Annotated in this window: 56 protein-coding genes (1 of these 56 only partly in view); 33 read left to right on the forward strand and 23 right to left on the reverse strand. The window is 60.7% G+C overall.

The features are described from left to right. Nucleotides 1–499: 499 nt before the first annotated feature. Together B9N88_RS31520 and B9N88_RS31525 are read right to left on the reverse strand one after the other, a co-directional pair. Entirely contained in the window at nt 500–1,720 is a 1,221-nt protein-coding gene (locus tag B9N88_RS31520) for a CaiB/BaiF CoA transferase family protein (RefSeq protein ID WP_027607999.1), read from the reverse strand. A gap of 12 nt (nt 1,721–1,732) precedes the next feature. Further along, nucleotides 1,733–2,914, reverse strand: coding sequence for an acyl-CoA dehydrogenase (locus tag B9N88_RS31525; RefSeq protein WP_027608000.1), 1,182 nt, complete (start codon nt 2,912–2,914; stop codon nt 1,733–1,735). A gap of 157 nt (nt 2,915–3,071) precedes the next feature. Between B9N88_RS31525 and B9N88_RS31530 the strand changes: the two genes are divergently transcribed. The 20 genes from B9N88_RS31530 to B9N88_RS31625 all read left to right on the forward strand — a co-directional run bounded on the left by B9N88_RS31530 (nt 3,072) and on the right by B9N88_RS31625 (nt 23,568). Further along, the gene (locus B9N88_RS31530; protein WP_027608001.1) at nt 3,072–3,971 is read left to right on the forward strand and encodes a LysR family transcriptional regulator; all 900 of its coding nucleotides are present in this window, start codon (nt 3,072–3,074) and stop codon (nt 3,969–3,971) included. Between the two features lie 452 nt (nt 3,972–4,423). Then, on the forward strand, nt 4,424–5,545 hold the full coding sequence (locus B9N88_RS31535) for a Re/Si-specific NAD(P)(+) transhydrogenase subunit alpha (protein ID WP_027608002.1): 1,122 nt from the start codon (nt 4,424–4,426) through the stop codon (nt 5,543–5,545). 15 nt (nt 5,546–5,560) lie between these two features. Next, a complete protein-coding gene (locus tag B9N88_RS31540; RefSeq protein ID WP_003187417.1) occupies nt 5,561–5,881 on the forward strand; it encodes an NAD(P) transhydrogenase subunit alpha part 2 in 321 nt (106 codons plus the stop codon). Next, entirely contained in the window at nt 5,881–7,317 is a 1,437-nt protein-coding gene (locus B9N88_RS31545) for an NAD(P)(+) transhydrogenase (Re/Si-specific) subunit beta (RefSeq protein WP_027608003.1), read from the forward strand. The genes B9N88_RS31540 and B9N88_RS31545 overlap by 1 nt, the downstream gene beginning before the upstream one ends. A 179-nt stretch (nt 7,318–7,496) precedes the next feature. Continuing rightward, the gene (locus tag B9N88_RS31550) at nt 7,497–8,990 is read left to right on the forward strand and encodes an acetyl-CoA hydrolase/transferase family protein (RefSeq protein ID WP_027608004.1); all 1,494 of its coding nucleotides are present in this window, start codon (nt 7,497–7,499) and stop codon (nt 8,988–8,990) included. Between the two features lie 318 nt (nt 8,991–9,308). Further along, on the forward strand, nt 9,309–9,524 hold the full coding sequence (locus B9N88_RS31555) for a DUF1127 domain-containing protein (RefSeq protein WP_003187413.1): 216 nt from the start codon (nt 9,309–9,311) through the stop codon (nt 9,522–9,524). Nucleotides 9,525–9,784: 260 nt separating this feature from the next. Further along, entirely contained in the window at nt 9,785–9,970 is a 186-nt protein-coding gene (locus B9N88_RS31560; protein ID WP_027608005.1) for a DUF1127 domain-containing protein, read from the forward strand. A 136-nt stretch (nt 9,971–10,106) separates the two neighbouring features. Next, a complete protein-coding gene (locus tag B9N88_RS31565) occupies nt 10,107–10,427 on the forward strand; it encodes a DUF2388 domain-containing protein (protein WP_027608006.1) in 321 nt (106 codons plus the stop codon). Between the two features lie 105 nt (nt 10,428–10,532). Then, the gene (locus tag B9N88_RS31570; protein WP_027608007.1) at nt 10,533–10,841 is read left to right on the forward strand and encodes a DUF2388 domain-containing protein; all 309 of its coding nucleotides are present in this window, start codon (nt 10,533–10,535) and stop codon (nt 10,839–10,841) included. Between the two features lie 26 nt (nt 10,842–10,867). After that, the gene (locus B9N88_RS31575) at nt 10,868–11,188 is read left to right on the forward strand and encodes a DUF2388 domain-containing protein (protein ID WP_027608008.1); all 321 of its coding nucleotides are present in this window, start codon (nt 10,868–10,870) and stop codon (nt 11,186–11,188) included. Next, nucleotides 11,185–13,146 (forward strand): DUF7844 domain-containing protein, encoded by a 1,962-nt coding sequence (locus B9N88_RS31580; RefSeq protein ID WP_027608009.1) that lies wholly within the window; start codon nt 11,185–11,187, stop codon nt 13,144–13,146. Before B9N88_RS31575 ends, B9N88_RS31580 begins: the two co-directional genes overlap by 4 nt. Nucleotides 13,147–13,459: 313 nt before the next feature. After that, the gene (locus B9N88_RS31585; protein WP_003170826.1) at nt 13,460–14,767 is read left to right on the forward strand and encodes a CitMHS family transporter; all 1,308 of its coding nucleotides are present in this window, start codon (nt 13,460–13,462) and stop codon (nt 14,765–14,767) included. Between the two features lie 68 nt (nt 14,768–14,835). Then, nucleotides 14,836–15,603 carry a TerC family protein gene (locus B9N88_RS31590; RefSeq protein ID WP_027608010.1) on the forward strand — a complete coding sequence of 256 codons (768 nt, stop codon included), beginning with the start codon at nt 14,836–14,838 and terminating at the stop codon, nt 15,601–15,603. A gap of 212 nt (nt 15,604–15,815) precedes the next feature. Next, nucleotides 15,816–17,474 carry a Na/Pi cotransporter family protein gene (locus B9N88_RS31595; protein ID WP_027608011.1) on the forward strand — a complete coding sequence of 553 codons (1,659 nt, stop codon included), beginning with the start codon at nt 15,816–15,818 and terminating at the stop codon, nt 17,472–17,474. A 57-nt stretch (nt 17,475–17,531) separates the two neighbouring features. After that, nucleotides 17,532–18,914, forward strand: coding sequence for a M16 family metallopeptidase (locus tag B9N88_RS31600; protein ID WP_027608012.1), 1,383 nt, complete (start codon nt 17,532–17,534; stop codon nt 18,912–18,914). A 72-nt stretch (nt 18,915–18,986) separates the two neighbouring features. Then, nucleotides 18,987–20,018 (forward strand): DUF5924 family protein, encoded by a 1,032-nt coding sequence (locus B9N88_RS31605; RefSeq protein ID WP_027608013.1) that lies wholly within the window; start codon nt 18,987–18,989, stop codon nt 20,016–20,018. Nucleotides 20,019–20,071: 53 nt separating this feature from the next. After that, entirely contained in the window at nt 20,072–21,220 is a 1,149-nt protein-coding gene (locus B9N88_RS31610; protein ID WP_027608014.1) for an ABC transporter permease, read from the forward strand. Beyond that, nucleotides 21,217–22,020 carry an ABC transporter ATP-binding protein gene (locus tag B9N88_RS31615; protein ID WP_027608015.1) on the forward strand — a complete coding sequence of 268 codons (804 nt, stop codon included), beginning with the start codon at nt 21,217–21,219 and terminating at the stop codon, nt 22,018–22,020. The genes B9N88_RS31610 and B9N88_RS31615 overlap by 4 nt, the downstream gene beginning before the upstream one ends. 1 nt (nt 22,021) lies before the next feature. Next, nucleotides 22,022–22,960 (forward strand): MlaD family protein, encoded by a 939-nt coding sequence (locus B9N88_RS31620; protein WP_027608016.1) that lies wholly within the window; start codon nt 22,022–22,024, stop codon nt 22,958–22,960. Continuing rightward, nucleotides 22,957–23,568 (forward strand): ABC-type transport auxiliary lipoprotein family protein, encoded by a 612-nt coding sequence (locus B9N88_RS31625; RefSeq protein WP_027608017.1) that lies wholly within the window; start codon nt 22,957–22,959, stop codon nt 23,566–23,568. The genes B9N88_RS31620 and B9N88_RS31625 overlap by 4 nt, the downstream gene beginning before the upstream one ends. An 89-nt stretch (nt 23,569–23,657) precedes the next feature. Here the strand turns inward: B9N88_RS31625 and B9N88_RS31630 are convergent, their stop codons facing one another. The 5 genes from B9N88_RS31630 to B9N88_RS31650 all read right to left on the reverse strand — a co-directional run bounded on the left by B9N88_RS31630 (nt 23,658) and on the right by B9N88_RS31650 (nt 28,047). Beyond that, entirely contained in the window at nt 23,658–24,887 is a 1,230-nt protein-coding gene (locus tag B9N88_RS31630) for a nucleoside recognition domain-containing protein (RefSeq protein ID WP_027608018.1), read from the reverse strand. 98 nt (nt 24,888–24,985) lie between these two features. After that, entirely contained in the window at nt 24,986–26,317 is a 1,332-nt protein-coding gene (gene gltP, locus B9N88_RS31635) for a glutamate/aspartate:proton symporter GltP (RefSeq protein ID WP_027608019.1), read from the reverse strand. A 727-nt stretch (nt 26,318–27,044) separates the two neighbouring features. After that, the gene (locus B9N88_RS31640; RefSeq protein ID WP_027608020.1) at nt 27,045–27,512 is read right to left on the reverse strand and encodes an inhibitor of vertebrate lysozyme family protein; all 468 of its coding nucleotides are present in this window, start codon (nt 27,510–27,512) and stop codon (nt 27,045–27,047) included. A gap of 2 nt (nt 27,513–27,514) precedes the next feature. Then, entirely contained in the window at nt 27,515–27,679 is a 165-nt protein-coding gene (locus B9N88_RS31645; protein WP_003170804.1) for a DUF1328 domain-containing protein, read from the reverse strand. Nucleotides 27,680–27,762: 83 nt separating this feature from the next. Further along, the gene (locus tag B9N88_RS31650) at nt 27,763–28,047 is read right to left on the reverse strand and encodes a hypothetical protein (RefSeq protein WP_027608021.1); all 285 of its coding nucleotides are present in this window, start codon (nt 28,045–28,047) and stop codon (nt 27,763–27,765) included. A gap of 378 nt (nt 28,048–28,425) precedes the next feature. Between B9N88_RS31650 and algB the strand changes: the two genes are divergently transcribed. Continuing rightward, a complete protein-coding gene (gene algB, locus B9N88_RS31655) occupies nt 28,426–29,772 on the forward strand; it encodes a sigma-54-dependent response regulator transcription factor AlgB (protein ID WP_027608022.1) in 1,347 nt (448 codons plus the stop codon). 10 nt (nt 29,773–29,782) lie between these two features. Beyond that, nucleotides 29,783–31,570, forward strand: coding sequence for a KinB sensor domain-containing domain (locus B9N88_RS31660; protein WP_027608023.1), 1,788 nt, complete (start codon nt 29,783–29,785; stop codon nt 31,568–31,570). 8 nt (nt 31,571–31,578) lie between these two features. Here B9N88_RS31660 and B9N88_RS31665 read toward each other — a convergent pair whose 3' ends face one another. The 6 genes from B9N88_RS31665 to B9N88_RS31690 all read right to left on the reverse strand — a co-directional run bounded on the left by B9N88_RS31665 (nt 31,579) and on the right by B9N88_RS31690 (nt 37,161). After that, complete coding sequence (locus B9N88_RS31665) at nt 31,579–32,355, reverse strand: N-acetylmuramoyl-L-alanine amidase (protein ID WP_027608024.1); 777 nt, start codon at nt 32,353–32,355, stop codon at nt 31,579–31,581. Nucleotides 32,356–32,442: 87 nt separating this feature from the next. Further along, complete coding sequence (locus tag B9N88_RS31670; RefSeq protein ID WP_027608025.1) at nt 32,443–34,509, reverse strand: GGDEF domain-containing protein; 2,067 nt, start codon at nt 34,507–34,509, stop codon at nt 32,443–32,445. After that, nucleotides 34,506–35,384 (reverse strand): endonuclease/exonuclease/phosphatase family protein, encoded by an 879-nt coding sequence (locus B9N88_RS31675; protein ID WP_027608026.1) that lies wholly within the window; start codon nt 35,382–35,384, stop codon nt 34,506–34,508. The genes B9N88_RS31670 and B9N88_RS31675 overlap by 4 nt, the downstream gene beginning before the upstream one ends. A 10-nt stretch (nt 35,385–35,394) precedes the next feature. After that, nucleotides 35,395–36,030 (reverse strand): thiol:disulfide interchange protein DsbA, encoded by a 636-nt coding sequence (dsbA, locus tag B9N88_RS31680; protein ID WP_027608027.1) that lies wholly within the window; start codon nt 36,028–36,030, stop codon nt 35,395–35,397. A gap of 168 nt (nt 36,031–36,198) precedes the next feature. Beyond that, the gene (locus tag B9N88_RS31685; protein WP_027608028.1) at nt 36,199–36,825 is read right to left on the reverse strand and encodes a c-type cytochrome; all 627 of its coding nucleotides are present in this window, start codon (nt 36,823–36,825) and stop codon (nt 36,199–36,201) included. A 33-nt stretch (nt 36,826–36,858) separates the two neighbouring features. Next, entirely contained in the window at nt 36,859–37,161 is a 303-nt protein-coding gene (locus B9N88_RS31690; protein ID WP_027608029.1) for a c-type cytochrome, read from the reverse strand. A 192-nt stretch (nt 37,162–37,353) separates the two neighbouring features. Between B9N88_RS31690 and yihA the strand changes: the two genes are divergently transcribed. Next, entirely contained in the window at nt 37,354–37,995 is a 642-nt protein-coding gene (gene yihA / locus B9N88_RS31695; RefSeq protein WP_027608030.1) for a ribosome biogenesis GTP-binding protein YihA/YsxC, read from the forward strand. A 269-nt stretch (nt 37,996–38,264) separates the two neighbouring features. Here the strand turns inward: yihA and polA are convergent, their stop codons facing one another. After that, nucleotides 38,265–41,048, reverse strand: coding sequence for a DNA polymerase I (gene polA, locus B9N88_RS31700; protein ID WP_027608031.1), 2,784 nt, complete (start codon nt 41,046–41,048; stop codon nt 38,265–38,267). A gap of 74 nt (nt 41,049–41,122) precedes the next feature. Between polA and B9N88_RS31705 the strand changes: the two genes are divergently transcribed. Together B9N88_RS31705 and B9N88_RS31710 are read left to right on the forward strand one after the other, a co-directional pair. After that, nucleotides 41,123–41,413 (forward strand): DUF2782 domain-containing protein, encoded by a 291-nt coding sequence (locus B9N88_RS31705; protein WP_027608032.1) that lies wholly within the window; start codon nt 41,123–41,125, stop codon nt 41,411–41,413. Nucleotides 41,414–41,469: 56 nt separating this feature from the next. Continuing rightward, entirely contained in the window at nt 41,470–42,423 is a 954-nt protein-coding gene (locus B9N88_RS31710) for a homoserine kinase (protein ID WP_027608033.1), read from the forward strand. A 60-nt stretch (nt 42,424–42,483) separates the two neighbouring features. Here B9N88_RS31710 and B9N88_RS31715 read toward each other — a convergent pair whose 3' ends face one another. Then, nucleotides 42,484–43,413 (reverse strand): zinc ABC transporter substrate-binding protein, encoded by a 930-nt coding sequence (locus B9N88_RS31715; RefSeq protein WP_043293815.1) that lies wholly within the window; start codon nt 43,411–43,413, stop codon nt 42,484–42,486. 58 nt (nt 43,414–43,471) lie between these two features. Here B9N88_RS31715 and zur point away from each other — a divergent pair, with 58 nt between their 5' ends. Genes zur through B9N88_RS31735 form a run of 4 tightly spaced genes read left to right on the forward strand, consistent with a single transcriptional unit; the run spans nt 43,472 to nt 46,277 of the window. After that, the gene (gene zur / locus B9N88_RS31720; RefSeq protein WP_026136513.1) at nt 43,472–43,954 is read left to right on the forward strand and encodes a zinc uptake transcriptional repressor Zur; all 483 of its coding nucleotides are present in this window, start codon (nt 43,472–43,474) and stop codon (nt 43,952–43,954) included. Next, nucleotides 43,954–44,739 (forward strand): zinc ABC transporter ATP-binding protein ZnuC, encoded by a 786-nt coding sequence (znuC, locus tag B9N88_RS31725; protein ID WP_027608035.1) that lies wholly within the window; start codon nt 43,954–43,956, stop codon nt 44,737–44,739. The genes zur and znuC overlap by 1 nt, the downstream gene beginning before the upstream one ends. Beyond that, on the forward strand, nt 44,732–45,520 hold the full coding sequence (gene znuB, locus B9N88_RS31730) for a zinc ABC transporter permease subunit ZnuB (RefSeq protein WP_027608036.1): 789 nt from the start codon (nt 44,732–44,734) through the stop codon (nt 45,518–45,520). The genes znuC and znuB overlap by 8 nt, the downstream gene beginning before the upstream one ends. 37 nt (nt 45,521–45,557) lie before the next feature. Next, nucleotides 45,558–46,277, forward strand: a complete 720-nt coding sequence (locus B9N88_RS31735) for a PA5502 family lipoprotein (RefSeq protein ID WP_027608037.1) — start codon at nt 45,558–45,560, stop codon at nt 46,275–46,277. An 81-nt stretch (nt 46,278–46,358) separates the two neighbouring features. On the opposite strand, the gene katE is transcribed toward B9N88_RS31735, so the two are convergent. Beyond that, complete coding sequence (katE, locus tag B9N88_RS31740) at nt 46,359–48,500, reverse strand: catalase HPII (protein ID WP_027608038.1); 2,142 nt, start codon at nt 48,498–48,500, stop codon at nt 46,359–46,361. Between the two features lie 265 nt (nt 48,501–48,765). Between katE and B9N88_RS31745 the strand changes: the two genes are divergently transcribed. The 3 genes from B9N88_RS31745 to B9N88_RS31755 are packed head-to-tail and all read left to right on the forward strand — an operon-like array spanning nt 48,766 to nt 51,272. Further along, nucleotides 48,766–49,773 (forward strand): methionine ABC transporter ATP-binding protein, encoded by a 1,008-nt coding sequence (locus B9N88_RS31745; protein ID WP_027608039.1) that lies wholly within the window; start codon nt 48,766–48,768, stop codon nt 49,771–49,773. Beyond that, a complete protein-coding gene (locus B9N88_RS31750) occupies nt 49,773–50,447 on the forward strand; it encodes a methionine ABC transporter permease (RefSeq protein WP_027608040.1) in 675 nt (224 codons plus the stop codon). The genes B9N88_RS31745 and B9N88_RS31750 overlap by 1 nt, the downstream gene beginning before the upstream one ends. Before the next feature lie 51 nt (nt 50,448–50,498). Beyond that, nucleotides 50,499–51,272 (forward strand): MetQ/NlpA family ABC transporter substrate-binding protein, encoded by a 774-nt coding sequence (locus B9N88_RS31755; RefSeq protein WP_027608041.1) that lies wholly within the window; start codon nt 50,499–50,501, stop codon nt 51,270–51,272. Between the two features lie 143 nt (nt 51,273–51,415). Here B9N88_RS31755 and B9N88_RS31760 read toward each other — a convergent pair whose 3' ends face one another. The 5 genes from B9N88_RS31760 to B9N88_RS31780 are packed head-to-tail and all read right to left on the reverse strand — an operon-like array spanning nt 51,416 to nt 55,339. Then, nucleotides 51,416–52,051: an SCO family protein gene (locus B9N88_RS31760; protein WP_027608042.1), complete on the reverse strand. Its 636-nt coding sequence runs from the start codon at nt 52,049–52,051 to the stop codon at nt 51,416–51,418. Continuing rightward, nucleotides 52,048–52,947, reverse strand: a complete 900-nt coding sequence (cyoE, locus tag B9N88_RS31765) for a heme o synthase (protein WP_027608043.1) — start codon at nt 52,945–52,947, stop codon at nt 52,048–52,050. Before cyoE ends, B9N88_RS31760 begins: the two co-directional genes overlap by 4 nt. Further along, a complete protein-coding gene (locus B9N88_RS31770) occupies nt 52,935–54,014 on the reverse strand; it encodes a COX15/CtaA family protein (RefSeq protein WP_027608044.1) in 1,080 nt (359 codons plus the stop codon). The genes cyoE and B9N88_RS31770 overlap by 13 nt, the downstream gene beginning before the upstream one ends. 10 nt (nt 54,015–54,024) lie before the next feature. Further along, nucleotides 54,025–54,609: a hypothetical protein gene (locus B9N88_RS31775; RefSeq protein WP_027608045.1), complete on the reverse strand. Its 585-nt coding sequence runs from the start codon at nt 54,607–54,609 to the stop codon at nt 54,025–54,027. Continuing rightward, nucleotides 54,575–55,339 (reverse strand): SURF1 family protein, encoded by a 765-nt coding sequence (locus B9N88_RS31780; RefSeq protein ID WP_027608046.1) that lies wholly within the window; start codon nt 55,337–55,339, stop codon nt 54,575–54,577. Before B9N88_RS31780 ends, B9N88_RS31775 begins: the two co-directional genes overlap by 35 nt. Before the next feature lie 45 nt (nt 55,340–55,384). On the opposite strand from B9N88_RS31780, the gene B9N88_RS31785 reads away from it, so the two are divergent. Beyond that, on the forward strand, nt 55,385–55,588 hold the full coding sequence (locus B9N88_RS31785) for a twin transmembrane helix small protein (protein ID WP_016978774.1): 204 nt from the start codon (nt 55,385–55,387) through the stop codon (nt 55,586–55,588). Between the two features lie 6 nt (nt 55,589–55,594). Here the strand turns inward: B9N88_RS31785 and B9N88_RS31790 are convergent, their stop codons facing one another. Both B9N88_RS31790 and B9N88_RS31795 read right to left on the reverse strand, forming a co-directional pair. Beyond that, nucleotides 55,595–56,482: a cytochrome c oxidase subunit 3 gene (locus tag B9N88_RS31790; protein ID WP_027608047.1), complete on the reverse strand. Its 888-nt coding sequence runs from the start codon at nt 56,480–56,482 to the stop codon at nt 55,595–55,597. Between the two features lie 35 nt (nt 56,483–56,517). After that, a protein-coding gene (locus B9N88_RS31795) for a cytochrome c oxidase assembly protein (RefSeq protein WP_027608048.1) crosses the window boundary here: on the reverse strand, nt 56,518–56,706 show its 3' portion. 363 nt of this gene lie beyond the right edge of the window; only the last 189 of its 552 coding nucleotides appear in the window; its start codon lies beyond the right edge, outside the window; the stop codon is at nt 56,518–56,520.

Raw genomic sequence — 56,706 nt, forward strand, 5'->3', positions numbered from 1 at the left:
ACAAGCACCCACACGAATTGCTTGATTCAGTTGTTAAAGAGCGGTTGGTTAAGAGCTTTCGTCTCAACCGAGGCGCGCATTCTACAGCAGCCTCATTTGCTGTCAAGTGATTATTTTCAGAAGCTTTCGAAGATTTCTTCAACAACTTCAACCACTTGCGCTTCCGATCTCTCGTCAGCGGGAGGCGAATTCTACAGCGTTACACGCTGCTGTCAACACCTCTTTTTCTCCGCTTTCGACCGAGAAGATCGAATCGTTAATAGCGCCAAACAACACGACTCTACCAACTCCTTCTGGGCTTCGATGAACTGAAGAAATCCGCTGTCTTATTCTGCATAACTCGTTGTTTACCAAGGAGTTTTACGTTTCGACTGCGCCGGAAGTGGGGCGAATTATAGACTTCTAGAATCTGCCGTCAACATTTAATTTGGTTTTCCTATCAATCTACCGAAGTTGATTAAAAAACCACCAAAAACGCCCTCTATATAGAAGAGCGCTCCTAGATAACTCCCGCTTCTTTTAAAGCCTTCACATTCGCCGAGCCCAGCCCCAATACATCCTGCAGCACCTGAGCCGTATGCTGCCCCAACAAAGGAGGCGCAGTACGGTACTCCACAGGCGTCTTGGATAACCGAATCGGACTGGCCACCAGCGGCACCATCCCCGCCAACGCATGCGGCAGCTGTATCGCCAGCCCTCGTGCCTTTACCTGAGGATCGGCAAACACCTGGGCCAGGTCATTGATCGGCCCACAAGGCACACCAACCCGCTCCAGTTGTGACACCCACTCAGCCGTAGTCTTGAAGACCGTAACCTGGCGAATCAATGGAATCAGCTCAGCGCGGTTGGCTACCCGCACCTTATTAGTAGAGAACCGCGGATCATCCGCCCACTGCGGCTGCCCAGCCACTTCGGCGAACTTACGAAATTGCCCGTCATTACCCACGGTCAGTATGAAATCGCCATCGGCCGTAGGAAAATCCTGATAAGGCACGATATTCGGATGAGCATTACCCAGTCGTTTTGGCGCCGCTCCCGTGGCCAGGTAGTTCATCGCCTGGTTAGCCAGACAAGCCACCTGCACATCAAGCAACGCCATATCGATATGCTGCCCACCCCCGTCATGATCCCGATGCGCCAGCGCAGCAAGGATCGCCACCGTCGAGTAGAGCCCAGTGAGAATGTCAGTCAACGCCACCCCCACCTTCACCGGCCCGGCCCCCTCATCGCCTTCCGGCCGACCAGTAAGACTCATCAGCCCACCCAACCCCTGGATCATGAAGTCATACCCCGCGCGAGCGGCATACGGCCCCGTCTGACCGAAGCCAGTGATCGAGCAGTAGATCAACTCGGGATTCACCTTCTTGAGCGACTCGTAGTCCAGCCCATACGCCGCCAGGCCACCCACCTTGAAGTTCTCGATCAAGATGTCGGACTTGGCCGCCAGATCTCGCACCAGCCGTTGTCCCTCCGGCCGCGTGAAGTCGATCGTCACCGACTCTTTGTTGCGATTAGCCGACAAGTAGTACGCCGCCTCACTCGTGTTCTCGCCATCAACATCCTTAAGGAAGGGCGGCCCCCAGGCGCGCGTATCGTCACCGCTACCAGGTCGCTCGACCTTGATCACCTCAGCCCCAAGGTCCGCAAGGATCTGCCCGGACCAGGGGCCTGCCAACACTCGCGATAAATCCAATACCCGCAGATGCGAAAGCGCGCCCATGCCGTTCCCCTATTAATAGAACGCCTGAAGACCGGTTTGCGCGCGCCCCAGAATCAGGGCATGCACGTCATGGGTGCCCTCATAGGTGTTAACCACCTCCAGGTTCACCAGATGACGCGCCACCCCGAACTCATCGGAGATGCCGTTACCCCCCAACATGTCCCGCGCCATACGTGCGATGTCCAAGGACTTGCCGCATGAGTTGCGCTTCATGATCGATGTGATTTCAACCGCAGCCGTTCCCTCTTCCTTCATACGCCCCAGGCGCAGGCAGCCTTGCAGCGCCAGGGTGATTTCGGTCTGCATATCGGCCAGCTTCTTCTGGATCAATTGAGTTGCTGCCAATGGACGGCCGAACTGATGGCGATCCAGGGTGTACTGGCGTGCGGTGTGCCAACAGAACTCGGCAGCACCCAAAGCCCCCCAGGAGATGCCATAACGCGCCGAGTTAAGGCAGGTGAAAGGGCCCTTCAAGCCGCGCACATCCGGGAAAATGTTCTCTTCCGGCACAAACACGTTATCCATCACGATCTCACCGGTGATGGAGGCGCGCAGGCCGACCTTGCCGTGAATCGCCGGCGCACTCAGGCCTTTCCAGCCTTTCTCCAGGACAAACCCACGAATATCCCCAGCATCGTCCTTGGCCCACACCACAAACACGTCCGCAATCGGGCTATTGGTGATCCACATTTTTGCGCCCGTCAGGCTGTAGCCGCCATCCACTTTGCGTGCACGAGTAACCATCGCGCCGGGATCGGAACCGTGGTCAGGCTCGGTCAAACCAAAGCAGCCAATCCATTCGCCCGAGGCCAATTTCGGCAAGTACTTCTGCTTTTGCGCTTCGGTGCCGAACTCATTGATAGGCACCATCACCAGTGACGACTGCACACTCATCATCGAGCGATAACCGGAGTCGACGCGCTCAACCTCACGCGCAATCAGGCCGTAGCTGACGTAGTTCAAACCACTGCCCCCGTACTGCTCAGGAATCATTGCCCCCAGCAAACCGGTCTCACCCATTTCACGGAAAATCGCCGGGTCGGTCTTTTCATGGCGAAAAGCTTCAAGCACACGCGGCGCCAGCTTGTCCTGGGCGAATTGCTCAGCACTGTCGCGCACCATGCGCTCCTCTTCGGTGAGCTGTTGATCCAGCAGCAGTGGATCGATCCAGTTGAAGCTTGCCTTGCCAGCCATGAATGAGTCCTCGCAAAGAAAATCAGAAGTCGTGCATGGAGCCTAGGCCGGGCAGGCAGGGAGAGCAAACGAGGTTTTTGCATAGGCTTGTGCTAATTTCTCACTCCGTAACGCCTATAAGCGACTCAGCTGCACTTTTTGTGTGAGGACAAGGTATATGCGCAGGAAAATTCCCAGCACCACCGCCCTTGTCAGTTTTGAAGCGGCAGCCCGCCACGAGAGCTTTACCAAGGCGGCGCATGAGCTTTCCATCACCCAAGGCGCCATTTGCCGACAGATCGCCAGCCTGGAGGAGTTTTTAAGTGTCGAGCTGTTTCGGCGCTCACGGCGCGGGGTAAAGCTGACGGAGGCGGGACTTTCATACAGCCGTCGCGTGGCCACCCAGCTGGACGCCGTGGAGCGCGATACCCTGTCCGTCATGGGGCAGCAAGGCGCAAACACCATTGAACTGGCCGTAGTACCCACGTTTGGTACGCAATGGTTGATCCCTCGCCTCAAGGACTTTCAACGACAGCATCCAGAGGTGACGGTAAACCTGACTAACCGCACGCGTCCTTTTCTGTTTGCCGACACAGAGTTCGACGCAGCAATCTACTTCGGCGACGCCGATTGGTCCGGCACCGAATCCCACAGGCTCATGGGAGAAAATCCTGTCCCCGTGTGCAGCCCGCGACTATTGGGCGAACTTGAGCGATTCACCCCCCAGGAGATTGCAGAACTGCCATTGCTGCAGCAGACCACCCGCCCTTACGCCTGGCGCCAATGGTTCAACGCCCAGCAACTGAACGTGCCCCGCGACATGACAGGCCCACGTTACGAGCTATTCTCGATGTTGTCTCAAGCCGCCATGCATGACATGGGTATTGCACTGATCCCTCCATTCCTTATCCAGCGAGAACTGGACGAGCAGCGACTGGTGATCGCAAGCCCGAAGGCGCTGACCAGTTCGAAGGCTTATTACCTGATGATTCCTGACAGAAAAGTCGAATCCGCTTCACTGCACGCGTTCAGAGACTGGTTGATCGACCAATCGCAGCAGTACAGCCCCAGCATTTAAAGGACAAGCCTCACATGCTGACTTTGTAGTCAGCTAAATCTAAAGCCTACAGATATACGTATATGTCGCATTTAAGCAGACTGTACCTGTCAGTCTGAAACAAGGCTTAAAGCCATGATTTTCGTGGCTTGTAGCGACTCCTATCAGCCAATGCCCGACTATTCACATCAACGATGGAAAAAAATACACGAATCAGCTGCAGCCCTTTAAACACCTGTATTTAAAGAGGTTATTTCAACGTGTTGCGACAATCAGTCACAGGGTGACTTGTAGTTAATTTTTCGTCACCCGTCATAATCCCTTGAAGGCCGTAAAGTTCGCCTGCAAAATGCCGCGCCCCGCTGTCATTTCAGCGGGATCGTGCTGATCGGCCGCCCCAGCTGCGCCACTCGCGGTGCACTGGCCTTTTTACAAAAAGATCAAAAGCAAAAAGATCATGCAGGAGATTTGACGTGCACATTGGTGTTCCTCTCGAAACCCAGACCGGTGAAACGCGGGTGGCTGCCACCCCGGAAACCATCAAGAAGCTGATCGGCCAGGGCCATAAGGTCACTGTTCAAAGCGGCGCAGGCCTCAAGGCCAGCATCGTCGACAGTGCCTATGAAGCGGCAGGCGCGACCATTGGCAGTGCCGGCGATGCGTTTGGCGCCGAGCTGATTCTCAAGGTGGTCGCCCCCAGCGACAGCGAACTGGCGCTGATCAAAAGCGGCACCGTGTTGGTGGGCATGCTCAATCCGTTCAGCAACGAAACCATTGCCAAGCTGGCCGAACAGGGCATCACGGCCTTTGCGCTGGAAGCTGCGCCACGTACCTCGCGGGCCCAGAGCCTCGACGTGCTGTCGTCCCAGGCCAACATCGCCGGCTATAAAGCCGTGTTGCTCGCCGCCCATCATTACCCGCGCTTCATGCCGATGCTGATGACCGCCGCCGGTACGGTCAAAGCCGCGCGCGTGCTGATCCTCGGCGCCGGTGTTGCAGGCCTTCAAGCCATCGCCACGGCGAAACGCCTGGGCGCGGTGATCGAAGCATCCGACGTGCGCCCTGCGGTAAAAGAGCAGATCGAATCCCTTGGCGCCAAGTTCGTCGACGTGCCCTACGAAACCGACGAAGAACGTGAATGCGCCGTTGGCGTCGGCGGCTACGCGCGCCCGATGCCCAGCAGCTGGATGCAACGCCAGGCGCTGGCCGTGCACGAACGCGCCAAGCAGGCCGACATTGTCATCACCACCGCCCTGATCCCCGGCCGCAAGGCGCCGACGCTGCTCAGCGCCGACACCGTCGCGCAGATGAAGCCCGGCTCGGTGGTCATCGACCTCGCTGCCGCCCAGGGCGGTAACTGCCCGCTGACCGTCGCCGACCAGGTGGTGGTGGAGAACGGCGTAATCATCTGCGGCCCGACCAACCTCGCCGGCGCCGTCGCCGCCGATGCGTCGGCCTTGTATGCGCGCAACCTGCTGGACTTCCTGAAGCTGGTCTTCAACAAGGAAGGGCAGTTTGAAATCAACCTCGAAGACGACATCGTCGCCGCGTGCCTCATGTGCCGCGACGGCCAAGTCATCCGCAAAAACGCCTAAGCAGGGATTCAGACGATGGAAGAGCTTATCTCCCCCGGTATCTACAACCTGATCATCTTTGTGCTGGCGATTTATGTCGGTTACCACGTGGTCTGGAACGTAACGCCCGCACTGCACACACCGTTGATGGCAGTGACCAACGCCATTTCAGCGATTGTGATTGTCGGCGCCATGCTCGCTGCAGCGCTGACCGTTACGCCACTGGGCAAGACCATGGGCACCCTGGCTGTGGCCCTCGCAGCCGTGAACGTGTTCGGCGGTTTCCTGGTAACTCGCAGGATGCTGGAGATGTTCAAGAAGAAAGCCCCGAAAGTAAAAGAAGAGGCGCCGAAGTAATGAGCATGAATCTGGTGACGACGCTGTACCTGATCGCGTCGATCTGCTTTATCCAGGCCCTCAAAGGCCTGTCGCATCCCACTACGTCACGACGCGGCAACCTGTTCGGCATGCTCGGCATGGCGCTGGCGGTACTCACGACCGTGGGCCTCATCTATAAGCTCGGCGCTGAGCTGGCCACCGCCGGTATCGGCTACGTGATCGTCGGCCTGCTGGTCGGCGGCACCGCCGGCTCGATCATGGCAAAGCGCGTAGAAATGACCAAGATGCCCGAACTGGTCGCCTTCATGCACAGCATGATCGGCCTGGCCGCGGTGTTTATCGCGATTGCCGCCGTGGTCGAGCCACAGTCCCTGGGCATCGTCAAACACCTGGGCGATGCGATCCCGGCGGGCAACCGCCTGGAGCTGTTCCTCGGCGCGGCCATCGGCGCAATTACCTTCTCCGGTTCGGTGATCGCGTTCGGCAAGCTCTCGGGCAAGTACAAGTTCCGCCTGTTCCAAGGCGCACCGGTACAGTTTGGCGGCCAGCACAAGATCAACCTGGTACTCGGCCTCGCAACCCTGGGCCTGGGCCTGGCGTTCATGTTCACCGGCAACCTCACCGCCTTTGCGCTGATGCTGGCATTGGCGTTCGTGCTCGGCGTGCTGATCATCATCCCGATTGGCGGCGCCGATATGCCGGTTGTTGTGTCGATGCTCAACAGCTACTCCGGCTGGGCAGCGGCGGGCATCGGCTTCTCGCTGAACAACTCGATGCTGATCATTGCCGGTTCGCTGGTGGGTTCAAGCGGTGCGATCCTGTCGTACATCATGTGCAAGGCGATGAACCGCTCCTTCTTTAATGTACTGCTCGGCGGTTTCGGCAATGCGCCGGATGCCGGTGCCGCAGCAGGCTCTAAAGAAGCACGCCCGGTAAAATCCGGTTCGGCCGACGACGCCACCTTCCTGCTGACCAACGCCGACACCGTGATCATCGTTCCAGGCTATGGCCTGGCAGTGGCACGGGCACAGCATGCCCTGAAGGAATTGACCGAGAAGCTGACCCACCGTGGCGTGACCGTGAAATACGCGATCCACCCGGTGGCCGGCCGTATGCCTGGGCATATGAACGTCCTGCTGGCCGAAGCGGAAGTGCCTTACGACCAGGTGTTCGAGATGGAGGATATCAACTCCGAATTCGGCCAGGCTGACGTGGTGCTGGTGCTGGGCGCGAACGACGTGGTCAACCCGGCCGCCAAGAACGACCCCAACTCGCCGATTGCCGGCATGCCGATCCTGGAAGCGTTCAAGGCCAAGACCATCATCGTCAACAAGCGCTCGATGGCCAGTGGTTATGCCGGGCTGGATAACGAACTGTTCTACCTGGACAAGACCATGATGGTCTTCGGTGATGCCAAGAAGGTCATCGAAGACATGGTCAAGGCCGTCGAGTAACACTGCGCCAGAGCAATACCCCAAACCCCGGCCTCCAGTAGGCTGGGGTTTTTTATTACCCCATGAAACCCGACCAAAGGCTCTAAATCGCTGCCCCGCATTCGACCATGGTAGCGGGCCGAAATTTTTTGAAATCACTACACTGCCCACCTTGCTTCCGTAGCCTGAGATAACAATTCATGTACCGTGATCGTATCCGCTTGCCTTCGTTGTTGAACAAGGTCATGAGCGCGGCAGACGCCGCCGCACTGATCGAGGACGGCATGACCGTCGGCATGAGCGGCTTCACCCGTGCCGGTGAAGCCAAGGCCGTCCCCCACGCCCTGGCCGAACGCGCCAAGACGTCCCCGCTGAAAATCACCCTGATGACCGGCGCCAGCCTGGGTAACGACCTGGACAAGCAATTGACCGAAGCCGGCGTGCTGTCCCGACGCATGCCGTTCCAGGTCGATAGCACGTTGCGCAAGGCGATCAACGCCGGCGAAGTGATGTTTATCGATCAGCACCTGTCGGAAACCGTCGAGCAACTGCGCAACAACCAGCTCAAGCTGCCGGACATTGCCGTCATCGAGGCCGTTGCGATCACCGAACAAGGCCATATCGTGCCCACCACGTCCGTGGGTAACTCCGCCAGCTTCGCGATTTTCGCCAAGCAAGTGATCGTCGAGATCAACCTGGCACACAACCCGAATCTGGAAGGGCTGCACGACATCTATATCCCGACCTACCGACCAACCCGTACGCCGATCCCCCTGGTAAAGGTCGACGACCGCATCGGCAGCACCGCGATCCCGATCCCGCCGGAGAAGATCGTCGCCATCGTGATCACCAATCAGGCCGACTCAGCCTCCACCGTGACACCACCCGACAGCGATACCCAGGGCATCGCCAACCACCTGATCAACTTCCTCAAGCAGGAAGTGGACGCCGGGCGCATGACCAACAAGCTTGGCCCGCTGCAGGCCGGGATCGGCAACATTGCCAACGCAGTGATGTGCGGCCTGATCGATTCGCCGTTCGAAGACCTGACCATGTATTCGGAAGTGTTGCAGGACTCGACGTTCGACCTGATCGACGCCGGCAAACTGAGCTTTGCCTCGGGCAGCTCGATCACCCTGTCGGAGCGGCGCAATGCCGACGTGTTCGGCAACCTGGAGCACTACAAAGACAAGCTGGTGCTGCGCCCGCAGGAAATCTCCAATCACCCTGAAGTAGTGCGGCGCCTGGGCATTATCGGCATCAACACGGCGCTGGAGTTCGACATCTACGGCAACGTCAACTCCACCCACATCTGCGGCACGCGGATGATGAACGGCATCGGCGGTTCCGGCGACTTCGCGCGCAACGCGCATCTGGCGATCTTCGTCACCAAGTCGATTGCCAAGGGCGGCGCGATTTCCAGCGTGGTGCCGATGGTCAGCCATGTGGACCACACCGAGCACGACGTCGACATCCTGGTCACCGAAGTAGGCCTCGCCGACCTGCGGGGCCTGGCGCCACGGGAGCGAGCCCGGGTGATCATCGACAACTGTGTGCATCCGGCATACCGCGATGCGCTGAACAGTTACTTCAACACAGCCTGCGCCATCGGCGGACACACGCCACACATCCTGCGCGAAGCACTGAGTTGGCACATTAACCTGGAAGAAACCGGGCATATGCTCAAGGCTTGATTGATACAGATTCGAGCTGACGCAAACACAGTTTCGTCAGCTCGATGCCACAACCCTCGCTTCTTGAAAAAACTGTACTGCTGTACCGGTCATTTCCTACCGAAAATTCCCACACTCACGTCACAAAATGCTTATTTCGCACTATTTCAGTGCGGACAAGTACAGTTGCCCCATTTCCGTACAGTACAGCGCCTATAAACAGTTAACTGGCCCCTCACAATACAGGTGAACTGTATCTAGAGAGTCTTGCGCCGGAGGAGGATCATTGGCATCAGTTAAACCACTACCTAATCCCGCCACAAGCGGAAGGATGTCATCATGGAACGTACACTCAGTTCCGAACTGTTCTTCGAAGAAAAAGCTGTAAACACCCAGGCTTCCCTGCCTTTGCGCGTTCTCGCCAACCTGATGTTGTGGCAGCGCCGCATCTCCAGCCGCCATCAACTGGCTCGTCTGGATTCGCGTCTGCTGGCTGATGCCGGTATCAGCGAAGCTCAACGCTACGAAGAGCTGAGCAAGCCGTTCTGGCGTTAATTGACGCCCGCTGGCCCTGACCCACCGGGTCCACAGCCAGCACTGATTTGTCAAAACAAAGCCCGCCCCGGGAAACCGGAGGCGGGCTTTGTTGTTTTCCGGGAGAGCCTTCTTTCCGTCCAAACAGAAGCCATTCATCCAAACCAGTACAGTTCAAAAAATATAACAGTTAAGCAGTACAATTAAACATTGGTGTATCTGTAACGGTCAGAGCCACTCGCCCACCATGGTGTTCCAGGACCTCACGAAAGGCGCTCACCATGGACACCCAACCCTCTCTCTATAAACGGCTGTTACACAGGACAGCTTCCACGCTGGCCAAATGGCTCCGCCACGCCTACGAACGCCGCCAACTGGCGCAACTCGACCTTCGAGAACTCTCCGATGTCGGCATCAGCCCGGGAGACCGAATGGCCGAGCTGTCCAAGCCGTTCTGGCGAGACTAGGCAGTCAAGAAGCTTTCCGAACGGATAAACAGCGGCTTAATATCCATGCACAACGTGGCGAACCGTTTAGAACAGGCGTCTGATCCCGAATGGCTGCCCTGCGCCACCTTATTCGTTCACCTACAGGAGTCACCCCATGTCCCGTATTCGCCTGCTGAGTGCTGCTGCCCTGCTGGCCCTGGCCACCAACGCCAGCGCATCCAGCTTCATCGTGACCACCGACTCCATCGTCGGCGCACTGAAGGCTACTTCCGACGCCACCTCCGATGCCACTTCGTCACTGCGGGATAACAAGGTCGTGCGCGCCGCCCGTGACGACGCAGCCAGCTTCGTCGCAAGCGAAGGCGCCATTCGTGGTGTGAAGCTGGAAAGCGCCCTGGCCCAGATCCGCCAACAGGCGCCGCAACTGAACACCGCGACTGACGCACAGCTGGCCCAAGCCATCCTGGCTATTTGAGTGAGTTGACACAAAGGGAGCGCCCGTCGCTCCCCGATGCCGCCGCACTGGCTCTCGCCCGGGCATTACGCTAGCCTTGGCGCTCGCTTTCAGTTGTCGAGTCCCATGGCTTTTTCATACCGCCTGCTAATAGTCCCTGTGTGTTTGTGTGCCAGCTGGTCGCCATTGGCTTCGGCCTTTGACCTGACCATCCAAGGTACCGTCGCGAGTGCGTACGCCACCAGCAAGGTGACCTCCGCGCCTTTCGACCGGAAAGTAGTCGTGGCGGCCCAGGATGATGCCGCTGCGTTTATCGCCACTGACGGCCAATGGCGGGGCGCACGGCTGGAATCCGCGCTGGATTACCTGCGCCGTACCCAACCAAAACTTAACGCCAGCGACCTTGAACTGGCGCAGGCAATTCTCGTCCAATAATCATCTTTGTATTTCGGAGTCATTCCATGCGTAGCCCGCTGATCGCCGCCACCCTTGGCCTGCTGTTGTTGGCCGACGTTGCCCAGGCACATACCCTGGTGGCCACCAGTAACATCATTGTTCGCGCCTCTGGCCGCACCATTGATTTCACTTCGGACACCACCACCTCCATCCGCGACTCCAAAGTCGTGCGCGAAGCCCACGATGACGCGGCCAGTTTCGTCGCCACCAACGGCGAGATCCGCGGCGCACAGTTGGAAGCCGCCTTCGACACCCTGCGCACCCGCCTGCCGGAAGCGCGCGATGCCAGCGACCAGACCCTCGCCGAAGCTATCCTCGCTCTGTGAGGCGCCTTGTCGCCTGGCTCCTGGCCGGGACTGTGCTGCTGTGTGCCAGCGCAGCCCAGGCCAGCCTGCAACTGCGGCTCAAGACAGATGGCTTGAGCCCGGCCGAACAGCAGGCCAGCCAGGCATTGCTCGATGAGGCGATGCGCTCGCTGCCACCGCGCGTCGTCGAGCAGTTGGACCGGCGCATCGATGTCGGCTGGACCGACAAGATGCCCGAAAATGCCTATGGCCAGGCTTCGTTGGTGTCCGAGCTGGACCTCAACCGCAACCTGCTCGACAGCCTGACCGACGGCAGCGCCGCCACGCAGAAAACCAATCGCCCCCACGGCACCGTGCGCCGGGAAATGCTCGCCACCGTCCTGCACGAACTGACCCACATCTATGACCGTGCGCGCCTGTGGCCCAAGGACGAACGCGCGCTGATCCAGCGTTGCAGCCGCCAGAACAACATCACCGGCCTGATCGGCCTGCCCGACCAATGTCGTGGCCAGAATGACCGGCGCTTCACCCTCAGCGATGACCCGCGCCTGCTGGACCTGGCGGGCTGGCCGCAATATATCGGCCGTCGCGGTGAGCGCGAACAACACAACCGTCAGGTCGCGCGCAGCCCGGATATCTACGAAACCACCAGCCCGCTGGAATTCGTAGCGGTCAATATGGAGTACTTCCTCCTCGACCCAAGCTATGCCTGCCGGCGCCCCGCGCTGTTCCGCTATTACAAGGAACACTTCGGCTGGGCCCCACCGGAACAAGACACCTGCGCCAAGACCTACGCGTTCCTCAACGCCGGCAACGATTTCGCCAAGACCCCCCTGGGCCACGTCGACCCGGAGCGGGTCTACGAAATCGACTACCTGCTGGCCGAAGCCAACCAGAACCTGGTCAGCCGCTGGGGCCACAGTATGTTGCGCCTGGTGATCTGCGCGCCGGGCCGCCCCCGTGGGCCGGACTGCCGACTCGACCTGGACCAGCACCTGGTGCTGTCCTACCGCGCCTTCGTCGGCGATGTACAGCTGTCCAGCTGGGACGGCCTGGTGGGCAAGTACCCGTCACGGCTGTTCGTGTTGCCGCTGGCCCAGGTGATCGACGAATACACCAAGACCGAACTGCGCGGCCTGGCGTCCGTGCCGCTGAAACTGTCGCGCCAGGAGATCAACGACACCGTCGAGCACGCCGCTGAAATGCATTGGAGCTATGACGGCAACTATTACTTCCTGTCCAACAACTGCGCGGTCGAAAGCCTGAAACTGCTGCGCAGCGGCAGCGCCAACCCGCAGCTGACCGGCCTGGACAACATCACACCGAATGGCCTGCTGGAAGTGCTGCAAGCCCGCGGCCTGGCGGATACCAGCGTACTCAACGACAAACGCGAGGCCATGCGCCTGGGGTATCACTTCGACTCCTTCCGCGAACGCTACCAGGCCATGTTCGACGTGCTGCGCAAACACCTGCCGATCAAACAGACCCAGGTTGAAGACTGGCTGTCCCTCAGCGCCGAAGAGCGCCGCCAGTGGTTTGGCCAGGCCGACCTGCGCACCAGCGCCGCACTGCTGCTGCTGGAACAGGCGAGCTTTCGCAAACAGCTGATGCTGGCCCAGGACGAAGTCAAGCAACGCTACCTCGGTGCACGCGAGCTGAAAAACGGCGGCATGGAGAAAGCCAACGCCACACTGCAGCAGATCCTCGCCAACAGTGGCTTCCTCAGCCGTCCGGCAGAACTGCTGGGCAGCGGTGGCTATGGCCTGCCGCAACCATCGGAAGCCAAGCGCCTGGAATCGGAAAGCGCCGAGCGCCAGAAGCAGCTGCAATCGCTCACCGGCGAGCTGGATAAAGAGGTGAGGGCGCTGCTGGAGCCGTCCCGCGCGGCCGAAATTGCCGCGTGTGAAGCCAACCTCAAGCAGGTGGGTGAACACCTGCGCAAACTGCACAAAGCAGCGGGCGGCCTCGAGCTGCCCTGAAGTACACGGGATAAACACATTCCAATGTGGGAGCGAGCCCCCTCCCACATTTGCAATGTGTACACCTGAAGACCGTACATCTTCCCACCACCAACTGTTTTGCCAACGAAAGCTGGCTGAAAGCTAACGCGTCTAGGATCGCCCCCAACTGCCGGCAACAGACCGGCTGTACACAACAACAATGGTGATCCCCGATGTCCGTCCGTACCCGCCTGTTCGCCCCAACTCCACCCGTACGCCTAGTGCCTTTCGTTCTGCGCTGACCCCACCCCGGTTTGCCATTCCCTAGCCGCGCTACGCCTGGAGTATTCCTATGCTGACTTTCCTTGGCTTTGCCATGGTCATCACGTTCATGTTCCTGATCATGACCAAGCGCCTGTCCGCGCTGATCGCCCTGATCATCGTGCCTATCCTGTTCGCGCTGTTCGGCGGTTTCGCACCGAAGATCGGCCCGATGATGCTCGAAGGCATTACCAAGCTCGCGCCGACCGGCGTGATGCTGATGTTCGCCATCCTCTATTTTGCCCTGATGATCGACTCCGGCCTGTTCGACCCGGCCGTGCGCAAGATCCTCAAGATGGTCAAGGGCGACCCGCTGAAGGTATCGGTCGGCACCGCGGTGCTGGCCCTGGTGGTGTCCCTCGACGGTGACGGCGCCACCACCTACATGATCTGCGTGGCCGCCATGCTGCCGCTGTACCAGCGCATCGGCATGAGCCCGCGGATCATGGCCGGCCTGATCATCCTCGCCGGTGGCGTGATGAACATGACCCCTTGGGGCGGCCCGACCGCCCGCGCCGCCAGTGCGCTGCACGTGGACCCCTCGGATATTTTCGTCCCGATGATCCCGGCGATGGCCGCCGGTGTGGTGGCGATCCTGGTGATTGCCTACATGTACGGCAAGCGCGAACGTGCGCGCCTGGGTGAACTGCACCTGCAAGGCGACGAGATCGACCACAGCGAGATCAGCGTGTCGCAATACCCGGACGCCCGCCGTCCGAAGCTGATCTGGTTCAACGGTGCCCTGACCCTGGCCCTGATGTGCACCCTGATCGCCGGCCTGTTGCCGCTGCCGGTGCTGTTCATGGTGGCATTCAGTATCGCGATGATCGTCAACTACCCGTGCCTGCAACAGCAGAAAGACCGCGTCGCCGCCCACGCCGGCAGCGTATTGGCGGTGGTCGGGTTGATCTTCGCCGCAGGGATCTTCACCGGCATCCTGTCGGGCACCGGCATGGTCGATGCCATGTCCAAGAGCCTGCTGGCCGTCATTCCGGAAGCCATGGGCCCTTACCTGGCGGTGATCACCGCACTGGTGAGCATGCCGTTCACCTTCTTCATGTCCAACGATGCGTTCTACTACGGCGTACTGCCAGTACTCGCCGAAGCCGCCAGCCACTACGGCATCACCGCGGTGGAAATGGCCCGCGCCTCGATCGTTGGCCAGCCCGTGCACTTGCTCAGCCCGCTGGTACCGTCGACCTACCTGTTGGTGGCCCTGGCCGGTATCGAATTTGGCGATCACCAGCGCTTCACCCTGAAGTGGGCAGTCCTGGTATGCCTGTGCATAATGTTCGCCGCATTGCTGATGGGGATTTTTCCGCTGTTCAGCACTCTATAATCGTACCGACTCACTCACCGCGCGGCGCTGCAGCTTGCGCGGTTTAACACTTGCTCAAAGGAATACACATGGAATGGCTGACCAATCCGGAAATCTGGATTGCCTTCTTCACCCTGACGGCCCTCGAGATCGTCCTGGGCATCGATAACATCATCATGATTTCGATCCTGGTCAGCCGCATGCCCAAGCATATGCAGGCACGCACCCGGATCTTCGGCCTGGCATTGGCCATGGTCACGCGAATCCTGTTGCTGCTGTCGATCACCTGGGTCATGCGCCTGACCGACGACCTGTTCGTGGTCTTCGGCCAAGGCATTTCAGGCCGCGACCTGATCCTGTTCTTCGGTGGCCTGTTCCTGCTGTGGAAAAGCTCCCAGGAGATGTACCACGCCCTGGAAGGTGAAGACGAAACCCACGACGAACCCAAGGGCGCCGGTGGCAAGTTCATCTACACCATCATCCAGATCGCGATCATCGACATCGTGTTCTCCCTGGACTCGGTGATCACCGCCGTGGGCATGGTCTCCCATGTGCCGGTCATGGTTGCCGCGATCATTGTTGCCGTATTGGTGATGATGCTGGCCGCCGGCACCATCAGCGACTTCATCGACAAGCACCCGTCGCTGAAAATGCTGGCACTGTCGTTCCTGCTGGTGGTCGGTACCGTGCTGATCGCCGAATCCTTCGACGTGCACGTGCCAAAAGGCTACGTCTACTTCGCCATGGCGTTCTCGCTGGCGGTGGAAGCGGTGAACATCAAGATGCGCACCGCCATCGCGAAAAAGAAGAAACAGCAGGACCCTGTGAAACTGCGCAAGGACATTCCGGGTCAATAAACCCGAGCCAGACAAAAAAGGGGCTTTTATAAGCCCCTTTTTTTCATGCATAAAAAGCTGATTTCATGACAGTTTTGTTTCAATCCCCACTTTAGCTATGCGATGCTGGCGCCGAGCCCATTCGCCAACTACAGCTTAACTACAAGACGTAGAACGGCACGCGGCAACTTTCCTTCGCTCCTCTTGGAGCGCACCCACACGGGGGGCCGAGCATGCTGACCTTGCTCAATCTGCTTTCCGCCGTGACCCTGCTTATCTGGGGCACGCACATCGTCCGTACCGGCATCCTGCGGGTCTACGGTTCAAACCTGCGTCAAGTCATCGGGCAGAACATGTCCAAGCGCTGGCTGGCATTTGTCGCCGGCATCCTGGTGACTGCCATGGTGCAGAGCAGCAACGCCACGGCAATGCTGGTGACCTCCTTTGTCGGCCAGGGCCTGATGGGGCTGGTGCCCGCCCTGGCGACCATGCTCGGCGCCGACGTCGGTACCGCGCTGATGGCGCGGGTGCTGACCTTCGACCTGTCCTGGCTGTCGCCGCTGCTGATCTTTCTCGGGGTGATTTTCTTCCTGTCGCGCAAACAGACGCGGGCAGGGCAGTTGGGCCGGGTCGGGATCGGCCTCGGGCTGATCATCCTCGCGCTGCAGTTAATCGTCGAAGCCGCCGGGCCGATTACCCACGCCCAGGGCGTGAAAGTACTGTTCGCCTCGCTGACCGGCGATATTTTGCTCGATGCCCTGGTCGGCGCCCTGTTCGCGATGATTTCCTACTCCAGCCTCGCCGCTGTCCTGCTGACCGCCACCCTGGCCGGCGCCGGGGTGATCGGCTTGCACGTGGCCATCGGCCTGGTAATCGGCGCCAACATCGGCAGCGGCGTGCTGGCCTTTCTCAGCACCAGCATGCAGAACGCCGCCGGTCGCCAGGTCGCCTTGGGCAGCCTGCTGTACAAACTGATCGGCCTGCTGCTGATTATTCCGGTACTCGACCCGTTGGTGCTGTGGATGGACGGGCTGGACTACAGTGCCCAAGGCATGGTCATCACCTTCCACCTGCTCTACAACGTCAGCCGTTGCCTGATCCTGCTGCCCACCATCGGCCCCATGGCCAGGCTGTGCGCCTGGTTACTGCCGGAGCGGGACGAGGTCAACGGCAAGGCCCAACCGCGCCACCTGGACCCCACGGCCCTGACCACACCGAGCCTGGCCCTGGCCAACGCCGCGCGCGAAACCCTGCGCCTGGGTGATCTGATCGACAACATGCTTACCGCCATGCAGGAAGTGCTGCGCGGCAAACAGACAGCCATTACCCAGGAAATACGCAGCCTCAGCGACGATGTCGAGGCACTCTACAGCGCAATCAAACTCTACCTGGCGCAAATGCCTCGCGAAGACCTCAGCGAGCAAGACAGTCGGCGCTGGGCCGAAATCATCGAGCTGTCGATCAACCTGAAACTGGCCGGCGACCTGATCGAACGCATGCTGCGTAAAGTCCAGCAGCAGAAAACCTCCCAACGCCGCCAGTTTTCCGAAGTGGGCCTGGAAGAACTCACCGGCCTGCACAGCCAATTGATCGCCAACCTGCGCCTGGGCTTGTCGGTGTTCCTCAGTGCCGACCCGGAAAGCGCCCGCCAACTGCTGCGCGAAAAGCGCCGCTTCCGCGCCCAGGAACGCCGCCTGGCCCACGCCCACGTCAGCCGCCTGCAGCGCAAGATCGTGCAGAGCCTGGAGACCAGTTCCCTGCATCTGGAGCTGATTGCCGACATGAAACGCTTGAACTCGTTGTTTTGCAGCAGTGCTTATGTAGTCTTGGAAACGTCCGAAACCGGCGCACTCTCCGCCGAAGATATTGCCGACATCACACATTCGCCCTGAACGTACGATGGCCCGTGAAGTCAGTTAAAGCTGACCTCACTCGCCAGGAAGCTTGTTATGCGTCGCCTGTTGTTCGCTTGCCTGCTCATGGGTTCTGCCCACGTCTTTGCCTTTGACCGCTTGCAGGTTGAGGGCTACACCTTGCCCAACGGCCTGCAATTGCTGCTTAAACCGGGCACCGAGCGCGGCCATGTGGCGATTCGCCTGGTGGTCGGCGTCGGCCTGGACGACTTCGGCTGCGAGGACAAGGAACTGCCGCACCTGCTCGAGCACTTGCTGTTCAGCGGTATCGACGGCGGCGGCGAAGGCGAGCTGGAAGACCGCATGCAAGCCCTGGGTGGCGAGTGGAACGCCTACACCAGCAACGCCGATACGACCTTTGTGATCGAGGCACCCGCGCAAAACCAGCGCAAGGTGCTCGACCTGCTGCTGGCGATCATCACCCGCACCCAGCTGACCGACGCCAATATCAACGCGGCCAAACAGGTAGTCGAGCGCGAAGACGGCGGTCATTACTCCCACCTGCAACGCCTGCTCGACCGCCAGGACCTGGGCCACACCGCCAGCAATCAACTGGCCATCGAGCTGGGGCTCAAATGCGCCGAGCGCGCCGAGGTCGATCACCTGACCCGCGACCAACTGGAGACGCTGCGCAAAAATTGGTACGCCCCCAACAACATGACCCTGATCATCGTCGGCGACCTCGACAAACTGCTGCCGGCCTACCTGGAACGCACCTACGGCCAACTCGACCCGATCGAACCCAGCGAGCACCCGGCGCTGCCGCAGATCCAGCACGCCGCCGCCAGCCACCGCGACCTGATCCACGGCTGGGTGGGCGACAGTGCCAAACTGCACTGGCTGTTCCCCGAGCCGGTGCTGGACGACCAGCACGATGAAACCTACGACCTGCTCAAGGATTACCTGGACTGGGCGCTGTACCGCCAACTGCGCCTCAAGCATGGGTTGTCCTACGGCCCCTGGAGCGAGCGCGAGGTGCTCGGCGGCGTTGGCTTCCTCAGCCTGAATGCCGACCTAGAGCGGGACAACCTCCCCGAAGCCGAGCGGGTGCTGCAGGACCTCAAGGCGCAACTGCTCAAGGACGGCCTTGACCCAACGGTATTTGCCCGCCTCAAACAGGCCGCCATCGCCCGCCAGGCCTGGGCCGTGCAGGGCAACAGCGCGCTGGCCGACTATTATTGGAGCGCCTCGGGCGATTACGACAACGGCCACTTCAGCGACCCGGTCAAACGCATCAAGGCCGTGAGCCTGGAGCAGACCAGCCAGGCCATGCGCGAGTTGCTCAAGCAACCGGGTTACTGGCGCATCGAGAAACCACTCCTGAGCTACGACATGCTCAACTGGATCGGCGCCGGCGTCCTCGGGCTGATCGCCATTGCGTTGATCGGCCTGCGCCGTTATCGCAAACGGATCGCGTAATGAGGCACCGAACCCTGGCCTAAGACGTTATTCTGTCTGGGATTTTTTCCTACAAAGACTGCGAACCGCCGAATGCAAAACCTGACCCGCTTAATCACCCGCGTCCTCGAACTGATGAAGCGCTACCCAGGGGTGATTGCACTCGGCGGTTTTATCTCGGGTGTCTGCAGCTTCATTCTGGTGGATCGCCAGCAGGGCATGGCCAGTTGGATCGCGGTGATCATGCTGGTGAGCTGGCTGTGGCTGATGCTGGAAAACAGCTTTACCCAGCTGTTCACCAAAGTCTTCAAGCGCGAAATACCCGAACCCCTGCTGCGCTACGCGACCCAGATGATCCACCAGGAAAGTCTGTTCTTCGTGCTGCCGTTCTTTTTCGTCACCACTGCCTGGAACAGCGGCCAATCGGTGTTCACCGGCCTGCTCGGCGCGGCCGCGCTGGTGTCGATCGTCGACCCGCTGTACTACAAATGGCTGGCGCCCAAGCGTTCGTTGTTCCTCGCGTTGCACACCCTGACCCTGTTCGCCGCGCTGCTCACTGCGCTGCCGATCATCCTGCACCTGACCACCGCCGAAAGTTACAAACTCGCCCTCGGCGTCGCCATGGCCTTGTCGATTCCAAGCCTGGCGGTGAGCCTGCCGCTGCGCAGCCTCAAGGGCTGGGCGATGCTGCTAGGGGTAACGGCCGCCATTGGTTGCGCGGGCTGGTTCCTGCGCAGTTGGGTACCGCCGGCCACCTTGTGGATGACCGAAGTGGCGATCAGCACCCAACTGCAAGACCGCACGCCGGGTGACGACCTCAAGGAAGTCAGCGCCGCCCAACTGCGCAGCGGCGGGCTCTATGCCTACACCGCAATCAACGCGCCGCGCGGGCTGGATGAGCGGATCTACCACGTGTGGAAACTCAACGGCAAAGAGGTGGACCGCATCGCGTTGGATATCCACGGCGGGCGCAAGGAAGGCTATCGCGCCTGGACCCACAAGCAGAACTTCCCGCCCGATGCGGTCGGCCGCTGGCAGGTGAGGGTGCTGACCGAAGACGGGCAGGTCATCGGTGTGCTGCGCTTCAAAGTGACTGACGCAGCACAAACGGACAACCCAAAGTAGGCAGGATCGTGCTATTACGTAGGAATTGTGGATAGCAAACAAGCTCGGAGCTTATGACCAGTAGCACCACGGCCGGCACAGCCCACCTCGATACGTCCACCGCCCCCCCATTACTGCGGATTACAGGGGACTGGACGCTTGCCCACTACGCAAACCTGAAGAAGCTGTCGGACAAGCTCGACGGCCAATACGATGCTGGTGCGCGCATCGATCTCAATGGTCTCGGCGCCCTGGATACCGCCGGCGCCTCGCTGCTGGTGGAGCTGCTGGGGCCCACCCGTATCGAACAATCCGCCGAGCAGACCGACTGCAGCCTGTCCGCCGCCGACCGCGCGCTGCTCAAGACCGTCTACCGCTCCCTCAACGATTTTTGCGTGCCGGACAAAGCGCCGGAAGAAGCCACCGGCATTCAGGTGCTGGCGCGTATCGGCGCGGCCGTGGACAAGGTCTGGCAAGACAGCAAGCAACTGCTGGGCTTTATCGGCCTGATCCTCGAAACCTTCGCCCGGGGCATTTTCCGGCCCAAGCGCTGGCGCCTGACGCCAATGGTCGCCCATCTTGAGCAGGTCGGCCTCGACGCCGCGCCCATCGTCGCGTTGCTGACCTTTCTGGTCGGTGCCGTCGTGGCGTTCCTCGGCGCTACAGTGCTCAAGAGCTTTGGCGCAACGATCTTTACCGTGGACCTGGTGGCGTTCTCTTTCCTACGGGAATTCGGCGTATTGCTCACCGCCATCCTGATTGCCGGTCGCACCGCCAGCGCCTTCACCGCGCAAATCGGCTCGATGAAGGCCAATGAAGAAATCGACGCCATCCGCACCCTGGGCCTGGACCCGATGGAGTTGCTGGTATTGCCGCGCGTGCTGGCGTTGCTGGTGGCACTGCCGATGCTGACGTTCATGGCAATGCTGGCGGGGATCGTCGGCGGCGGCGTGGTCTGCGCCGTGGCCCTGGACATCTCGCCGGCGATGTTCCTCTCGCTGCTGCAATCGGACATTGGCGTGCAGCACTTCCTGGTGGGCATGGTAAAAGCCCCGTTCTTCGCCTTCCTGATCGCCGCCATCGGCTGCCTGGAAGGCTTCAAGGTCAGCGGCAGCGCCGAATCGGTCGGCGCCCACACCACCTCCAGCGTGGTGCAATCGATCTTTGTGGTGATCGTGCTGGATGCGGTGGCCGCGTTGTTCTTCATGGAGATGGGCTGGTGAGTCGTCTGCACCGTGCGCCCACCGAGGCGGTGATTGAAGTGCGTGGCCTGTGCAATCGCTTTGGCAGCCAGCGCGTACACGAGCATCTCGACCTGGATCTGTACAAGGGCGAAATCCTTGCGGTGGTCGGCGGCTCCGGCAGCGGCAAGTCGGTGCTGCTGCGCAGCATCGTCGGCCTGCGCCGGCCCAGTGAAGGCGAAGTGCGGGTGTTCGGTAAGAACCTGCCGAGCCTGCCGGAACATGAACGCTCGCTGGTGGAACGGCGCTTTGGCGTACTGTTCCAGAAGGGCGCGCTGTTCTCCTCGCTGACAGTGACCGAGAACGTCGCGCTGCCGCTGATCGAACATGCTGGGCTCAGCCGCCGTGATGCCGAGCACTTGGCGGCGGTCAAGCTGGCCTTGGCCGGACTGCCGCTGTCGGCGGCCGACAAATACCCGGCCTCGCTGTCCGGCGGCATGATCAAGCGCGCGGCCCTGGCACGCGCCCTGGCGCTGGACCCGGACATCCTGTTCCTCGACGAACCCACCGCCGGCCTCGACCCGATTGGTGCGGCGCAATTCGACCAACTGATCCTGACCCTGCGTGATGCGCTGGACCTGAGCGTGTTCCTGGTCACCCATGACCTGGACACGCTCTACACCATCACCGACCGTGTGGCGGTGCTGGCGCAGAAGAAGGTGCTGGTGGCCGATGCCATCGATATCGTCTCGGAAACGGACGACGCCTGGATTCACGAATATTTCCACGGCCCCCGAGGCCGCGCGGCATTGGATGCCGCTCAACCGCTCAACGAGGTATGACATGGAAACCCGAGCCCATCATGTGATGATCGGTCTGTTCAGCGTGATCGTGGTGGTCGGCGCGATGCTGTTTGGCCTGTGGCTGGCCAAATCCAGCGTCGACAGCGCCTTCCAGGATTACGAAGTGATCTTCAACGAAGCGGTCAGCGGTCTGTCCCAGGGCAGCTCGGTGCAATACAGCGGGATCAAGGTGGGCGATGTCATCAGCCTGCGCCTGGACCCCAAGGACCCGCGCCGCGTACTCGCGCGCATTCGCCTGGCCGGCCAGACACCGATCAAGGAAGACACCCAGGCCAAACTCGCGCTGACCGGCATCACCGGCACCTCGATCATCCAACTCAGCGGCGGCACGCCGCAAAGCCCGGAGCTCAAGGGCAAGGACGGCAACCTGCCGGAGATCATCGCCTCGCCATCGCCGATCGCGCGATTGCTCAATAACAGCAACGACCTGATGACCAGCATCAACCTGCTGCTGCACAACGCCAACGACATGTTCTCCGCGCAGAATGTCGAGCGCCTCAGCAACACCCTGGACCATCTGGAACAGACCACCGGCGCGATTGCCGACCAGCGTGGGGATATCAAGGTGGTGATGCAGCAATTGATGCAGGTAAGCAAGCAGGCCGGGGCCGCCCTGGAGCAGACCACGGCGCTGATGCGCAACGCCAATGGCCTGCTCAGTGATCAAGGCAAGCAGGTCTTCGGCAGCGCCGAACAGGCGATGAAATCCCTTGAGCAAAGCACCGCCACCATCAATACCTTGCTCACCAACAACAAGGACTCGGTGAACAGCGGCATGCAGGGTCTCAACGAACTGGCGCCGGCCGTGCGCGAACTGCGCGAAACCCTCGGTTCACTGCGCGCCATCTCTCGCCGCCTGGAAGCCAACCCCAGCGGCTACCTGCTGGGCAGCGACAAAAACAAGGAGTTCACGCCATGAAGCGTGCTTACCAAATGATCGCCCCTGTGGCCTTGGCGCTGATCAGCGCCTGCTCGATCCTGCCCAAGGCGGATCCGTCGGACGTCTACCGACTGCCCTCGACCCAGGCCGCCAACCAGGGAGCGCCGGTCAGTTGGTCGCTGCGCCTGGCAAAGCCGCAGACCAGTGAGTTCCTCGACAGCCCGCGCATCGCCGTGGTGCCCAATGGCGATTTGATCAGCAGCTATGCGAACTCACGCTGGAGCGACCCAGTGCCCGTGCTGCTGCGCAATCGCCTGATGGACGGGTTCCAGCGCGATGGACGCGTGACGCTGTTGAGCACCGACGACACCAACCTGCAGGCCGATTATGAATTGGGCGGGCAGTTGCAGGCGTTTCAGAGCGAGTACCGGGGCAGTGGGGTAGCGGTGGTGATCCGCCTCGACGCACGCCTGGTGCGTGGGAGTGATCAGCGGATTATTGCCAGCCGGCGGTTTGAAGTGCAGCAGGCGGTGACTGACACCAAAGTGCCGGCGGTGGTGGCCGGGTTTGGGTTGGCGGGAGATCAGTTGAACAGGCAGGTGGTGGAGTGGGTTGTTCAGCAGGGCAATGGTGCGGGGAAACGCTGAGGGCCTCATCGGGGGGCCCCCTCCCACATGTGGATCTGTGAACACATTCAAATATGGGAGGGGGCTTGCTCCCGATAGCTATTTAAGCTTCAGCCAAAGAACCAGTAGCACACCGCGATCGCTGCGACCACACCAGCAAACTCAGCCAGCAACGCGCACCCTACGGCATGCCGCGCCCGCTGGATGCCGACCGAACCGAAGTACACCGCCAACACATAAAAGGTGGTCTCCGTACTGCCCTGAATCGTCGCCGCCACCAACGCCGGGAAGCTGTCCACCCCCTGGGTCTGCATGGTCTCGATCAACATCGCCCGGGCCGCGCTGCCGGAGAAGGGCTTGACCATCGCCGTCGGCAAGGCGTCGACAAAGCGCGTGTCCATGCCCGTCCAGGCCACCACATGGCGAATGCCTTCGAGGCCCAGGTCCAGCGCGCCGGAGGCACGCAACACGCCCACCGCACAGAGCATCGCCACCAGGTACGGCAACAGGTTCTTGGCAACGTCGAAACCTTCTTTGGCGCCTTCGACAAATGCTTCGTAGACCTTCACCTTGCGCAGCGCGCCGATCAGCAGGAACAGCATGATCAGGCCGAACAACGTGAGGTTGCCGAGGATTGACGACAATCCCGCCAATGCGGTGGCCGAGAGGGTCGCCAGCAGGGCCATGAACCCACCCAGTACCAATGCGCCTGGAACCAGGTAGGCCAGCACCACCGGGTCCCACAGCCGCAGGCGCTGCATCACCGCCACCGACAGCAGGCCCACCAATGTGGATGCGCTGGTGGCCAGCAGGATCGGCAGGAATACCAGGGTCGGATCGGGCGCACCTTGCTGGGCGCGATACATGAAGATCGTCACCGGCAACAGGGTCAGGGAGGATGCATTGAGCACCAGGAACAGGATCTGCGCGTTAGTCGCCGTGTTAGGGATGGGATTGAGCTCTTGCAGCGCCTTCATGGCCTTCAGGCCGATAGGTGTTGCTGCGTTATCCAGGCCCAAGCCGTTGGCGGCAAAGTTGAGGGTGATCAGGCCAATGGCCGGGTGACCGGCCGGCACTTCCGGCATCAGGCGCAGGAACAGCGGGCCCAGGGCCTTGGCCAGCCATTCGACAATCCCGGCTTTTTCGGCGATCCGCAAGAAGCCCAGCCATAACGTCAGGGTGCCGAACAACAGCACCATCACTTCCACCGACAATTTGGCCATGGCGAAAATGCTTTCGACCATCGCCGCGAAAATCCCGGCGTTACCGCCCACCAGCCATTGCGCCAGTGCTGACACCATTGCCACGACAAAGAAGCCAAGCCACAGGCCATTGAGCATCAGTTGAATCCCCCGAAAGATGGGGCGAATGATAGCGGGGCTGGCAGAAACGACAAACCCCGGAATTATCCGAGGTTTGTGTCAGCGCAATCGTACGATCAGCCGCGAGTGATCTCGCCGGCCGGCAGCGCTTCCTTGGTGCGCCAATGCGGCAGGGAGTTCCAGTAGCGCTCGCCCTTGGCGTCGTCGTACATGCCTTCCCAACGGGAGATGACCAGCACGGCCAGGGCGTTGCCGATCACGTTCAGGGCGGTGCGGGCCATGTCCATGATGCGGTCGACACCGGCGATGAACGCCAGGCCTTCCAATGGGATGCCCACGCTGCCCAGGGTGGCCAGCAGCACTACGAAGGACACGCCCGGCACACCGGCGATGCCTTTGGAGGTGACCATCAGGGTCAATACCAGCATCAGTTGCTGCCCGATCGACAAGTCGATGCCATACAGCTGGGCGATAAAGATCGCCGCGATGCTCTGGTACAGGGTCGAACCGTCGAGATTGAACGAGTAGCCGGTCGGCACCACGAAGCTGCAGATGGCCTTCGGCGCGCCGTAGGCTTCCATCTTCTCGATCACGCGCGGCAGCACAGTTTCGGAACTGGCGGTGGAGTAGGCCAGCACCAACTCGTCCTTGAAGATGCGCATCACTTTCAGGATTGAGAAGCCAAACAGGCGGGCGATCAGGCCCAGCACCGCAAAGGCGAAGAACAGGATGGCGACGTAAACCAGGATCACCAGCTTGGCCAATGGCAGCAACGAAGCGAAGCCGAAGTTCGCCACCGTCACCGCGATCAGCGCGAATACGCCGATGGGGGCGTACTTCATGATCATGTGGGTGACTTTGAACATGCTCTCGGACACGCCCTGGAACATGGTCACCAGCGGCTCGCGCAGATCCGGCTTGAGGCTCGACAGGCCCAGGCCGAACAGCACGGAGAAGAAGATGATCGGCAGCATCTCGCCACGGGCTACAGCGGCGAAGATGTTAGACGGGATCAGGTTGAGGATGGTCTGGATGAACGCATGCTCATGCTGCACCTCGGCGGCGGTCGCCTGGTACTTGGAAATATCGACGGTACCCAGGGTACTCATGTCGATGCCTGCACCCGGGTGGAACAGGTTGGCCAGCAGTAGGCCGACCACGATGGCGATGGTGGTGACCACTTCGAAGTAAAGGATGGTTTTGACGCCGATGCGCCCGAGCTTTTTCGCGTCACCGACACCGGCAATGCCGACGATCAACGAGGAAATCACAATCGGGATCACGATCATCTTGATCAGGCGGATAAAGATATCGCCCGCTGGCTGCAACACATTGCTGATCCACCAGGCCTTCTCAGCACTGAAATGGTTGAGCACTGCGCCGATTGCGATCCCCAATACCAAACCGATGAGGATCTGCCAGGCGAGGCTTAGCTTTGCCTTCTTCATGTCATTACCCTTACTTCAAGTGAACTTAAGGCAAATGCGCCAGCTGCAACGCTCGAGAGCGAAAAAGTGTGTGCATCTGCCTCCATGGAAGGTCACCGCAGCATGGCCGAAATGGCTTACTGGCAGGCGAAAAAAGGCGCAACTATTCCCATGCAAGGGGACGACGTCTAATGCCGTAAACGCCTACCCCATGCCAAATCGGCATGACTTTTTTTCATAATAACTGTCCGAACGGTCAGTTCAAATGTGACATTTTGTCCGGTGAATATGCCGTGAACCGGCCAATTCAGGCTCGCGCAGAGATTTTGCAGGTCTTGGAGAGGTTGGCAGAAATGCCCGGGAACTCTGCCGTCGAGCGTCGGAAACGTCCTATGGCGCGCGCAAAACTTTCTCGATAGATGGTCGCCCCGACACACCCAGAAATGGTTGGTCGAAAGCAAAATCAGGATTTGCGGCTATGGGCAGCATAGGAGGCGGGAATAAGAGTCACAAGCCCGCCGCAAGTTCAGCAAGCCGTGGGCTTGTGAACCTGCGTCGCAGCTTTTCGCCTGACCCGGCCCTTGCGCAGGCACTCCCTGTGCCCGTAGGTCACGCCGATCCCGATTGATCAGAGCAACCCGGCCCCCTGGTCATGCATCACCCTTGGCGGGCAATGCAGACAGAAAGAAGCGCGGGGCTTCTTTCCATGGACGCTGATTGCGCAGACGACAGACGCGTCAGACGCAACCTAGTACCAATTCGGATCTTTCTTCAGCTGCTCCATGAGGAGCTTTTGCATGCCTTCGTCCGGCTTACCGATAAACCGGTAATCGGCGTGCCGCGTCGGGGACTTGTCCGCCGGCAAACCGGCCGGGACTTCCACCAACATGGCGTAGGCATCTTCCTTGTCGAGGCTGAAGGCGACGATCAGGCGCTTTTGGAGGCATGTATCCGCAGTTTCGCAGAGCGGCCCCACCAGGTACTTGTCGCCATCTTCTTCCACGGCATTCATTTGCTCGGCCGTGCCCGACAGGTTCATCACCCATTCCGGCAGGCGCTCTTCTTTCTTCACCACGCCTTGCCAGGTCTCGCGGTATTGCGGGTCCGCACTGAGCAATTCGTTGGCTCGGGATTGGCCGTCATTGGCGGCCATCGCCAGGCCGCTGCCGCCCAAGAGCAGGGCGGCAGCAATGGCTTTGAGGGACAAAGTGGTCATATTCAGCCTCGGCCGCGACGACCAAAGAAGAACGAAGCAATGAACATCACCAGGAAGACGACAAAGAGAATCTTGGCGATACCCGTGGCGGTGCCCGCGATACCACCGAAGCCCAGGACTGCAGCCACAATGGCGATGATCAGAAATGTGATTGCCCAACTCAACATGGTGATTCTCCTTACGCTTCTTTTAAGAGGTAACAGCGGTAGTGCCGGACGGGCGCTCGACATCAAGCGACCGACGTTCTTGCTTAAAACACCCAGCGCTCTTGAGTCGGCAGCTCGCCCAGGGTGGAATCCTGGTCGGCCACACGCAATTGCGGGGCGGTTACATCGGCGCTACGGGTGCCAATGGAACTGAAATGGGTCTGGGTCGTTACCGGACGGTCGAACGATGGGGCGTGCTGCTGACTCTGCTGCCATTGCTGCAACTGCTGGCCTGCAATCAGCGTGACCATCAGGGCCAGGCTGGCAAACAGCCCTTGTTGCAAGCGCAGTGGCGATACACGCAGTTGGCTGAGGCTTTGGCGAGTCATGCTGCATTTCTCCCACATTCTGATTATTCGTTGGGATAGCTATTGCAGAGCGCATGCCAGCTTTTTTATAAAATAAAAACCAATAAAATCAATAAGTTAAATATATGCACTAGGTCAATCGCCCAGCATCCTGCACGATGCCCTCTACTACGCCGTGCGAAATGCACGATGGTCAGTGGTCGGATGAAGGGATAGAAAGCACGGAGGGTGGTGCCGAAGGGGCAGACAGCATGAAAACGCTGTAAGGCGGGACTTCGCAGGAAGCCGCGCAGATAGCTGCACGACATCGCCTTTTATCGATCAGAATAAACCATGCAACTTGCCCGATTATTCCGGGACTAAACACCATCATTTATATAGTTAAGGAGCGCGGGACAGATGGAATCAGCCAAGGAACTTCAAGGCCGCATTCTTTTAGTGGATGACGAGTCCGCGATCCTCCGCACCTTCCGTTATTGCCTGGAAGATGAAGGCTACACCGTCGCGACCGCCAACAGCGCCGCCCAGGCCGATGCCCTGATGCAACGCCAGGTGTTCGACCTGTGCTTCCTGGACCTGCGCCTGGGTGAAGACGATGGCCTGGTGGTATTGGCCCAGATGCGTATCCAGGCGCCGTGGATGCGCGTGGTGATCGTGACCGCCCATTCCGCCGTGGATACCGCCGTGGACGCAATCCAGGCCGGTGCCGCCGACTACCTGGTCAAGCCTTGCAGCCCCGACCAACTTCGCCTGGCCACCGCCAAACAGCTGGAAGTACGCCAACTTTCCGCGCGCCTGGAAGTATTGGAAGGCGCCGTACGCCAGCAGAAAGACGGCCTCGACTCCCACAGTCCGTCAATGATGGTTGTGCTTGAAACCGCACGCCAGGTGGCGGGTACCGATGCCAACATCCTGATCCTCGGCGAGTCCGGCACGGGTAAAGGCGAACTGGCCCGGGCCATTCACGGCTGGAGCAAGCGCGCGAAGAAATCCTGCGTGACCATCAACTGTCCGTCGCTGACGGCAGAACTGATGGAAAGCGAGCTGTTCGGCCATAGCCGTGGCGCCTTTACCGGCGCCAGTGAGAGCACGTTGGGCCGAGTCAACCAGGCGGACGGCGGTACGCTGTTTCTCGACGAGATCGGCGACTTTCCCCTCACTCTGCAACCCAAGTTGCTGCGATTTATCCAGGACAAGGAGTATGAGCGCGTGGGCGACCCGGTCACCCGTCGCGCCGATGTGCGTATCCTGGCCGCCACCAACCTGAACCTGGAAGACATGGTGCGCGACGGTCGCTTCCGGGAAGACTTGCTGTATCGCCTCAACGTCATCACCTTGCACCTGCCACCGCTGCGCGAGCGCAGTGAAGACATCCTCACCCTGGCAGACCGCTTCCTGGCGCGCTTCGTCAAGGAATACGCCCGCCCGGCGCGGGGCTTCAGTGATCAGGCGCGCGAAGCACTGCTCAACTATCGCTGGCCAGGCAATATCCGCGAACTGCGCAATGTGGTGGAACGCGCCAGCATCATCTGCCCACAGGAAAAGGTCGAAATCATCCACCTCGGCATGGCCGAACAACCGACCAATAACGCCCCGCGCATTGGCGCGGCGTTGAGCCTGGACGAGCTGGAGAAAGCCCATATCGGCGCCGTACTGGCCACCAGCGATACCCTGGACCAGGCCGCCCGCACCCTCGGCATCGACGCGTCGACCCTGTACCGCAAACGCAAACAGTACAACCTGTGAGCTGCACCCTATGAAGCTAGCGATGAAACTGCGCACTCGATTGTTCCTGAGTATCTCAGCGCTGATCACCGTCGCCCTGCTGGGTCTGATCCTGGGTCTGGTCAGCGTCATGCAAATGGCCAAGACCCAGGAGTCCCTGATTCGCAGCAACTTCGTCACGCTGGACCTGGGGCTCAAGCTGCGCCAAAGCCTGGGCGACCAATTGATCATGATGCTGGAACATCGCCCCGATCCGCAGGCATTGCAAAGCTCCAAGCAGCATTACTTCGACCTGCTGGACCAAGGCATCGCCCATGAGCAACGCGACGGCCATAGCCACGGCTTCAGCCAGGCGCGAGCCCAATACCAGGACCTGCTGGACGCCTTCGAGCAATCCCAGCAGGCGTCGCCACCACCGGGCAGCAAGGAAAAACTCACCGAAACCTTCAATGTGCTGCGCAACGGGCTGATTGCCGAACATAAGCAGGCCTTGGAAAACATCAGCACCAGCGAACACAAATCCCGCGCACGCGCCTTGCTGATCGCCGGTTTGCTGGGGTTGGTGGGCCTTGCCGTGCTGATCATCGGATTTGTCACGGCCCATGGCATCGCCCGGCGATTTGGCGGCCCGATCGAAGCGCTGGCAAAAGCAGCGGACAAGATCGGCCAGGGCGATTTTGAAGTGACGCTGCCGCTCTCTTCGGCAGCGGAAATGAACCTGTTGACCCGTCGCTTCGGCCTTATGGCCGAGGCGGTGCGCCAGCATCAGGCGACTAATGTTGACGAGTTGCTGGCCGGCCAGCAGCGCCTGCAAGCCGTGCTCGACAGCATCGACGACGGCCTGCTGATGATTGACCGCCAAGGCCGCCTGGAGCATCTCAATCCGGTTGCACAACGCCAATTGGGCTGGGACGAGGAACGCCTCGGCCAAGGCCTTGGCGAAGCCCTGGTGCGCCCGGAGCTGGATGAACAACTGCAACTGGTGTTGCGCGGCGGCACTCTGGAGCGCGCGCCGGAGGACCTGGAAGTCGAAGTCGAGGGCGAACTGCGCCTGCTGACCTACAGCCTCACCCCTGTCAGCCATACCCAGGGACATATCCTTGGCGCGGTGATGGTGCTGCATGACGTCACCGAACAGCGCGCCTTCGAACGGGTGCGCAGCGAATTCGTCTTGCGCGCCTCCCATGAACTGCGCACGCCGGTGACCGGCATGCACATGGCGTTCGGCCTGTTCCGTGAACGCGCGAAGTTCCCGCCGGAATCCCGTGAAGCGGACCTGCTGGATACGGTCAACGAAGAAATGCAGCGCCTGATGCAGTTGATCAACGACCTGCTCAATTTCTCGCGCTACCAGAATGGCCTGCAGAAACTCACCTTGGGCCCCTGCGACGTGACCGATCTGCTCGAACACGCCCGCGCGCGCTTTGCGGAGCCCGCCAATGCGCAACACATCGAACTGCTGGTAGAAGTGCAATCCGACCTGCCACGGCTGTATGCCGACCAGGCGCAATTGGAACGGGTGCTCGACAACCTGTTGGGCAATGCCCTGCGTCATACCGCCGACGGTGGGCAAATTCGCCTGCAGGCGCGACGTCATGGCGAGCGGGTGATTATCAGCGTCGAAGACAACGGCGAAGGTATCGCTTATGGCCAGCAAGGGCGCATCTTCGAACCCTTTGTCCAGGTTGGGCGCAAGAAGGGCGGCGCCGGCCTGGGGCTGGCGCTGTGCAAGGAGATCGTGCAATTGCACGGCGGCCGCATGGGGGTGTATTCGCGGCCGGGGCAGGGCACCCAGTTCTATATGGCGCTGCCCTTGTAGGCGCCAGCTTAGCGCCGGTTCAGGGCACGCAGGATGGCAGCACTTTCGGCATCCGGCACGCCATCGAACCGGGATGGCCGGAAGCGCATCTGGAACGCCGCGATCACATGGCGCGTGGCGACATCCAACTCACCCGTCTGGGGTGTCGGGTAACCGAGGAGCGCCAATTCTTCCTGGAACCAGGTAATGCTCGGCAATTCAGCGGCATACTGCACCTGGAAACGGGCGACGGCCTGGGCATCCGGCCACACACTCAGGCCTTCATCGGCCAGGCGCTTCCAGGGGAACAGCGGCCCCGGATCGAGCTTTCGCAGCGGCGCGATATCGCTATGGCCGATGATGTTCCTGGGGTCGATGCCATTGCGCTTGCTGATGTCCTTGAGCAGCACCACCAGCGATTTCACCTGGGCCTCCGAGTACGGGTACCACAAGCGGCCTGTGGGGGTGTCCTTGTAGCCAGGGTTTACGATCTCGATGCCGATGGAGCTGGAGTTGAGCCAGGTACGCCCCATCCACTCGCTTTCTCCCGCATGCCAGGCACGTTGGCTCTCATCCACCAGCTTGTAGATGGTGGCACCGGCGTCGTCACCGATCAGGTAATGAGCGCTGACCTGGCCGTGGGTCAGCAGGGCGAGGGAACGCTCAAGGTTAGTGGAGGTGTAGTGCACGACCACGAACTGCACGCGATTGTCGTGGTTCGCCGAAGGGTGGCGGGTGTCCAGGCGCGGACCACTGGCGCAGCCGGCGAGCAGAAGAAATACACAGGCGAAGTACAAGGATTTCATGGCGGAAGACAGTACGCTGAAGACGATAATGCAACAGTGTAACGTACCGTTTGTGGCCAGCGGTCAAATTACACGATGGAACGCCTTTTACGCGGCCTGCACCTGATTACGCCCAGCCGCCTTGGCCCGATACAACGCCTCGTCGGCTCGCTTGAGCGCCAGCTCACTGCGCTCACCCAGCTGCAGTTGCGCCACGCCCATGGACACGGTAATCGTCACCGGCTCGCCCTTGAAGTGGAATGGGCAGGCGGCAATCGCGGCACGCAGTACTTCCCCCACTGCCAGGGCGTCCGAGAGGGACGAGTCAGGCATCAGCAACACAAACTCCTCACCGCCAAACCGCGCTATAAAGTCATTGGGGCGCAGGCGCTTGCGCAGGACGTTGGCGATGATTTTCAGCACCTTGTCACCCGCCAGATGGCCATAGCCATCGTTGATGCGCTTGAAGTGATCCAGGTCCAACATCGCCAGCGACAGGCTATTGCCACGCTGGTGCCAGGCATTGACCTCATGGTCCAGACGCTCGCTCCAGGCCGCACGGTTAGGCAAACCGGTGAGCGGATCGACCAGGGCCTTCTGGCGTTGCACCTCCAGGTGCTCACGGTAACCCTGGGCTTCCTGCTCCATATTGGCGACCCGCTCGGCCAGGCCTTTCAGGCGCGCCGCCACTTCCTGCTCGCGCTGGTCACGTTGTTGCTGGTGCTCGTCCATGGTCCCGAGCAAACCCTCCAGATGGCTTTCGAGCACCTGCTTGAGGCTGTCCAGGTCCGCGGCTTCCTGGACACTGCTTTGCAGGCCGTCGACCTGTTCGCGAATCTGCGTGTCCAACTCCCTGGCAGCGGAGCGGCTGTCGGCATGGCCGTCGCTGGCCACCTGCAGATGGCCCTGGAAGGCTTCAAGGCGTTCGTTGAGCTGTTTGAGGTAAGCCTCAAACTCGTGCTGACCGCTGTCGGTGATCGCCAGCATCAGCACCGCCAGGTCATCGAGGATCGGCAGCAATTCGTACCAATTCAAGCCGTGGGCCAAGCGTTCACGCATGGCTTCGGCCTGGGGCCGATGGCGCTCGGGCAGGGCCAGCTCCTCCAGCAGGCCGATCAGGGTGTCTTCGATGTGCTTGGCCACGGAGCTGTACGATGGCTCCGGTGAATCCGGCAAGGAGTAGAGGCCATCCGATTGAAGTTCGTCGGGGTCCGGTTCTTCGACGTCAAGAACCGGAGGGAACGATAGGCTGCCGATCACCGTCTCCGGCGGCGCCTCGACAGCAACCTGTGGCGTTTCGATAAAGGCGGCGAGCGCGCTTTCGGTGGCGGGCTCTTGCAACTGCGGCTCAGGCTCCCAGGGCTCGACAGGTGCTGGAGATACGTCGACAGCCGCAGCTACTGCGGCCCTTTGGGCAGGCGCCTCGTACACAAACTTTTCACTGGCGACATCGGCGGCCTTGGCGGGCGCTGCGGCTTCGGGCTGCGCGGCAAGCGGCGCCTGAGGCGGCGGCGCAAAGGCCCGCAACGCTTGCGTCAACTCGTCGGACTGCTCGGGCTCCTGGGGCTCGGCGGCGGGCTTGGGGGCAACAGGGGCCGGCGGCGGACTGGGGATGGGCTCGCTGGCCGGCGCCTCGCTCGAAGCGTCCTTGGCCCCAAACAGGCGTTGCAACAAACCCGGCCCGGGACGCACGGTTTCACCGTCCGGCTCCAGGTTATCCAGCGCCTGCCCTTGCAGGCTGCTCAACTCGCTGAGCAATAAGGGAATCTCGCGCGCCTGACTGACGCGGCCATCCAACTGCTTGGCAAAGGTTTTCAGCGGACGGGCGACCTCACGGGGCAGCGGCAGCTTTTGCAACTGCGTGACCAGGGAGGTCAGTGCGGTGCTCATCTGGTCGATCCGGGTTTCGCGGCGCTGCTCCGAATCCAGTACCGCCTTCTCCAGGCGCGGCAGCAAGGCGGCGAGGGCGGCGTCCATGTCGTCGGTACGCACGACGTCGCGCATTTCCTTCATGCACTGGTCAACCGCGCGGTCGGTGCCTTCTGCCGCCAGTGTGCTGCGCACCAGCCCACGACGCAGCAGGTCGAGGCGGGCAGCCCAACGGCGTTCGAGCTTTTCTTGTTGCTCGATGCTTAACAGGTATTTTTCTTTCCAGCGCTGGGCGTCGTCGCTCATGCAAGGGGTCCGCGAGGGCCGGGGCTCAACGCGGGCAATGCATCAGCCGTGAGCGAACCCGGCAGACGAATCTCTACCGCGACTGGCAGGTGATCGGAGATGGGCTGCGCCAATACCTGCACACTCTCGAGTGTGAGGGTCGGGCTGAGCAGGATATGGTCAAGACAGCGTTGCGGGCGCCAGCTGGGGAACGTGGCTTCGACTTGCGGCGCCAGTAACCCGAGGTCACGCAACGGGGAATTCAGCAGGAGGTCGTTCGCATGGGTGTTCATGTCACCCATCAACACCTGATGCTTGTAGTTGCCAATCAGGTCGCGCACGTAGGCTAACTGCAGGTTGCGCGTACGCCCCCCGAGCGCCAGGTGCATCATCACCACCACCAAGGCCTCAGGCCCTTCGCCAAAACGCACGAGAATCGCCCCGCGCCCCTTGGGGCCCGGCAATGGGTGATCTTCGATGGAGGTGGGCTTCAAACGACTGAGCACACCATTACTGTGCTGCGCCAGGCGTCCGAGGTTGCGATTGAGCTGCTGGTACCAGTACGGGAAGGCCCCGAGGTGCGCCAGGTGTTCGACCTGATTGATATAGCCGGAACGCATGCTGCCGCCGTCGGCTTCCTGCAGGGCGACCAGGTCGAAATCATTCAACAGGTCGCCGATCTTCTGCAGGTTACCGGCCCGGCCGTTGTGGGGCAGCAAATGCTGCCAGCCCCGGGTGAGGTAGTGCCGGTACTTCTCGGTGCTGTTGCCCACCTGGATATTGAAGCTGAGCAGGCGCAGGCGGTTGTCTGCCGGCAAACCTGTGGACTCCAGGTGATGTTCGTTGACCTGCGGTTCACGCAGGCCAACCACACGTTCAGTACCCCAGCGGCGCATGAGGAGCCCCTTACTTGGCTGCGCGTTCTTTGGCGATCAACTGGTCGGCAACGTTGAGGGTCGCTTCAGGACCACCGGTAGTGCCCAGGTCGAAACGGTACTTGCCGTTGACAATCATGGTTGGTACGCCTTGCACGCCGTACTTCTGCGCCAGCTCCTTGGCCTGCTTGATCTGGCCCTGGATCGCGAAGGAGTTGAAGGTGGCCAGGAACTTGTCCTTGTCGACGCCTTGGGTAGCAATGAAGTCAGCCATTTCGTCCGGCTTGGTCAGGCGCTTGCCTTGTTTCTGGATGGCGTCGAATACCGCGTTGTGGACCTTGTGCTCCACCCCCATGGCTTCCAGGGTCAGGAACAGTTGGCCGTGTGCATCCCATGGGCCGCCGAACATGGCGGGGATGCGCTTGAAGTTCACGTCCTTGGGCAGCTTCTCGACCCAAGGATTGATGACCGGCTCAAAAGCGTAGCAATGCGGGCAGCCGTACCAGAACAGCTCCACCACCTCGATCTTGCCCGGTACCGAAACCGGCACTGGGTTGGCCAATTCAACGTAGGTTTTACCGGCTTCAAGCGGCACATCGGCAGCTTGCGCGGTCATGCCGAAAAGGCTGGCAGTGACGAGAGCGGCGCTGAGGATCAGATTACGCATGCTTTACTCCTGGACAAATAAAGTCGCCTCACGCGACCTTTGTTGTGACAGGTCTACGCGGGCATGAGTTCGTTAGTGTAACGGCAGCGGCCACAAAAAAGGGCGGCCTCAGCCACCCTTTTTATGCTTGCATCGATGGATTAATCGAGCGTTAACGTTGCGTGCACCTTAGTGCAGGCCCTGGATGTAGCTGGAGACCGCCGCAATGTCTTCATCACTCAGCTTGCGAGCGATGGTGCGCATGATTGCCGCGTCGCCATCATTGGCTCGCCCGGCCTCTTCCTTACGGAAATCGGTCAACTGCTTGGCAATGTAGGTAGCGTGCTGGCCGCTCAGGTGCGGGAAGCCGGCGGCGGCTATGCCCGCGCCATTGGGCGAGTGGCAACCGGTGCAGGCAGGCAGGCCTTTATCCAGGTCACCGCCGCGGAACAGTTTCTCACCACGGGCCACCAGTTTCGGATCAGCAGCTCCCACACTGCCTTTCTGGCTGGCAAAATACGCCGCGATATCCGCCAGGTCCTGGTCACTGAGGTTGGTCAGCAGGCCGGTCATTTCCAGGACCGTGCGCTTGCCATCCTTGATGTCGTGCATCTGCTTGGTCAGGTAACGCTCACCCTGGCCGGCCAATTTGGGGAAGTTCGGTGCCGGGCTGTTACCATCCGGCCCATGGCAGGCACCACATACGGCGGCTTTCGCTTGACCGGCAGTGGCATCACCTTTAAGGGGGCCCTCTGCGGCGACGGCAACACCGGTGATGCCCAAGGTCAACAGCAGACTCACGATCAGTTTGTTCATCAGCTAATCCAACTACGGCTAAGGGTTTAAGAGTTATCTACCGGGTTTACTCACCATCAACTCAATGATGGCCTGGTAATCCTCGGTACTGCAGTCCATGCACAAACCACGCGGCGGCATTGCCTTGAAACCCTGGGTCACGTGTTGCACCAGCGTGTCCATGCCCTGCGCCAGTCTTGGCGCCCAGGCTGCCTGGTCACCCCGTTTCGGGGCGTTCGGCAGTTGGCCGGCATGGCAAGCCACGCAAACTCGGTTGTACACCGCTTCCGGATCCTGTGTAGCCTGAGCGCCATACAGCGGAACCAGGGCACCGAAAGCGAGCAACCATCGGGTCATACATCGACCTTTTCAGGGTTTGAGAGCGTTTTGCGTTCTAATGCGCAATAAAGGTCTATCGCTCCCGTGAACTTCATCCTTCGCTGGGACAAAGCACACACAAAATCTGCGGCATTATATACTGGCGCTACTGAAACGGAAACGACACCGCTTGCCGCACCCTTTTTCGGCACCGCCCACATCGGAAATCTCATGCAACTCAAGAACCCCATCCTCGGCCTGTGCCAACAGTCCACCTTCATGCTCAGCGCCGCCAAAGTTGACCAATGCCCCGATGACGAAGGCTTTGAAGTCGCCTTTGCCGGTCGCTCCAACGCCGGTAAATCCAGCGCACTGAACACCCTGACCCACGCCAGCCTCGCGCGCACCTCTAAAACCCCGGGCCGCACGCAGTTACTCAACTTCTTCAAGCTAGACGATGATCGGCGTCTGGTCGACCTGCCGGGCTACGGTTATGCAAAAGTACCTATCCCGCTGAAGCTGCACTGGCAGCGTCACTTGGAGGCTTACCTGGGTGGCAGGGAGAGTTTGAAGGGGTTGATCCTGATGATGGATATCCGTCATCCAATGACCGACTTCGACCTGCTGATGCTGGATTGGGCGGTCGCCAGCGGCATGCCGATGCATATCCTGCTGACCAAGGCCGACAAGCTCACCTACGGCGCCGCCAAGAACACCCTGCTCAAAGTGCAGTCCGAAATCCGCAAGGGTTGGGGTGACACAATCACAATCCAGCTGTTCTCGGCCCCCAAGCGCATGGGCCTGGAAGATGCCTATACCGTGCTGGCCGGCTGGATGGAGTTGGCTGACAAAGGCGCGGAACTCGCCGAGTAACTTTTCTGCGGGCAAAAAAAACCCCGGACTTCGTATGGGGAGGGGAAGTTCGGGGTTCAAGTACCGGACCGCTAGGGCGGGGTCCGGATATCTGCCAACACTTAACACAACATAGGAGCATTGAAGGGCTTCACCACCCATTCAGTAACTCTGAGTAGCAGTTCACAGGTTAAGTTCCGGCAGGTTCAAAAAACTATTGGAAATAACTGCAGCGGATTTCCGATCTAAAGCATTCCGCCACCACGCTCGGTGGTGGCGATGCCGCGAAATCAGTGCGCTTCGTCCCAGTTGTCGCCTACGCCAACGTCCACCACCAACGGCACATCCAACTGCGCCGCCGCACTCATGTGCTCGCGAATCTTCTCGCTGACCTCGGCCACCAGATCCTCACGCACCTCCAGCACCAATTCATCGTGTACCTGCAGGATCACCTTGGCATCCAGGCCCGACGCGGTCAGCCAGCTATCCACCAGCACCATGGCTTTCTTGATGATATCCGCCGCCGTGCCCTGCATCGGCGCGTTGATCGCCGTGCGTTCTGCGGCCGCGCGCTCCTGGGGCTTGTTGGAGTTGATATCCGGCAAATACAGCCGACGTCCGAAGAAGGTTTCCACGTAGCCTTGATCGGCAGCCTGGGCGCGGGTGCGCTCCATGTACTCGCGAACGCCTGGGTAGCGGGCGAAGTACACATCGATGTAAGCCTTGGCGGTCTTGGTATCGACACCGATGTCCTTGCCGAGCTTCTGTGCCCCCATGCCGTAGATCAGGCCAAAGTTGATCGCCTTGGCACTGCGACGCTGATTGGAGGTGACCTCAGCCAATTCGACCTTGAACACCTCGGCCGCCGTGGCGGTATGCACATCCAGGTCGTTACGGAACGCATTCATCAGCCCCTCGTCCTTGGACAGGTGCGCCATGATCCGCAGTTCGATCTGCGAATAGTCCGCTGCCAGCAGTTTGTAGCCCTTGGGCGCGACAAATGCCTGGCGGATGCGTCGCCCTTCGGCGGTGCGCACCGGGATGTTCTGCAGGTTCGGGTCGCTGGAAGACAGCCGCCCGGTCGCCGCCACCGCCTGATGGTAAGAGGTGTGAACACGCCCGGTCCGCGGGTTGATCTGCTCCGGCAAGCGGTCGGTGTAAGTGCTTTTCAGCTTGCTCATGCTGCGGTACTGCATCAGTACCTTGGGCAGCGGATAGTCATCTTCGGCCAGCTTGGCCAGCACTTCCTCTGCCGTGGATGCCTGGCCCTTGCCCGTCTTTTTCAGCACCGGCAGGCCGAGTTTCTCGTAGAGAATCGCGCCGAGCTGCTTGGGCGAACCCAGGTTGAATGCTTCGCCGGCGATCTCGAACGCCTGGCGCTCCAGTTCGACCATCTTGTTGCCCAGCTCGATGCTCTGGACACCGAGCAGCTGCGCATCCACCAGCGCGCCCTGGCGTTCGATACGCGCCAGCACCGGTACCAGGGGGATTTCGATGTCCGTCAACACACTTGCCAGGCTCGGTATGGCGGTGAGCTGTGCGTACAGTGCCTGATGCAGGCGCAGCGTCACGTCGGCATCTTCGGCAGCATAAGGGCCAGCCTGTTCGAGCGGGATCTGGTCGAAGGTGAGCTGCTTGGCGCCTTTGCCGGCGATGTCCTGGAAACTGACGGTGTCGTAGTCCAGGTACTTCTTGGCCAGGCTGTCCATGTCATGGCGGGTCGCAGTGGAATTCAACACGTAGGATTCAAGCATGGTGTCGAACGCGATACCGCGCACGCTGATGCCATTCGCCGGGTCGCCGCCAATGGCACAGTTGGCCAGGATATTCATGTCGAACTTGGCGTGCTGGCCGACCTTGAGCTTGCTCGGGTCTTCCAATAATGGCTTCAAGGCCAGCAGCACGGTGTCGCGATCCAGCTGCTGCGGCGCACCGATGTAGGAATGGGTCAGCGGGATGTAGGCGGCTTCATGGGGCTGCACGGCGAAGGAAACCCCCACCAGTTGCGCCTGTTGAGCGTCGATCCCGGTGGTTTCGGTGTCGAAAGCGAACAACGTCGCGTCGTTGAGTTTCTTCAGCCAGACATCGAATGTGGCTTGGTCGAGGATCGTGGTGTAGGTCGTTTCTGCGGGTGCCGCAGGAGTAGCTTCAATAACCTCTTCGGCAACAGGCGCGGCCTTGAGCTCCACTCGCTTGGCATCGCGCTGAATCTCATCGAACCAGCTCTTGAACTCCAGCAGGGTGTAAAGCTCCAGCAACTTTTCGCGATCCGGTTCAATCAGGTGCAAATCGTCCAGACCCACGTCCAGCGGCACATCGATCTTGATCGTCGCCAACTGATAGGAGAGGAATGCCATCTCCTTATGCTCTTCCAGCTTCGCCGGCAGCGTCTTGGCACCTCGGATCGGCAGGCTCGGCACAATATCCAACTGCTCATAAAGTTCTTTGAGGCCGCCGTTCACCCCCACCAGCAAGCCGGAAGCGGTCTTCGGACCAATGCCCGGAACGCCCGGGATGTTATCGGACGAATCGCCCATCAACGCCAGATAGTCGATGATCTGCTCCGGAGCGACGCCAAATTTCTCCTTTACGCCCTCGATGTCCATCGAGCTACCGGTCATGGTGTTGACCAGGGTAATGTGCCCGTCGACCAACTGCGCCATGTCCTTATCGCCGGTGGAGATCACCACCGGACGGTCAGCGGCGGCACTGCTGCGGGCCAGGGTGCCGATCACGTCATCGGCCTCGACGCCTTCGACGCACAGCAAAGGGAAGCCCAGGGCGATCACGCTCTGGTGCAGGGGCTCGATTTGCACGCGCATGTCATCGGGCATGCTTGGGCGGTTGGCCTTGTATTCGGCGTACATGTCATCGCGAAACGTCCCACCCTTGGCGTCGAACACTACCGCGAACGGGCTGTCCGGGTACTGCTTGCGCAGGCTTTTGAGCATGTTCAACACGCCCTTGACCGCACCGGTCGGCAGGCCTTTGGAGGTGGTCAGCGGTGGCAGCGCGTGGAACGCGCGGTACAGGTAAGACGAACCGTCCACCAGGACGAGGGGGGCTTGGCTCATGAGCAGGATCAACCTTTTCGGCGGGTCAGGCGCTAGAATAGCCGGACCAATGAAAACAAAGGGACAAGGTTATCATGCGTACATTCAATCGCCTGCTGTTGACCGGCCTGATTGCACTCGCTCCGATGGCTGCCATGGCGGCAGACGGCGCGCCTTCGGGTGATCCGGAAGTGACCATTCGCACGGAAGGCGACCGGACCATCCAGGAGTACCGTCAAAACGGTTTCCTGTATGCAATCAAGGTGACCGTAAAAGGCGCACCGCCGTATTTCCTGGTACGCGCGGACGGAACCGACGCGAACTTCATCCGCTCTGACCAGCCGGATATGCTGATCCCGTCATGGAAGATCTTCGAATGGAAATGATTTCTTAACTTCAATTGGCGCCGCGCACCGCGGCGCCCGTACTGGCAGTTTTAACCATGTCTGTGTTCACCCCCCTGGCTCGGCCCGAGCTGGAAACCTTTCTCGCCCCCTACGGGCTCGGCCGCCTGCTTGACTTCCAGGGGATTGCCGCTGGTAGCGAAAACACCAATTTCTTTATCAGCCTGGAACAGGGCGAGTACGTCCTGACCCTGGTTGAGCGCGGCCCCGTGCAGGAAATGCCGTTCTTCATCGAACTGCTCGACGTGCTCCACGACGCCGACCTGCCGGTGCCCTACGCTCTGCGCACCACCGATGGCGTGGCCCTGCGCGAATTGGCCGGCAAACCGGCACTGCTGCAACCGCGCCTGGCCGGCAAGCACATCAAGGAGGCCAACCCACAGCATTGCGCCCAGGTCGGCGACCTGCTCGGCCATCTGCACTTGGCGACGCAGGGCGAGAAGGTGCTGGAGCGCAAGACCGATCGCGGGCTGGATTGGATGCTCAGCGAAGGTGCGCAGCTGATTTCGCACCTGGACGATGCGCAGCAAAGCCTGCTGCAAGCAGCATTGACTGAAATCGAGGCCCATAAGGCCGAGATCCTCGCCCTGCCACGCGCCAACGTGCACGCCGACCTGTTCCGTGACAACGCGATGTTCGAGGGCACGCACCTGACGGGTCTGATCGACTTCTACAATGCCTGCTCGGGCCCGATGCTGTACGACGTGGCGATCGCCCTGAATGACTGGTGTTCGGACGCCGATGGCGTGATTGATGGCCCGCGCGCCCGTGCGCTGCTGGGTGCCTACGCGGGCCTGCGGCCGTTCACGGCCAAGGAGGCCGAGCTATGGCCGACCATGCTGCGGGTGGCGTGCGTGCGGTTCTGGCTGTCGCGCCTGATCGCCGCTGAATCGTTTGCCGGGCAGGATGTGTTGATCCACGATCCCGCCGAGTTCGAGCATCGGTTGACGCAGCGTCAGCAGGTCAGCGTCCACCTGCCATTCGCGCTCTAAGGACCAACCCGGTCAAAATGTGGGAGCAAGCCCCCTCCCACATTTGATCTGCGCTGCGGCTTATAACGACTCCAGGCAACCTGCCAAGTCATTCCCCAATTTCTCCAGCACCTGCTCATAACCCTGGGCCGTGGCCGGGGTGTAGCCGCCCAGCGCATCCAATTCCGCCAGCTTCACCGGCAAACCTGCCACCAGGGTTTCGGCCAAACGCGGACGCAACGGCGGCTCACTGAACACACAGGTCTTGCCCACTTCCTGCAAACGCGTACGCATCGCCGCCACATGCTGGGCGCCAGGCTGCACTTCGGCAGCAACGCTGAACACGCCGGTGTGCTTGAGTCCGTAGGCGTCTTCGAAGTAATCAAAGGCTTCGTGGAACACGAAGTAAGGTTTGTCACCGATGCTCGCCAGGCGTTTTTTCAGGCGCGCATCCAGTGCATCAAGGCGCTCGTCGAAAGCCTTGGCATTACTCTGATAACGCGCGGCGTTCACGGGGTCGGCTGCGCTGAGGTCAGCGGCCATACGCGCTGCGATCACCCGAGCGTTCACCGTGGACAGCCACAGGTGCGCATCCAGGCTCCCCGGGCGGTGATCATGGTCATGTTCGTCGGCATCGTCGGCGTGGGAATGGCTATCTTCGGCGAACCGACGCAATTTCAGCCCGGGCAGGTCTTGAACCGCTACGGTCGGTGCGGTACGCCCCTTGAGCACGCGAGGCAGGAAGCCCTCCATGTCCGGCCCGATCCAATACAGCAGATCGACCGACTGCACACGCCGTACGTCGGATGGGCGCAAGGCGAAGTTATGGGGCGATGCACCCGGCGGCAGCAACACCTCCGGAACCGCCACACCGTCCTGCACGGCAGCGGCAATCAACTGCAATGGCTTGATGCTCGTGAGCACCTTGACCTCGGCCTGAGCGGCGCCAGCGAGGAACAAACTGGTGACAAATACGACAAAAACGGGAAAAAGTCGGGACACGATGACCACTCAATGACGTAGGAACGGGTAACATAATAACGTCTCTATCAAATATCTGTCGCCGCTCATGCCTAAAACACCGCTTGCCAGCCGTCCACACGACCACTCTCACTGCGTGCATACCGCGCTGTCGGAGGCCGACACCCTGTGCGCACAGAAAGGCTTGCGCCTGACCGCCCTGCGTCGCCGGGTGCTGGAACTCGTCTGGCAGAGCCATAAGCCCCTGGGTGCCTACGACATCCTGGGCGTGCTCAGCGAGCAGGACGGCCGCCGCGCCGCGCCGCCGACCGTGTACCGCGCGCTGGATTTCCTGCTGGAAAACGGCCTGGTGCACCGCATTGCCTCGCTCAACGCTTTTGTCGGCTGCAACCACCCGGAACACGCGCATCAGGGCCAGTTCCTGATCTGCCGCGAGTGCCACGCCGCCATCGAGCTTGAACAAAAGAGCATCAGCGACGCCATCATCAAGAGCTCCGCCGACGTAGGCTTCCGGGTCGAAGGGCAGACGGTCGAAGTGGTCGGCCTGTGCTCGGGCTGCCAGGGGGCTTGATGAGCAATGCGTTAATTCGCCTGGAGCAGGTCGGCGTCACGTTTGCCGGGCAAAACGTGCTGGACAACATCGCGTTGAGCGTCGAGCCGGGGCAGATCGTCACCCTGATCGGCCCCAATGGCGCCGGCAAGACCACCCTGGTGCGCGCCGTACTCGGCCTGCTCAAGCCCGACACCGGCAGCGTGTGGCGCAAGCCCAGGCTGCGCGTGGGCTACATGCCGCAAAAGCTGCACGTTGATCCAACCTTGCCCTTGTCCGTACTGCGGTTTTTGCGCCTGGTGCCCGGCGTGGACCGCGCCCGCGCGCAGGCCGCCCTCAAGGAAGTCGGTGCCGAGCAGGTCATCGACAGCCCGGTGCAAAGCATCTCCGGCGGCGAAATGCAGCGTGTGCTGCTGGCCCGTGCCCTGTTGCGCGAGCCCGAGTTGCTGGTGCTGGATGAACCCGTGCAGGGCGTCGACGTCGCCGGCCAGGCCGAGCTGTACAGCCTGATTACCCGCCTGCGCGACCGCCATGGCTGCGGCGTGCTGATGGTCTCCCATGACTTGCACTTGGTGATGAGCACCACCGACCAGGTGGTATGCCTCAACCGCCACGTGTGCTGCTCCGGCCACCCGGAACAAGTCAGCAACGACCCGGCGTTCGTGGAACTGTTCGGCAAGAACGCACAGAGCCTGGCGATCTATCACCACCATCACGACCATGCCCATGACCTGCATGGCGCTGTCGTAGACGATCCCGCGACGCCCCACACCCACGTTCATGGAGATAGCTGCAAGCATGGCTGATTTTCTGCTTTACGCCCTGCTGGCAGGCTTGGCTCTGGCGCTGGTGGCGGGCCCACTGGGCTCGTTCGTGGTCTGGCGGCGCATGGCGTACTTTGGCGACACCTTGTCCCACGCCGCGCTGCTGGGCGTGGCCATGGGCTTCCTGCTGGATGTGAGCCCGACCATCGCCGTGACCGTGGGCTGCCTGCTGCTGGCGGTGCTGCTGGTGACCCTGCAACAGCGCCAGCCACTGGCCTCGGACACCCTGCTGGGCATCCTGGCGCCAAGCACGCTGTCCCTGGGCCTGGTGGTGCTGAGCTTTATGCATGAAGTGCGCATCGACCTGATGGCCTATCTGTTCGGCGACCTGCTGGCGATCAGCCCCACCGATCTTGCCTGGATTCTCGGCGGCAGCGCCGCCGTATTGGTGCTATTGGTCGCCCTGTGGCGCCCACTGCTGGCCATCACGGTGCATGAAGAACTGGCCAGGGTCGAAGGTTTGCCCGTACCAGCGTTGCGCATGGCCCTGATGCTGCTGATTGCCGTGGTGATCGCTGTCGCGATGAAGATTGTCGGCGTATTGTTGATCACGTCGCTGTTGATCATTCCCGCCGCCGCCGCCCAGCGCCACGCCCGCTCACCGGAGCAGATGGCGATCGGTGCCAGCCTGTTGGGGATGCTGGCAGTGTGCGGGGGCCTGGCGTTGTCATGGTTCAAGGACACGCCTGCCGGACCGTCGATTGTAGTCACGGCGGCCGCCCTGTTTCTGCTGAGTTTTGTCCTGCCCCGTCGAGGGGTGTAGACTTGCTCGCTTTTTGCGCAAATAGAGAGTCGCAGGAATGAAGCTGTTCACCTCCCGTTATCTGCTCCTTGCCGCGTTTTCCCTGCTGCTGGGCGCCTGTCAAAGCACACCGCCCGCCGCCCCAGAGGCCCCGGATCCGCGTGCTGCGGCCATCGCGCAGCTGGAGCAAAACCTGGCCAGCAGTGAGCTGGCCACCGCCGAAGACCAACTGGCCGCACTGCAGGCCCAGTCGCCCAATGACCCGACGCTGGAACCCTACCAACGGCAATTGGCCGAGGCTTACCTGCAGCGCAGCCAGATCGTGCTGCAAAAAGGCGATGTAAACGCCGCCGCCACCGCCCTGAGCCGTGCCCGCGCGCTGATGCCCAAGGCGCCGGCGCTGACCGGTGGCGTCAACAGCGCCATCACCCACGCCCGTAAAGTCGAGCTGGATAAAGCCGAAGAGGCCCTCAAGGCCGCCGAAGCCAAGCCCGCTGCCAAGGTCATCGACCCGGCCGCGCCAAGCACCACCGTGGCGCTGAACCTCACTGATATTGAAGCGCTGCGCCATCAGCTGGATGCGATTGCCACCGATGTGGTGAATTACCAGTGTGATGTGACGATCCAGGCGCCACGCACCCAGGATTACCCGTGGCTGGCCACGTTGCTGACCAAACGGGTGAAGCGTATTGATTCAGGGTATGACCTGAAGATTCACCGGCAGATTCTGAAACATATTCCGGCGCAGGTTGTGCTGACTCCGCGCAAGGCGGAATAACGCATCGGGGGCAAGCCCCTCTCACATTTGAATTGTGAGAGGGGCTTGCCCCCGATAGCGATCCAACAAGCAACCAATAAATTAAGCCGGAATCGCCTTAGCCTTCGGCTCACGATCCCAAACCCGATGCTGTGCAATCGCGGCAAAAAACGCCTTGAACGCCTTAGCATCCGACCCCACGATCAACCCCGCATCCGTCTCCAGCTTCAGCAGATCCAGCAGTGGCTTCGCGTCACTGGCAACCGCAATCGCCTTCAGGTGTTTGTAGGCTTCCAGAACGTAATGCAGCGCCACACCATCACCGCTCAGTGCTTTCACCGACTCTTTTCCGCCCGGGATAAACACGGCGTCAAACGCAATCGACGGCATGCCTTCCATCGACGCATCCACCGGCAGGCTCTTGCCATCGGCCGTCTTCACCGGCGCCGAGGTCGGCCCCAGCAACTTGGCATGGGCACCTTCTGCCGCCAGGGCTTTTTTCAGCGCATCGATAGCCGCGCCATCCACACCGTCAGCCGCGAGAATCGCGACTTTGCGCGTCTTGATATCGCCGGACAGCAGGTTCACCTGGCTCAATGCCGGCGACTCTTTCAGCGAAGACTCACGCGGCGCTACCGTGCCTTTGGTCGGCGCCGGCAGACCAAGGTTCTGTGCCACGCGCTTGGCCAGTTCCAGATCGATATTGGCCAGAATCTCGTTGACCTGCCGCGCGCGGATAAACTCACGCTCCACCTTGCCCAACTCGAAGCTGTAGGCCGCGATAATGTGCTCTTTCTCATGGTGGCTCATGCTGTGGAAAAACAGCGCGGCCTGGGAGAAGTGGTCGCCAAATGACTCACTGCGCTCACGTACCTTATTGGCATCGACGCGCTCGTAATAGGTTTCGAAACCGCCATCCTGGGCAGCCGGTGGCGTTTCTTTCGGCCAGCCGCCATCGATCGAGTTCGGCTCGTAAGCAGCACGGCCCTTGTCGATCACGGTGCGATGCTGGGCGTCGCGCTGGCCGTTGTGGAAAGGTACTACCGGCCGGTTGATCGGCAGCTCATGGAAGTTCGGCCCACCGAGACGGCTGATCTGCGTATCCGTGTAGGAAAACAGACGACCTTGCAGCAACGGGTCGTTGGTGAAGTCGATACCCGGCACGATGTGGCCCGGGCAAAACGCGACCTGCTCGACTTCGGCAAAGAAGTTATCCGGGTTGCGGTTCAGCACCATCTTGCCCAGCGGTGTGATCGGCACCAGTTCCTCGGGGATGATCTTGGTCGGATCGAGCAGGTCAAAGTCGAACTTATGCTCGTCTTCTTCCGCAACGATCTGCACACCCAACTCCCACTCAGGGTAGTCGCCGCTTTCAATCGCCTCCCACAGGTCACGACGGTGGTAATCGGTATCTTTACCGGCAAGCTTTTGCGCTTCGTCCCACACCAGGGAGCAGGTGCCGACCTTCGGGTGCCAGTGGAACTTCACAAAGCTCGACTTACCTTCGGTATTGATCAAGCGGAAGGTGTGGATGCCAAACCCCTGCATGGCACGCAGGCTTTTTGGAATGGCACGGTCAGACATCGCCCAGATCACCATGTGCGCCGACTCCGGCTGCAACGAAACAAAATCCCAGAATGTATCGTGGGCCGAGCCGCCGGTAGGAATTTCGTTGTGCGGCTCAGGTTTTACCGCATGCACAAAGTCGGGAAACTTGATCGCATCCTGAATGAAAAACACCGGCATGTTGTTGCCGACCAGGTCGAAGTTGCCCTCGTCGGTGAAGAACTTCACCGCAAAACCGCGCACGTCACGCACCGTATCGCCCGAACCACGCGGGCCCTGCACGGTGGAGAAACGCACGAACACCGGGGTTTTATGCTCGGGGTTACGCAGGAAACCTGCCTTGCTCAGCGCGGAATGGTTTTCATAGGTCTGGAAATAGCCATGGGCGCCGGTGCCCCGGGCATGCACGATGCGCTCGGGGATACGCTCATGGTCAAAGTGCGTGATTTTTTCACGCATGATGAAGTCTTCCAGCAGCGAGGGGCCGCGGGCACCGACTTTCAAGGTGTTCTGGTTGTCGGAGATCTTCACGCCTTGGTTGGTACGCAGGGCCTGGCCGGTCGCATCGGAACGGAATTCCTCCAGAGCCTGCAGCTTGGCGTTGGTGTTGCCACGGTCCAGGGTGTCGGTGCCTGCAAGTTCACTCTTCGACGGGGTGGCTGGCTTCTTGGTACTCATCAGTCAAAACTCCTTATTCAAAGTGGCCAGAGCGGTCCCCGGCTCGTTTGAGCAAAACCCCAGGCACGGCACCTGGGAAATCGAGTTGCTTAAGTAGTGACTGACACGGTTTTCTGCCGTTCCTTTTTTATGACCTTTGATCGCGTTATTGCCAAATCACTGGTTGAATGCGAAATAAATGCTAAGAAACGCTATACGGACAGGCTAAAATGCGCGCCCGGCTAACCGCTGATCCCTTTTCAATGCGCCCCACAAGGTTCGCTACGTGATCGAGTTTCAAAACGTCCATAAAACCTACCGCGTCGCCGGTAAGGATATTCCCGCGCTGTACCCCACCAGCCTGCGCGTCGAAAACGGCCAGGTGTTTGGCCTGATCGGCCACTCGGGTGCAGGTAAAAGCACGCTGCTGCGCCTGATCAACCGCCTGGAAGAACCCAGTGGCGGCCAGATCACGGTGGACGGCGAAGAAGTCACCGCCCTGGACGCCAACGGCCTGCGCCGTTTCCGCCAGCAGGTCGGGATGATCTTCCAGCACTTCAACCTGCTGGCGTCCAAGACCGTTGCCGACAACGTGGCCCTGCCACTGACCCTGGCCGGCGAATTGTCGCGCAAGGACATCGACCAACGCGTCGCCGAGCTACTCGCCCGCGTCGGCCTGTCGGACCACGCCAGGAAGTACCCGGCGCAGTTGTCCGGTGGCCAGAAGCAACGCGTCGGCATTGCCCGCGCCCTGGCGACCAAGCCGAAAATCCTGTTGTGCGACGAGGCCACCAGCGCCCTCGACCCGCAAACCACCGCCTCGGTCCTGCAACTGCTGGCCGAGATCAATCGCGAGTTGAAACTGACCATCGTGCTGATCACCCATGAAATGGATGTGATCCGCCGCGTATGCGACCAAGTCGCCGTGATGGATGCCGGCGTGATCGTCGAGCAAGGCTCGGTGGCCGACGTGTTCCTGCACCCCAAGCACCCGACCACCAAGCGCTTCGTGCAGGAAGCCGAGCAGGTCGATGAAGGCGAGCAGCGCGATGACTTCGCCCATGTACCGGGTCGCATCGTACGGCTGACGTTCCAGGGCGAAGCGACCTACGCGCCACTGCTGGGCACCGTCGCCCGGGAAACGGGGGTGGACTACAGCATCCTCGCCGGCCGCATCGACCGCATCAAAGACATCCCCTACGGGCAACTGACCCTTGCGGTCACCGGCGGTGACATGGAAGCGGCCTTTGCCCGCTTTACCGCCGCAGACGTCCACATGGAGGTGCTGCGCTGATGGACGTTTTCTTGAGTTTCTTCGCCAATATCGACTGGTCCGAAATCTGGCTCGCCACCGGCGACACCATGATCATGCTGTTCGGTTCGCTGTTCTTCACCGTGGTATTGGGCCTGCCTTTGGGCGTGCTGCTGTTCCTGACCAGCCCACGCCAGCTGTTCGAGCAAAAAGGCCTGTACGCGCTGCTGTCGCTGATCGTGAACATCCTGCGCTCGCTGCCGTTCATCATCCTGCTGATCGTGATGATCCCGTTCACTGTGCTGATCACCGGTACCTCCCTGGGCGTAGCGGGGGCGATCCCGCCGCTGGTCGTAGGGGCCACGCCATTCTTCGCGCGCCTGGTGGAAACCGCCTTGCGTGAAGTGGACCGCGGCATCATCGAGGCCACCCAGTCCATGGGCGCCAGCACCCGCCAGATCATCATCAACGCGCTGCTGCCCGAAGCACGCCCCGGCGTCTTCGCGGCGATAACGGTGACGGCGATTACCCTCGTGTCCTACACGGCCATGGCCGGTGTTGTCGGCGCCGGCGGCCTGGGTGACCTGGCGATCCGGTTCGGTTACCAGCGCTTCCAGACCGACGTGATGGTGGTCACCGTGGTAATGCTGTTGATCCTGGTGCAAATTCTGCAAACCGTCGGCGACAAGCTGGTGGTGCACTTTTCTCGAAAATAACGGCCATTGCCGGTCAAAAGCCGGCACATGCCCGAACAAGGAGCTTGTTGGATGAAAAAACTACTGGTTGCTTTCGCCGCCGTTGCCGCGTTTTCCGCCCACGCCGCCGAGACCCTGAAAGTCGCTGCCTCGCCGGTGCCCCACGCGGAAATCCTGGAATTCGTGAAGCCTGCCCTCGCCAAAGAAGGCGTGGACCTGCAAGTCAAAGTCTTCACCGATTACGTACAGCCCAACGTCCAGGTAGCGGAAAAGCGCCTGGATGCGAACTTCTTCCAGCACCAGCCATACCTGGATGAATTCAACAAAGCCAAAGGCACTCACCTGGTGAGCGTCGGCGCTGTGCACCTGGAGCCTCTTGGCGCTTACTCCAGCAAGTACAAAAAACTGGAAGACCTGCCTGACGGCGCCAACGTGGTGATCCCGAACGACGCCACCAACGGTGGCCGCGCGCTGTTGCTACTGGCCAAGCACAACCTGATCACCCTGAAGGACCCGACCAATATCCTGTCGACCATCAAGGACATCACCGCAAACCCGAAAAACCTGAAATTCCGCGAACTGGAAGCCGCCACCCTGCCGCGCGTGCTGACCCAGGTCGACCTGGCGCTGATCAACACCAACTATGCGCTGGAAGCCAAGCTGGACCCGTCCAAGGACGCCCTGGTGATCGAAGGCAATGACTCGCCTTACGTGAACATCCTCGTGAGCCGCGAAGACAACCAGGATTCGGACGCGATGAAAAAGCTGATTGCAGCCCTGCACACCCCTGAGGTGAAGCAATTCATCCAAGAGAAGTACAAAGGCGCGATCCTGCCGGCGTTCTGATCCGACTCGGTCTCCAACACGCTGGAGATCAAAAAATGTGGGAGGGGGCTTGCCCCCGATTGCGGAGTATCAGTCGCTGCATGAGCTGACTGATCTGCCGCCATCGGGGCAAGCCCCCTCCCACATGTGTTGTGCATTGCCTGTTACTTGCGCTGCAACAGCCCCGGCAGTTGCGCCACCAGCTTCTGGTTGTTCAACGGCGCACGGATAAAGCCGCGCTGGGTACCATCCGGACCGATCAGCGCGAGGTTGCCGCTGTGGTCGACGGTGTAGTTGGGCTTGTTGGTGTCTGCCGGGATGAACGGGATGCTCACGGCATTCGAAACCTTCTGCACATCCTCTACGTTCGCACCGGTGAGGCCTTGGAATTGCGGGTCGAAGTAGCCCAGGTACTGCTTGAGCTGGGTCGGGGTGTCGCGGTTCGGGTCGACGCTGACCAGGATTACCTGCAACTTATCCACAGCCTCCTTAGGCAACTCGCTCTTGATCTGGCGCAGTTGGGCGAGGGTGGTCGGGCAGATGTCGGGGCAGAAGGTGTAGCCGAAGAACAGCAGGCTCCACTTGCCTTTCAACTCGTTGACCAGCACCGGCTGGCCTTCCTGGTTGGTCATGCTCACCGACGGCAGCTGGCGGCTTTGCGGCAGCAGGATGATACCGGCATCAATCAATGCCGTAGGGTCGCCCTGGCCCTTGCCCGAGAGCACTTTGTTAACGGTCAGGCCCATGATCAACGCGACGATGGCCACCAGGATAAAGACGGTTTTTTGAGTTCGAGTCATAGGTTCAACAGTAAGTAGTGGTCTACGAGCAGGGCGATAAACAGCAGGAACAGGTACCAGATAGAGTACTTGAAGGTGTTGATCGCCGCGTGCGGCTGAGCGCCACGGTACAGCACCCAGGCCCATTGCAGAAAGCGTCCGCCCAAAACCAGCGCACAGGCCAGGTAGAGCGGGCCGCTCATGTGGATCACATAGGGCATCAGGCTCACCGCCAACAGGGCGAAGGTATAGAGCAGGATATGCACCTTGGTGTAGTGCTCGCCGTGAGTGACAGGCAGCATCGGGATATCGGCCTTGGCGTATTCCTCCTTGCGGTGAATGGCCAGGGCCCAGAAGTGCGGCGGCGTCCAGGCGAAGATGATCAGCACCAGCAACAAGGGCTCGGCGCTGACATGGCCGGTAACGGCGACCCAACCCAACAGCGGTGGCGCGGCACCGGCCAGGCCTCCGATAACAATATTTTGTGGCGTCGCCCGCTTGAGAAAACCGGTGTAGACCACCGCGTAACCGAGCAGCGAAGCCAGCGTCAGCCATGCCGCCAGAGGGTTGGTAAACGCCAGCAACAAGGCCAATCCTGCAACGGCTAGAAACAAAGCAAAGGCCAGCGCCGCCACCGGCGACACACGTCCCTCCGCCAACGGCCGCTTATGGGTGCGAGCCATCACTGCATCAATCCGTCGGTCCACCACATGGTTCACCGCCGCCGCACCACCGGCACACAGGGCTATTCCCAGGTTGCCGAAAATCAGTACCGCCCACGGCACACCGGCGCGGGTCGCGAGGAACATGCCGACCAGGGAGGTGATGAGCATCAGCACCACCACTTTCGGCTTGGTCAGCTCCAGGTAATCGCGCCAGATCGCCTGGCTGTGGCGCGCGCCGATCAAGGTCGCCATGGCATCTCTCCTTTAAGGGTGATGAGGCCCGATACGTGTTTGCGCGGGCTGAAGCGCCAGCCGAACGGCAACTGGTGACGCACCCGGACCAGACTGGTGCGGGCGTGGTAATTGACCAGCACCAGGGTCAATAACAGCGCCGCACCGCCGGCGTTATGGCCGACCGCAACCGGCAGTGGCAGGTGGAAATACACGTTGCTCAGGCCCAGGCTGATTTGTACCGCCAGGGCAATCAACAGCAGGCCCGCGAGCCGCGTCATACCCACCGCACGCAGCTGCCAGGCCAGCCCCGCAAGCACCAGGGTGACCAGCACCGCACCGATGCGGTGGGTCAGGTGGATAGCGGTGCGCGCGTCGCTGTCGAGTTGGCCGCCAAGGTAATTGGGGCCGATGTGCTGGGTCAGGTGAAAGCCGTTGGCGAAGTCCGCCGCAGGCCACCACTGGCCGTGGCAGGTGGGCAAATCGATACAGGCCACCGCCGCGTAGTTGGAACTGACCCAGCCGCCCAAGGCGATCTGGCCGATCACCAGCACCAGGCCGGCCGTGGCCCAATATTGCAGGCGCCTGGGCACGATCAACGCGGGCAACACCCCAGACAAGCGCAGGGTCAGCAGAAACAGCAGGCTCAAGGTCGCAAAGCCGCCCAACAAATGCCCCGTCACCACCTGGGGCCACAGCTTCAAGGTCACCGTCCACATGCCAAACGCGGCCTGGGCGAACACCACCATCAACAGAAACAACGGCAGTTTCACTGGCTGGCCCGGATCACGCCGATGGCTCCACGAACGCGCCGCCAACAGCACAATCAACAGGCCCAGGGTGCCGGCGAAATAGCGATGGGTCATCTCCGCCCAGCCCTTTTCAGCCTCCACGGGCGTATCGGGAAAATGCAATTCGGCATGGGCCAGCTGGGCCTCGCTTTGCGGCACGCTGATAAACCCGTAGCAGCCCGGCCAGTCCGGGCAACCGAGGCCGGCGTGGGTCAGGCGGGTGTAGGCGCCAAGCAGCACGACGATCAACGCCAGCAGAGTGGCAAACAACGCGAGGCGAAATCCAGGTTTGGCCATGACGATGCCCTTATCCGATGTTCGACAGTTTCAACAGGTGGCGCAGGTCATTGAGCAAGTCCTTGCCCTTGACCTTGGCGTCGTAGCGCAGCACCAGGTTGCCGTGGGGGTCGACGATCCACAGTTGCGCAGCGCCCGGTGCGGCGGCGTTTTTGGTGAAGGTCGAGAGGTCCAGTGAGTAGCGCTGCAATTGCGGGTATTCGGCCTTGAGCTTGGTGTCATAGTCGGCAGCGACCGGTTGCGCACTGGCCAAGGCATGGCTGGCGCGTGAAGCGTCGCGCCCCAGGCCGATCTGCAACTGGCGCGCGAGGTACACCAGTTGCTGGCAATCGGCGGCGCAGGCGGCAGGCGCGGTGACCAGCAACTGCCAGCGCTGTTCATCGGCCTGCACGCCAATATCGGCGCGGGTCTGACCGTTACCGATCATTTCTCCGTGGTAGCTGCGACTGTCCGGCACCCAGAACTGCAGTTTGTACATGAAGGTGGCCAGCACCATCGGACCGATCACCATCAGCAGGATCAGCATCAGCTGCCAGCGGCCTTTGCGCCGATCAGGCACCTCAGACATGTTGAGTGGATTCGTGGCCGTTCCCATGGGGCTTCTCCTTCGTGGTGTGCCATCCGAGGTAGAGGTAAAGAGCCAGTAGCGCCAGGGACATGGCGAACCACTGCACCGCGTAGGCCAGGTGTTTTTCCGGCCCCATCGCAACGATGGGCCAGGTGGTTTCGTACGTGCCGGGGCCGGCTTCGGTACGCAGTTCATAGGCAAAACCGTTGCGGCCCAGCTCAGCCCACAGCGCGGCGGGGTGCAGCGCGGTCAACAGGCGCGGCCATTGCGCAGTGGCAGGGTCCGCATGCAGCTGGAAGGTTTCGCCGGGCGCGACATACACCCAGGCGTCGAGATTCAAAGGCTGAGCCGGAGTAGTGAAGACGGGCGGGGTGCGCCGATCCGGCCACGGCAACCAGCCCCGATTAAGCAATAGCCACAGGCCGCTGGCCTGGTCATGAAAAGGTTGCAACAGCTCGACACCCGCCCTGCCGTCGCGCATGCGGTTATCCAGCAATACGCTGTGCTCGGCATCGAATTGCCCGCGCAGATGCACGCGGCGAAAGGCCGGGTCCGCCATATCCCCGAGTTGCGCACTGCTGATCGGCTCAGCGGCGCGGCGTTCGGCATAGCTGTCCACCAGCAACTGCTTCTCATGGCCGCGCGACAGCTGCCAGACGCCCAAGCCCACCATCAAAGGCAGCAGAATCACCACCACCACGGTCGGTGCGATACCTGGACGAAAGCGTTTCATGGCGCTGGCTATACTTGTTTTCATTGCCCGCCCATCCCCTTGATGCCCACCAACGCCAGGAACCAGACCATGCTCAAAGCAGCCATTGCCCTGATGCTGATCGCGACCGTCGTGAGCCTGTTCAGTGGCCTGTTCTTCCTGGTCAAGGACGAGGGCAACTCCAACCGCCTCGTCACGGCCTTGACCGTGCGTGTGGTACTGGCCGTGATCACCGTGGCGTTGATCGCCTGGGGATTTTTCAGCGGCCAGCTGGTATCTCATGCGCCCTGGTAAGTCGCCTCACAGCACGTAGACGAAGAAAAACAGCCCGATCCACACCACATCCACGAAGTGCCAATACCAACTGGCCGCCTCGAAACCGAACTGATGCTCGGCATTGAAATGCCCGCGCAGGATGCGCATAAGCATCACAAACAAAATGATGGTGCCGATGGTCACGTGGGCACCGTGGAAGCCCGTGAGCATAAAGAACGTCGCGCCGTATACCCCCGAACCCAAGGTCAGGCCCAGTTCTTTATAGGCATGGATGTATTCCTCGGCCTGGAACCCGAGGAATGCCAGGCCCAGCAAGACGGTGATCGCCAGCCAGATCTTCAGCGCGCCGCGATGCCCCTTGCGCAAGGCGTGGTGGGCAATGGTGATGGTCACGCTGGAACTCACCAGCAGGATGGTGTTGACCAACGGCAAGCCCCACGGGCTGATGGTGCCCTCCGGCGCGGGATAAAGTTTCGGGTCCGGGTTGTTGAGCAACGGCCAGGCAAACTCGAAGTTCGGCCACAGCATGTGCGCAATGCCTTTGGGGCCTTCGCCGGCCAACGCGGGGCCGGACAAGTGGCGCACGTAGAACAGCGCACCGAAGAACGCGATAAAGAACATCACCTCGGAAAAAATGAACCAGGTCATGCCCCAGCGAAACGAGCGGTCCATCTGGGCGCTGTACAAACCGGCGCGGCTTTCCTTGATCACCGCTCCGAACCAGCCAAACAGCATGTAGGCCAACAACAGCCCTCCGACGAAAAAGATCCACGGCCCGTGGGATTCCGGGCGTGCCGCCTTCAGGTCGTTGAACCACACGGCCAGGCCATACACGGTGACCAGCATGCCAATCGTGGCAATTATCGGCCATTTGCTTTGCGCTGGTACGTAGTACGTATCATGAGTCGACATGTATTCGCTCTCCTGATTGAGCGGGCAAACAGTAGCTAGCCGCCGGTACGAACAGCCACGGGCGGTTGGCGCGCAGTGATATCAAACAGCGTGTACGCCAGGGTCAAATGCTTCACATCCTTGGGCATGTCACGGTCGACAATAAAACGCACCGGCATCTCGATGCGCTGGCCCGGCTGCAGCACTTGCTGGGTGAAGCAAAAGCATTCGGTCTTGTGGAAATA

The organism is Pseudomonas sp. LAMO17WK12:I1, from assembly GCF_900177315.1.
GTDB classification, from domain to species: domain Bacteria; phylum Pseudomonadota; class Gammaproteobacteria; order Pseudomonadales; family Pseudomonadaceae; genus Aquipseudomonas; species Aquipseudomonas marginalis.

Coding starts and splice junctions, on each gene's coding strand:
- katE (WP_027608038.1), bottom strand. CDS start 48,500: ATGAGTACCAAGAAGCCAGCCACCCCGTCGAAGAGTGAACTTGCAGGC.
- B9N88_RS31605 (WP_027608013.1), top strand. CDS start 18,987: ATGCAAAACCTGACCCGCTTAATCACCCGCGTCCTCGAACTGATGAAG.
- B9N88_RS31665 (WP_027608024.1), bottom strand. CDS start 32,355: ATGAAATCCTTGTACTTCGCCTGTGTATTTCTTCTGCTCGCCGGCTGC.
- B9N88_RS31685 (WP_027608028.1), bottom strand. CDS start 36,825: ATGAACAAACTGATCGTGAGTCTGCTGTTGACCTTGGGCATCACCGGT.
- znuB (WP_027608036.1), top strand. CDS start 44,732: ATGGCTGATTTTCTGCTTTACGCCCTGCTGGCAGGCTTGGCTCTGGCG.
- B9N88_RS31595 (WP_027608011.1), top strand. CDS start 15,816: ATGCTGACCTTGCTCAATCTGCTTTCCGCCGTGACCCTGCTTATCTGG.
- B9N88_RS31780 (WP_027608046.1), bottom strand. CDS start 55,339: ATGAAAACAAGTATAGCCAGCGCCATGAAACGCTTTCGTCCAGGTATC.
- algB (WP_027608022.1), top strand. CDS start 28,426: ATGGAATCAGCCAAGGAACTTCAAGGCCGCATTCTTTTAGTGGATGAC.
- znuC (WP_027608035.1), top strand. CDS start 43,954: ATGAGCAATGCGTTAATTCGCCTGGAGCAGGTCGGCGTCACGTTTGCC.
- B9N88_RS31675 (WP_027608026.1), bottom strand. CDS start 35,384: ATGCGCCGCTGGGGTACTGAACGTGTGGTTGGCCTGCGTGAACCGCAG.
- B9N88_RS31570 (WP_027608007.1), top strand. CDS start 10,533: ATGGCTTTTTCATACCGCCTGCTAATAGTCCCTGTGTGTTTGTGTGCC.
- gltP (WP_027608019.1), bottom strand. CDS start 26,317: ATGAAGAAGGCAAAGCTAAGCCTCGCCTGGCAGATCCTCATCGGTTTG.
- B9N88_RS31610 (WP_027608014.1), top strand. CDS start 20,072: ATGACCAGTAGCACCACGGCCGGCACAGCCCACCTCGATACGTCCACC.
- B9N88_RS31705 (WP_027608032.1), top strand. CDS start 41,123: ATGCGTACATTCAATCGCCTGCTGTTGACCGGCCTGATTGCACTCGCT.
- B9N88_RS31640 (WP_027608020.1), bottom strand. CDS start 27,512: ATGACCACTTTGTCCCTCAAAGCCATTGCTGCCGCCCTGCTCTTGGGC.
- B9N88_RS31735 (WP_027608037.1), top strand. CDS start 45,558: ATGAAGCTGTTCACCTCCCGTTATCTGCTCCTTGCCGCGTTTTCCCTG.
- B9N88_RS31555 (WP_003187413.1), top strand. CDS start 9,309: ATGGAACGTACACTCAGTTCCGAACTGTTCTTCGAAGAAAAAGCTGTA.
- B9N88_RS31620 (WP_027608016.1), top strand. CDS start 22,022: ATGGAAACCCGAGCCCATCATGTGATGATCGGTCTGTTCAGCGTGATC.
- B9N88_RS31550 (WP_027608004.1), top strand. CDS start 7,497: ATGTACCGTGATCGTATCCGCTTGCCTTCGTTGTTGAACAAGGTCATG.
- B9N88_RS31530 (WP_027608001.1), top strand. CDS start 3,072: ATGCGCAGGAAAATTCCCAGCACCACCGCCCTTGTCAGTTTTGAAGCG.
- B9N88_RS31775 (WP_027608045.1), bottom strand. CDS start 54,609: ATGGGAACGGCCACGAATCCACTCAACATGTCTGAGGTGCCTGATCGG.
- B9N88_RS31785 (WP_016978774.1), top strand. CDS start 55,385: ATGCTCAAAGCAGCCATTGCCCTGATGCTGATCGCGACCGTCGTGAGC.
- B9N88_RS31545 (WP_027608003.1), top strand. CDS start 5,881: ATGAGCATGAATCTGGTGACGACGCTGTACCTGATCGCGTCGATCTGC.
- B9N88_RS31600 (WP_027608012.1), top strand. CDS start 17,532: ATGCGTCGCCTGTTGTTCGCTTGCCTGCTCATGGGTTCTGCCCACGTC.
- B9N88_RS31755 (WP_027608041.1), top strand. CDS start 50,499: ATGAAAAAACTACTGGTTGCTTTCGCCGCCGTTGCCGCGTTTTCCGCC.
- B9N88_RS31750 (WP_027608040.1), top strand. CDS start 49,773: ATGGACGTTTTCTTGAGTTTCTTCGCCAATATCGACTGGTCCGAAATC.
- cyoE (WP_027608043.1), bottom strand. CDS start 52,947: ATGGCGACCTTGATCGGCGCGCGCCACAGCCAGGCGATCTGGCGCGAT.
- B9N88_RS31760 (WP_027608042.1), bottom strand. CDS start 52,051: ATGACTCGAACTCAAAAAACCGTCTTTATCCTGGTGGCCATCGTCGCG.
- B9N88_RS31590 (WP_027608010.1), top strand. CDS start 14,836: ATGGAATGGCTGACCAATCCGGAAATCTGGATTGCCTTCTTCACCCTG.
- B9N88_RS31625 (WP_027608017.1), top strand. CDS start 22,957: ATGAAGCGTGCTTACCAAATGATCGCCCCTGTGGCCTTGGCGCTGATC.
- B9N88_RS31710 (WP_027608033.1), top strand. CDS start 41,470: ATGTCTGTGTTCACCCCCCTGGCTCGGCCCGAGCTGGAAACCTTTCTC.
- B9N88_RS31540 (WP_003187417.1), top strand. CDS start 5,561: ATGGAAGAGCTTATCTCCCCCGGTATCTACAACCTGATCATCTTTGTG.
- dsbA (WP_027608027.1), bottom strand. CDS start 36,030: ATGCGTAATCTGATCCTCAGCGCCGCTCTCGTCACTGCCAGCCTTTTC.
- B9N88_RS31560 (WP_027608005.1), top strand. CDS start 9,785: ATGGACACCCAACCCTCTCTCTATAAACGGCTGTTACACAGGACAGCT.
- B9N88_RS31525 (WP_027608000.1), bottom strand. CDS start 2,914: ATGGCTGGCAAGGCAAGCTTCAACTGGATCGATCCACTGCTGCTGGAT.
- B9N88_RS31575 (WP_027608008.1), top strand. CDS start 10,868: ATGCGTAGCCCGCTGATCGCCGCCACCCTTGGCCTGCTGTTGTTGGCC.
- zur (WP_026136513.1), top strand. CDS start 43,472: ATGCCTAAAACACCGCTTGCCAGCCGTCCACACGACCACTCTCACTGC.
- B9N88_RS31565 (WP_027608006.1), top strand. CDS start 10,107: ATGTCCCGTATTCGCCTGCTGAGTGCTGCTGCCCTGCTGGCCCTGGCC.
- B9N88_RS31630 (WP_027608018.1), bottom strand. CDS start 24,887: ATGCTCAATGGCCTGTGGCTTGGCTTCTTTGTCGTGGCAATGGTGTCA.
- B9N88_RS31670 (WP_027608025.1), bottom strand. CDS start 34,509: ATGAGCGACGACGCCCAGCGCTGGAAAGAAAAATACCTGTTAAGCATC.
- B9N88_RS31690 (WP_027608029.1), bottom strand. CDS start 37,161: ATGACCCGATGGTTGCTCGCTTTCGGTGCCCTGGTTCCGCTGTATGGC.
- B9N88_RS31770 (WP_027608044.1), bottom strand. CDS start 54,014: ATGGCCAAACCTGGATTTCGCCTCGCGTTGTTTGCCACTCTGCTGGCG.
- B9N88_RS31790 (WP_027608047.1), bottom strand. CDS start 56,482: ATGTCGACTCATGATACGTACTACGTACCAGCGCAAAGCAAATGGCCG.
- polA (WP_027608031.1), bottom strand. CDS start 41,048: ATGAGCCAAGCCCCCCTCGTCCTGGTGGACGGTTCGTCTTACCTGTAC.
- B9N88_RS31660 (WP_027608023.1), top strand. CDS start 29,783: ATGAAGCTAGCGATGAAACTGCGCACTCGATTGTTCCTGAGTATCTCA.
- B9N88_RS31650 (WP_027608021.1), bottom strand. CDS start 28,047: ATGACTCGCCAAAGCCTCAGCCAACTGCGTGTATCGCCACTGCGCTTG.
- B9N88_RS31645 (WP_003170804.1), bottom strand. CDS start 27,679: ATGTTGAGTTGGGCAATCACATTTCTGATCATCGCCATTGTGGCTGCA.
- B9N88_RS31520 (WP_027607999.1), bottom strand. CDS start 1,720: ATGGGCGCGCTTTCGCATCTGCGGGTATTGGATTTATCGCGAGTGTTG.
- yihA (WP_027608030.1), top strand. CDS start 37,354: ATGCAACTCAAGAACCCCATCCTCGGCCTGTGCCAACAGTCCACCTTC.
- B9N88_RS31585 (WP_003170826.1), top strand. CDS start 13,460: ATGCTGACTTTCCTTGGCTTTGCCATGGTCATCACGTTCATGTTCCTG.